Consider the following 55,942-nt stretch of genomic DNA (forward strand, 5'->3'; position numbering starts at 1 on the left):
CACCATATTCGATGTACTCATCGTTCGATTCAATACCGTGATCTTTCAATGCATCCAAATAGCCACCTAAGCGGTCGTGAGCATCTTCAATATCGTGACTCGAGCAGATGTAGCCAATGTGTTTGTGGCCGTTTTTAATCAAATACTCGGTCGCGATGTAGGAGCCGCGGCGGTTGTCGAGAGCAATACAACGGTTTTCGATATCGGGAACAATGCGATTGATCAGCACCATGCCGGGTACTTCATTGGCCAGCTTGACCAGCTCTTCGTCGCTAATGCCTTTGCTATGAACCACGAGTGATTCGCAGCGGCTGTTGATCAGCAGGTTAATCGCATTACGCTCTTTGGTGGCGTCATGGTAGCCGCTGCCAATCAGTAACTGCTTTTCTTGCTCACTTGCCACGGTATCAATGGCTTTGATCATCGAGCCGAAGAACGGGGCAGAAACATCATTAACCAGTACACCAATCGCGTTTGAAGATTTGCTGACCAATGCACGGGCGTTGGCATTTGGGCGATAGCCGAGTTTTTCCATAGCGGCTTTTACCGCCGCAATTGCGGTTTCACTGGTGTGAGGTGCATTGTTGATTACTCGAGAGGTGGTCGCGATTGATACGCCTGCTTCCTTCGCAACATCTTTAATGGTAGCCATTCCGCTCTCTTATTCTGAATATAATGCTGTGTGCTGGTGGTTGGACATTTAACAACGGATAGTTAGGCAATTCAAATATTAAACATCAAATATGACGAGGTTTGATGGTTTATTTTTGATTGGCTGACTAGTTTGAAAATAAAAAGCCAAGCTCTAGATTTGAGCTTGGCTTTTGAGTCACATTGGCGTGTGGACTGCTGTCGTGTGAGCTGTTGTCGCGTGAAGTAAGGTAATCACAGGTAACCCAAAGTAATAGGGGAACCAAGTGGCTTAGAGCAAGCCGCTTGGTCCGAATCTACTTACGATGCGCTTGTTAGCGTAACCTGATAACGATATTGATTGTCGGTGAGTTGAAACTCTTGGTGAACACTTGGACTCCAAGAATCATCACCACCAACACCCATATGTTGGTGATCTACGCGTACATAGATTTTCTCTTCACGAGTCAGGTCATTGGTATGCTTAGCATCCGTTAATTGTTGCTGGCTGTACTGACTCACACTGAATGAAAAATCGCCTTCGATCCCGATATTTCCTACATTCAAGTTTTTGGTTCCGCAACGTAACCCGCTATCGGTTGGGAATATATACGGCGTATGCATCTGATCCAGTGTCTGTTTGTGTAAACCGAATCGAGCAGCAGCCAAACGGTCTGGATAGTTTTCAAAAGGACCTAATCCCAGCCACGATACTGGAGTTTCATTGGCAGTTTCGAGTGGTAAAGGTAGCTCCATCTCAAGACCAATGCGTGGCATCGGTGGTAAGTGATCGGCTAAGTTGACATCAACCGCGATATTCATTTCGCCTAGGTTATTTAAGGTGTATTGCCATTTGGTAATCGCTTGGATTTGGCCATTAAATTGGTAGGCGAATACTGACGCCACTTGTACTGAGTCTGCGAGCGCTTGCACGACACAACTTGTACACTGACGCTCCCATTGACCAATGCCTGCAAGTTCCCAGCGACAAGCCCATACATTTGGGTCGATGTTGTCTATCTCACTGATACCAATGTCGTTATCAAGTGGCGCGCGATAGAAGTTATCGACAGGTGCCTTGATAACTTGCGGTTGCCCATCAACGATCCAGTGGGTCAACAATCCACTCTCTGTATCCCATTGCCATTGATGTGTTTCATCTAGGCTAGACACGACCACTTTATTGTCTTGCTGATGTAACTGGGGAGCCAAAGCATTTGCCGTGATCGGGAGTTGCAAGCCAGCATGGTTACGTAAAGCAAATTGCTCCGTCGCACAAACATGGCCTTCTTCTGCCCACTTGGTTGAATGAGTCAGAGTAATATCGGTGTTGAGATGATATTCGGCTTGTGCTTTTGGTGTGAAAGCGAGGTCAATTACCAGCTCTTGTTTACTATCTTCAGCAACGGATAAGACTTGTTGCCCTGATTGAATCACGATGCCATTTTCGAGCAATTGCCAGCGTAAGATTTCATTGTCAGTCGCTCGGAACAGGTTTTCATTGGTTACCGTTAGGCGGCATTGATCTTCAGTTTGCTCTGCTAACGTCACATTGATCATTCTCTGGCAGTATTTCGCCTCTTCCAAGGTCGGGTGTACGCTGCGATCTGGGAAGATCAAACCGTTGATGCAGAACTGACGGTCGTTGATGACATCGCCAAAGTCTCCACCGTAGGCCCAGAAGTGTTCACCGTTTTCATCCCATTGGCTTAGTCCTTGGTCAACCCAATCCCAGATGAAACCGCCTTGTAGGCGAGGATATTCTCGGAATGCATCCCAGTAATCATTAAAGCTACCCAAACTGTTACCCATTGCGTGTGCGTATTCACAAAGAATAAGCGGGCGTTGCTCGTTAGGCAGAGAAACCCATTTCTTGATAGACCATTTTGGAACGGCATCGTCTTCGATAGTGCTGTTAACGCGTGCGTACATTGGCGCAATGATATCGGTCGCTGTGGTATTTGAACCACCGCCTTCATACTGTACCGGGCGAGAAGGATCGTACTGTTTCGACCAAGCATACATCGCATTGTGGCTGCTGCCGTGCCCTGACTCGTTGCCCAAAGACCAGATGATGATAGAAGGGTGGTTCTTATCACGCATGACCATTTGCGTGTAACGACTCATATAAGCGTGTGCCCATTGTGGGTCTGCAGACAAGCGATTCATAGGCTGCATGCCATGGGTCTCGATGTTCGCTTCATCACACACGTATAAACCGTATTCGTCACACAGCTCGTACCATCGTGGGTGGTTAGGGTAGTGCGCGGTACGCACAGCATTGAAGTTGTACTGCTTCATTAGACAGATATCGCGGATCATGTCTTCTTCTGTCATCACATGCCCCAACTCTGGGTGATGCTCATGACGGTTGACGCCGCGAATCAATAGCGGTTTGCCGTTTAGCTTTAGCTGACCGTCTGTCATTTCGACTTTACGGAATCCAACTTGATAAGCTTCACTTTCTATGTGGTTACCTTGCCAATCAAGCAATGACACGACAATTCGGTAAAGGTTAGGAACTTCTGCGCTCCATTTCTTCGGATCTCGAACATGAAGAGTTTGGAATACCACATCGTCGTAGGTGCCACGCTCGTCAATTCGTCGATTATGAGGGCGATCGATAAGCGGCTCAGTTACTGCGTTTTCACCGTCAAACAGTTGAACCTGAACTTGGTAAGTGTCTGGTGCCGTAATTTTGGTGACAATAGACAGTGAACCATCGCGATAGCATGCGTCTAAATTAGGCGTAACGAACACATCTTCAATGCACTGCTTTGGTTTAGCTAGCAAGGTCACATCACGGAAAATACCGCTTAGCCACCACATATCTTGGTCTTCTAAATAGCTACCATCACACCAACGTATCACCATAACAGACAGTGTATTATCGCCGACCGTTAGATACTGAGTTAAGTCGAACTCGGCAGGTAAGCGACTATCTTGGCTGTAACCAACCCAATTGCCATTACACCAAAGGTGAAAAGCGGAATTAACGCCATCAAAGATAATACGTTGGGTGTTCTTTAGGTCATTTTTAGTCAACGTAATTTGAGTGCGGTAACAACCGGTTGGGTTTTCTGCCGGTACAAACGGTGGGTTCACTTCAAATGGGTATTTTACGTTGGCGTAGATAGGTTTATCGTAGCCTTGCATTTGCCAGTTTGATGGTACGGTAATCTCGTCCCATTGTGAGTCATTGAAACTTGTTTCGATAAATTCACCGTCAACTTGTTCAGGTGCATCAAAGTATTTGAACTTCCATTGTCCATTAAGAGATTTACGTTGTGACTCAATGCCGTCTCGAGCGTGCTTAAGGTTGCGGTAGCTTGATAATGGGCTGTGCGCATTAAGGCAGTGGATATTCACAGACTGTGGGTTTTCCCAATCGCGTCTTTGGATGATGTTTGAAAATGCCTTCATGGTATTCCTACTCTTAAAGTGTTCAATATGGGTAATAATTCTATTAAGTCATCGGTCTTTTAAGCCGTGATGACCGTTATCAAATCGTTGGTTATGCGTATTGTTCTGTTGGCTTATTCAGCTATTCAGCGAGCTGTTTTAATAAATAATCTTTTGCTTCGGGTATGCCCTGTTCGGCCGCTTGATTAGCAATAAATGCAGCTTGTTTGATGTCATTGTTGTTTAGGGCTTGGTCAATGTCTTTTTGGATATTCAGCCATTGCGCCTTTTGATTGGTTTCAATTGTCTGATTTGATGGTTGAGAAACTTGCTTTGAACCTAAGGTTTCGGGTTCATTGTCGGATGAAACACCAAGCTCAGCCAATAGAGTCAAAACCGCACTGTTTGTTGATTTGCTCGCCGTAACATCAATGACACCTACGTAGCTCAACGTCGCAGTCAACGGCAGTTGCTTATTGCCAATAACCTGCTGAGATTCTGAATACAGATCTTCAGGATGAATTCGATTGATGGCGCTATCTAACTTAGTGCTATCGGCGCTGACCACAATAAATTGCGCGTTGTCTCGTTGAGGTTCGAGTGCAATTGATGCTTCAATTCTTTCTAACCCTTGCATCGTTGTCGGGTAGTAAGTGAAGTCGTTAGTACTGTATTGACCAAGCAGTCGCCATTGTTTGTCAAAGACATAAATAGACGGTGCGAATAGCGCATCATTTTTAATGTATGAACGAATGAGCAAGGACAGCGATTCTGTCGTGTCACTGATTTGGTACGCGATGGTCGGAAAGCGTTGGCTATCCGCTTGTGTATTGTCATTTAACAATGAAGAGGAAAGGGTCGGTAAATCACCGTCCATGATGACTTGCTGGTGGAATGGAATAGATAATTGAGTGATAGGTAGCGCGCTGAGTTGAGAACAACATGCACTGCTATTGAAATCAGTATTGAGTTCTTGTTCTGGTATCCCGCTGCATGCGCTTACAGTTAATGCCGCGACAATGACTACCAATGATTTTAATTTCATCTCATTACTACCTTTGTAAAGGGGTGAACCATTGGCTTCCCCATTAAATTTGCTATTCCAGTTTCAAGCGCCAACTCAATGGTTGAATTGACGCTTTGTTTCTGTGTTTACCACCAAGTTTCTACGTTGAAACCAAAGGTAATTTCATCGACGGTCTCTGCATTGATGCTCGTCGCCGTGCCATACACTTCGTTACCACGATCCCATTCGTTGTTGGATTCAGAGTACGTCGCAAAAATACGAATAGATGGACGAGCCCATACCCCTTTTCCAGCTTGGAACATTTGAGCCACGGTCACTTTATACATATCGTTGGTGCCCGAGCCGTTTTGAGCTTCTACCGTTTCGTAACCCACCTCTAATGCTGTCGACATGTAATCTGTCCAAGCATATTGAGGACGAGCTCCGACACTGAACCACTTCTCACCATCGTTGTTATCTAGGTTTTTGTCTTGATAAGCGATGGAGTACATCACTTGAACATCTTCACTGATATTCAAGTCACCGTGGTTAAATAGGCGCCAGCTAGAACCATCGTGTTCCACACCCGTGCTGTATTTTCTGTTTGATCCACCTTCAGCACTCATTAATCCACCTGCCAACGCATCGGTACCATATTGGAAGGCCAAGGTGTTTGAACCGTAGTTCCAAGCTTGACGGTAAAGAGCAGAGAGCATTGCGCCAGAAGTAGTAATGTCTTTATCGTCGTAGCTTGAGTTCTGCGTGGTTACGTAGTTTAGGCCGAGTGTTAGGTCTGCTGTTTCACTTAGCTCAATGCCACTTAAGCGGGCATCGATGTTATGAAGGCTGCGTCCATCGTCACTTGAAGAGTTTGGTGCCATCCAAGCTAAGTGAGCATCAGCAAAGCCGAGATCCCAATCTTCAATACCAAGACCGGTGCTGGATGTATCCCAGTACTTAACATCTATCATGTGGACTTCGTGGCGACGGTAAAAACGTTCACCTGCCCAAATTTTTGCGTTGGGTTGGCCGTCGATAAGCCCATGGCCTGCTGACCAAAGCTGAATCGTACTCACGTCTCCCCAGCTATCTCCACTGCCTAGATAAATCGTGGTGTCAAAATAGGCGTCATTGTCACGCCATACATCGGCTTTCACTCCCGCTTCCCACCAATTTAGTTCATTACCTAAACGGTAGTTACCGTAACCTTGGCCCGCTCGAATAACGTCGTTGCGTTCTCCTTTGCCGTCGTTATGTTGGTCATTATCGGTGTAGATGTTGCCCCATTTTGCATAACCAAAATACGTTACGTTCTCCACTGCAGCGAAGCTGACTAATGGGGCGAGGGACAGAGTGAATCCTAATGCTTTGACTAGCATTTTTTGTTTCATGAAGTGTCTCCATTATTTTTTATTTATGGATATTTTTATGTTTGAGTCCTAACTCGAGCGAAAGTGTAAATAAACTTTGGAAACGTTTTCATGATGAAGTTGGCATTTTTATGCTATTGATGGGTTTGTGATTATTTTGTGTGATTTTGATCTGATTATTGGGCTTGTATAGGTGTTTTTACGCTAGGTTTTGTGATTTTAAAGTGGAATCGTTTTCTTTACTCAGTGCTATGCGGTGGTTTAGAGGGAGTGATTATGCTGTTGGTTGTCTTGGAATTTGAGGTGAAGCGGGTTTGAGGTACTTTGAGTGTCGGGTTGTTCGAGGGCTTTGAGGAAAAGCAGCCCAGTTAATGATAACTGGGCTCGTGAGACAAGGAAGTAAGTATCAAAGCAAATGCAGCAGCAAGGCTACAAGCATCGTGTTCTGTACCGTCAAGCTGGAATGTAAAAGTTAGGACCCAGAGAGACACTTCATAGATGTACTCGAAGATCTAAGAATACGAGTGTGATGTGATCAGTTCAAGAGGAAATGTATTTTAGCCTATGTGTTAATGGGAACTTTGATTTAATGTACTGAATTTAAAAGATTAAATTGCCATTAATTATCGTTTTATATTGCTTTATTTAGAGTGGAAAGTTCAATTCTACCTAGAGGTAGGCAATATGAGATGGAATGGTGGTCAATCTAAATCTTTGAATTAGGAGCTATTTACCAAAGTTATCAGTCTTGAATATTTACTGGAAACGTTTTCATGATTTCGAGTTTGATCACAGAAACTCTGGGCTTAATAATTATGATACGGGGTAATTAAACGCGTTAAGGTTAAAAAAATGACGAATAAATCCCTAATTGATATTACCGGTCAACACTCGCAACTGATTGTAGAACTTGGCGATTTTGCCGAAATTCTTCATTGGGGAGCTCCCGTTCGTGGTGATTTAGCTAGCTTCCGTGTTTCTCTTGAAAGACCGGTTCCATACGGCCGCCTTGATAATGATGTTGCTATGTCTCTGAGCCCAGAGCTCGGGCGCGGTGTTTTCAGCAGTCCGGCATTAGAAGGGCACCGAGACGGATTGGACTGGGCGCCTGTTTTCTCTATTACGGATGTTCAACAAACACCATCTAGCCTAATCATTGAGAGTGAAGATATACGTGCAGGCTTACGTTTAACAACCGAGTTATGCCTCGATAAACATGATGTTGTGAAATCTCGTCACACCTTAACCAACGTTAAAGCCGGCCTTTATCAGGTGAACCGTCTCGCCAATACTTTGCCATTACCAGCAAGAGCTAATGAGTTGATGACGTACTACGGCCGCTGGGTACATGAGTTCCAAACGGTGCGTCAACCCTTACAGCAAGGGGGCTATCAGCAAGAAAATCGTCGCGGAAGAACGTCTCATGAACATTATCCAGCGATGGTTGTCGGTACCGCTAACTTTAATGAAATGGCAGGTGATGTGTGGGGGATTCACTTCGCTTGGAGTGGTAACCACAGACTGCGCGCGGATGTAAAAGCAGACGGTCGTCGCTACGTGCAAGCGGAAGTTATTTATCTACCGGGTGAGATTACATTGGATGAAGGTGAAAGCTTAACGACACCTTGGTTATATGCCAGTTTCAGTTCGGAAGGCTTAAATGGAATGAGCCATCAGTTCCACTCCCATGTGCGTTGTTCCATCTTGCCGGAGTCTTTCGCACAAAAGCCTCGACCTATCCATCTTAATACTTGGGAAGGCATCTATTTTGACCATGATCCTGATTATATTATGTCGATGGCTAGCCAAGCCGCGGATATGGGAGTAGAGCGTTTTATCATTGACGATGGCTGGTTCAAAGGGCGCTGCGGAGACAAGGCTGCGCTAGGGGATTGGTTCTTAGATGAAGAAAAATACCCAAATGGTTTAGATCCGATAGTTGAGCACGTTAATCAGTTGGGTATGGAGTTTGGATTGTGGTTCGAACCTGAGATGATCAATAAGGATTCTGACTTATACCGAGCCCATCCAGACTGGTTGCTTGCGGTTGACGGCTATGACCAACCAACGGGTCGTAATCAATATGTTATCGATCTTCAGAATCAACAAGCATTCGACTTTTTGTTTGAGCGTCTTGACCACTTCTTAAGTCAGTACAACATTGCTTACATTAAGTGGGATATGAACCGAGAAGTTGTACAACCTGCGCATCTAGGCAGGGCTGCGGCTCATCAACAAACCGCTCGTTATTATGAGTTGGTCGATAAAGTCCGAGAGAAGCACCCAATGGTTGATATTGAATCGTGTGCGGCTGGTGGTGGTCGTATCGATTTTGAGGTTCTTAAGCGTACGCAACGTTTTTGGGCGTCTGATAACAATGACGCGCTGGAAAGACAAACGATTCAGCGTGGGATGAGTTACTTCTTCCCCCCTGAGGTAATGGGAAGCCATATTGGTGCGAGCCACTGCCACAGCACTCGTCGTCGTCATAGTATTGAGTTTCGTGGTCTAACAGCACTGTTTGGTCATATGGGGATTGAATTAGATCCTGTGAAAGAAGTGCAAGAAGAGAAGCAGGGCTTTGAACACTACATCAAGCTACATAAGATGCTGCGCCCGTTACTGCATAGCGGGAGAACTTGGCGAGTTCCAACGGACGATAGTGCCCATCAAATCCATGCGGTCGTCTCCGAAGATGTGTCAGAAGCTGTGGTGATGATTGCACAGCTTGCGATGCCAACCAATTCATTGAGTGGTCATTTGCGTATACCTGGGCTAGATCCACAAAGTTTATACAAGGTATCTGTGATTGATAAACCGTCAAATTACGATGATATTGTGAATTATCAACCGCCATGGACAGAGTCTTGCTGTGAATTATCAGGTGCTTGGTGTGCCGAGGTGGGGCTGACGATGCCAATACTTGACGCAGAAACAGCGATGCTGATTAAGTTTGAACGTATCGAGTAAGTTTTAGCATAGGCTTTATATTTGATGAACCGCGTAGGTGAAATTACGCGGTTTTTTATTGCCTTTAATAAGCCGTCATGAACTATCAAATCAATTTGATGTGCCCGTATAGATTGGAGAACTGTAGGTATTCCCAGCGTGATACTGTACTTATGTAATCGTTCTCATGCGTTACTTCACACAATGAACTGTTTTGAGCACTTTAATTAGCGATATTCTCTATCAATTCGAGGGTTTTATTGTTCGATCTCTCACTTTGGACATTTGGCTGAAAACGTTTCCATGGGGTGGTTGTTGATCACAGTATCTGTTCGTTGGAATGGTTACATTAGCATCGGACTTGATACTTGAGTGTTTTAAGAAGCGACCACAGAGTGGCTCTAAAACAGAACTTGAGTGGATAAATTATTATAAATAAAAGGTAAGCGTTTCAACGTCTGTTAGGAGATGAAGTTACGCGCCTGAAGGAAATACTATGTCTGATCAAATTACTCTACAAACCAAATTATCGTATGGACTTGGGGCTTTAGGTAAAGACTTTGCCTGTGCTCCAATCTACATCTTCTTGATGTTTTACTTCACCGATGTTGCTGGGCTGTCAGCGGCATTTGTGGGTACTATCTTTTTGGCCGCGCGCATTGTCGACGCGGTGACCGACCCAATGATGGGCGTTATCGTTGATAACACACGCTCTAAGTTTGGTAAATTCCGTCCTTGGATAGTGATTGGAACCCTGTTAAATGCTGTAGTGCTTGTTGGTCTTTTTAGTACGCATATGTTTGAAGGCACTACGTTATACATTTATGCAGCGGCTGCTTATATTCTGTGGGGCCTTACGTACACTATTATGGACATTCCATATTGGTCTTTGATTCCTGCACTATCGAGCTCTCGTCAAGAACGTGAAAAGCTGGTTGTTTGGCCACGATTATTTGCTAGCTTGGCGTGGTTTATTACGGGTACTTACGGGCTACATATTGTCGGTAAACTGGGTGACGGCGACCAAGGACAAGGTTTCTTCAACGTTGCTATGTTGATTGCTGTGCTGTTCGTGATGAGTGCATTCTTGATTGCTCGCAACGTAAAAGAAAAATCGGCACCAGCAAATGCGAAACCAGCTGAGCGTTTCAGCTTTAAAGATGTAATGGTTATCATTGGTAAGAATGACCAACTAAAAGCACTTATTGGTACCGTATTGTCGTTCCAAATAGCAAACTTGTTGGTGGGTGGTTTTGCGATTTACTACTTCTCTTACGCTTTAGGCAACGCTGACTTGTTCCCCGTTTATATGATGGTGGCAGGTATCGCTGAAGTTGCAGGCGTATTCTTGTTCCCTCGTATTGCATCAGTGTTACCACGCAAACACCTATGGGTTATCGCTTGTGGCTTCCCAGTGCTGTCTTGTACCACTCTACTTATCATGGGCTTTATCGCTCCAGGTAACGCGATTCTAATCGGTATCGCAGGTGCTGCTATCAAGTTTGGTGTGGGTATCGCTAACGCACTGCAAACTGTAATGCTTGCCGATGTTGTTGATTACGGTGAACACAAAACGGGTCGTCGCAGTGAGAGTGTTATCTTCTCTGTTCAAACGATGCTTGTTAAGTTTGCAGGCGCGGCTGGTGGTTTTATTGTTGGTATGGGCTTGTCTGTGGTGGGTTATGTACCAAACGTGGAACAGTCTGACAGCACTATCATGGGACTGCAGTTTATGATGGTAGGTTTACCAGCGATTCTAATGACGGTAAGTGCTCTTGTTTATAAGCGCTACTACCACCTGCATGAAGGATTTGATCAAGACCAAGCCGGTAAAGAGACTCAGACAAATGTTGTTACAGCAGAAGCATAACCGCTAAACGACGTCTAATCTAGAATAAAGCTCAGTTTAGTCACTAAGCCCAAACGCCTCCTTGTGAGGCGTTTTTTTATGGATGTGAGTTAATCAAAGCTGTGCCTGTAGGGCTTTTGTTTCGACTAAAACGCAAAAAGCCGCATCGAGTGATGCGGCTTCTTTAAATTTGGCCCCCTTGTCGAGACTTGAACGCGGGCGGCTAGGTTTGTGACATTAACTTGGAACAAGTTAGTCGCAATTATATACGAAAAAAGCCCAATCTTTCGATTGAGCTTTTTTCTGAATTTGGCTCCCCTTGCAAGACTTGAACTTGCGACATACGGATTAACAGTCCGCCGTTCTACCAACTGAACTAAAGGGGAATTGCTTGTTAGCGACGCGAATTCTAATAATTGTCCGGATTTCTGTCAATAAAAAATATCAGAAAAAAGTAAGATAAAAAACTTTACTTTCTTGAACACCTTATAGGATTTAGCTTTGCTTTAGTTATCCACCAAAATTGTGGATAAGTGTGTGTGTGAAACTTTAACAACAATAATCGGGATAAATCGAAAAATGTAAAAACCTTATCTAACGTAATGTATTTAAAAGATTTATAGCAAAATGTCGCAATTGTATAACTTTTGTAGATTATAAAATGAACAGTAAAACAAGCGGTATTTTTAGGTTTTTTGGGGAAAAGTAGTGGATTAAAATTCGAGTAATTTAGCTGGGGAAACTTTGCAGGGCACGGATAATACCAAGTTCTAAAAATAAAAGCTATAACTGATCTCTGATCTTAAGATGCATTTCTCTAGATAATTGTTGCAACGACACTCCTCCTAGAGTGACAATGACCTGATTAAAAAAACAGTATGGAAATGGCGACCTATGAGTAAACTCTTTGACTTGGTATCGGACTACAGCCCGTCCGGTGATCAGCCGACAGCGATAACCAAATTACTAGACGGATTAGATTCTGGTTTGGCACATCAAACTCTACTAGGGGTAACTGGCTCAGGTAAAACCTTTACCCTTGCCAACGTCATTTCCCAATCTCAAAGACCTGCGATTCTGTTAGCGCCTAACAAGACATTGGCGGCTCAACTTTACGGTGAGATGAAATCTTTCTTTCCAAACAATGCCGTTGAGTATTTCGTTTCTTACTACGATTACTACCAACCTGAAGCCTACGTTCCAACCACGGACACGTTCATCGAGAAAGATGCGTCTGTGAACGCTCATATCGAACAAATGAGGCTTTCGGCAACCAAAGCCTTATTAGAACGAAAAGACGCCATCATTGTGGCTTCTGTGTCGGCTATCTACGGTCTGGGTGATCCTAAGTCTTATTTGAAGATGATGCTTCATTTGAGTCGTGGCGAGGTGATGGATCAGCGAGACATCCTGCGTCGATTGGCTGAGCTGCAATATTCAAGAAACGATGTCGCCTTTGAACGTGGTCAGTTCCGTGTTCGTGGTGAGGTGATTGATATCTTTCCGGCTGAATCTGACCAAGATGCGGTTCGAATTGAGATGTTCGATGACGAAGTGGACTGCATTAGTATTTTTGATCCTCTGACTGGTGCGGTGAAACAAAGAGACTTGCCGCGCTTTACGGTTTATCCAAAAACTCACTATGTAACGCCAAGAGAAAAAATCCTTGAGGCGATTGAGAACATCAAGGACGAACTGCGCGATCGTGCTCAATACTTAAAAGACAACAATAAGCTTTTGGAAGAGCAGCGTATCTCTCAAAGAACTCAGTTTGATATTGAGATGATGACTGAGCTTGGCTTCTGTTCCGGTATCGAAAACTATTCACGATACTTGAGCGGCCGTGCGGAAGGGGAAGCGCCGCCAACGTTATTTGACTACCTGCCTGATGATGGTTTGCTGATCATCGATGAGTCACACGTGACTGTGCCGCAAATTGGTGCGATGTATAAAGGTGACCGTTCTCGTAAAGAAACCTTGGTCGAGTTTGGTTTTAGACTGCCTTCTGCATTGGATAACCGTCCAATGAAGTTTGAAGAATTTGAGTCTATAGCCCCACAAACGATTTTTGTGTCGGCAACACCAGGTAATTACGAGATTGAAAAATCAGATGGCGAGATTGCTGATCAAGTGGTACGTCCTACTGGTCTGTTAGACCCAATCATCGAAGTAAGACCTGTCGCGACGCAGGTGGATGACTTGTTGTCTGAAATCAGAATCCGTTCAGCGAAAGAAGAGCGTGTTTTGGTTACCACGTTGACCAAGAGAATGGCAGAAGACTTAACCGAATACCTAAGTGAGCACGGCGTTAAAGTGCGTTACTTGCACTCGGATATCGATACCGTTGAGCGTGTAGAGATCATCCGAGACCTACGTTTGGGCAAGTTCGATGTGTTAGTGGGCATTAACTTACTTCGTGAAGGTTTGGATATGCCTGAAGTGTCGCTGGTGGCGATTCTTGATGCAGATAAAGAGGGCTTCTTGCGTTCTGAGCGTTCTCTGATTCAAACCATTGGTCGTGCTGCTCGTAACTTGGAAGGTAGAGCGATCCTTTATGGTGATTCGATTACTAAGTCGATGAGAAAAGCGATTGATGAAACCGATCGTCGTCGCGAGAAACAGCAAGCCTACAACGAAGAGCAAGGCATCACTCCGCAAGCGTTGAAACGCAATATCAAAGACATTATGGAACTGGGTGATCTAACCAAGTCGAAGCAGCAGCGCCAATCGAAACAAGTTCCACTATCTAAGGTGGCAGAGCCTTCTGAAAGTTATGCAGTACTTACGCCGCAACAGCTTGATAAAGAGATCAGCAAGCTAGAATCTGCGATGTATCAGCATGCTCAGAATCTGGAATTTGAATTGGCCGCACAGAAGCGTGATGAAATTGATCAGTTAAGAAAGCAGTTTATTACCAACAGCTAATCTCACTTTTCGCTCGAGAATTGATCCCCCTCAACACAAGAATTGAGAGTGTTTCAGACAAAAAAACAGCCAGTAGTAAATGTTCTACTGGCTTACGTTTGTGAACAATCGGTCCACTAACAACGTCAGTTGGCTAGGTGACCCGAAGGTCATTTATACCGTTGCATCGTTCGTGCCAGATAGATAAAACATTGATTGTTTGAAGCAAGTAAAAAAACACACTACAAATACTGTGGCTAATTTGCATAATGCAAAGCGGAATGCGACTATAATAAGAAATGCAAATTATAAATGGCTAGGATATGCAATCAAAAACGCTAGATAACAAATCGAAGTATTTGTTGATGGTAGAGGATACCGCTTCGGTAGCAGCTTTATATCGCTCGTATCTTACACCGCTCGAAATTGATATCAACATTGTCGGCACTGGCCGCGATGCAATCGAGAGTTTGAATCATCGAATCCCAGACCTTATTTTATTAGATCTACGTCTGCCTGATATGACGGGTATGGACGTACTATTTGCTGTAAAACAAAAATACCCTGAAGTTCCAGTTATCTTCATGACGGCTCACGGCTCTATCGATACCGCTGTAGAAGCGATGCGTCATGGCTCTCAAGATTTCCTTATCAAACCGTGTGAAGCCGACCGACTCCGTATTACGGTGAATAATGCGATCCGCAAAGCCACCAAACTTAAAAATAGCTCGGAACACCCGGGAAACCAGAACTACCAAGGTTTTATCGGCAGCAGCCAAACCATGCAGCAGGTTTACCGAACTATCGATTCTGCTGCATCGAGTAAGGCGAGCATTTTCATTACTGGTGAAAGTGGTACCGGTAAAGAGGTATGTGCAGAAGCCATTCATGCGGCGAGTAAGCGTGGCGATAAGCCGTTCATCGCGATTAACTGTGCCGCTATCCCTAAAGACCTGATTGAAAGTGAGCTGTTTGGCCACGTTAAAGGTGCCTTTACCGGTGCTGCGACCGATCGCCAAGGTGCTGCTGAGCTTGCTGATGGTGGAACACTGTTCCTTGATGAACTGTGCGAAATGGACTTAGAGCTGCAAACCAAGCTGCTGCGCTTTATCCAAACCGGTACTTTCCAAAAAGTCGGCTCTTCGAAGATGAAGAGTGTCGACGTTCGTTTTGTGTGTGCGACCAACCGTGACCCTTGGAAAGAAGTACAAGAAGGTCGTTTTAGAGAAGATTTATACTATCGTTTATACGTGATTCCATTGCACTTGCCGCCATTGCGTGAGCGTGGTGAAGATGTCATCGAGATCGCGTATTCTCTGCTAGGCTATATGTCGGTCGAGGAGGGGAAGGCGTTTGTACGTTTTGCTCAGGAAGTACTTGATCGCTTTAATCAATATGAGTGGCCGGGTAACGTTCGTCAGCTACAAAACGTGTTGCGGAACGTGGTGGTTTTGAATAACGGCAAAGAGATTACTCTCAACATGCTTCCACCACCGTTGAACCAACCGATTGAAAACAGTCTGCGATTGAAAGAGAAGCAGAATGAAGACATCACGGTAAAAGATATTTTCCCATTGTGGATCACTGAGAAAACGGCTATCGAGCAGGCCATTAAAGCGTGTGATGGCAACATCCCTCGTGCGGCAGGTTTCTTAGATGTCAGTCCATCGACGATATACCGTAAGTTGCAAACGTGGAATGCGAAGCAGTAATCAACAAACAATAAGAAAATAATAATGACGAAAGTATTAAATCAGCAAAAAGTTGATGAGCTTGCCGGCGAAATAGGCCAAGAGAATGTCCCGGTTTTACTGGAAATCTTTTTAGGTGAGTTGAAAGGCTACTACGAACACCTAGAGATAAATAAAGAGTCGGATACCTCTAAGTACTTGGCTGATATCAGTCATGCGCTTAAGAGCAGCGCAGCAAGCTTTGGTGCGGATTCTTTGTGTAGTTTTGCGATTAGCTTAGACGCAAAAGTGAAGCAAGCGTTGCCTGTAACCGAGATTGATTTTCAAGATATGCAAGACCTCCTGTTATCGACGTACACTGAATATCAGCAGTTGATGACGGACCTTTAAAACAGCGAGTTATTACTGAGATTAAAAAAGGAGCAGCATGCTCCTTTTTTGTTGTTTGTCGCTTGAACCTATGGCTACGCCAACTGGGCTTCAATGGCTTGTTGAAGCTTCACACGGTCGTGTCGCCAATCTCGGTTTGCCGATGCAAGATCTGTGGTCACACAATTCCATTGCACTTCTAGTTCCGGGTGAGGTTCATTGCCTAACACGATGTCTATTTTCCTTGCCTTACAGGTACGTTCACACCACTCCAATTGCTCTTGAAGCGTCATTTTCCCTGCGGGACCGTGCTCTGGTGAAAGGTTTTCAACGAAGATAACTTTTGCCTTGGTGTTCTCAGAGATTGCTTTGCCAATCTCTGGAAGGAGAAGAGGGGGCATCACACTGGTTAAAAAGCTTCCAGGGCCAAGGACAATGCAGTCTGCTTGCTCAACGGCAGCAACGGCTTCTTTGGTTGCTGGCACTTCTGGAGACAAGTCCATCATGCGCAGCTTTTCCGTCATGTCATCAACGTTGGTTTCGCCGGTAACCCAGCGGCCGTCCATTGATAGAGCCGTGAGGTCTGAAGGATGCTCAGTCATCGGCACGATATTGACATCGACCTTGAGCATATTTCGAATCAGGTTAATTGCTTCCAATGGGCGAACGGAAAGGTTGTCTAACGCCGTCAGCATTAGGTTACCCAAGTTATGACCGTCTAGCTCACCTTGACCACGAAAGCGGTATTCGAACATCATCGAACTGATTGAAGGCTCTGTGATTAATTGGTTGATACAGTTGCGTGTATCTCCCCATGCGATGCCACCTTGGCAATCTCTAATACGTCCGGTGGAACCGCCGTTATCTGTCGTTGCAACAATGCCAGTTGCGTTGTTACCAAAGTCTTTTAATGCAGCTAACATGCGACCTAAGCCATGGCCACCGCCGATTGCTACGACTTTCTTTGAAGAGTAAATATTCATTTATTGTTCTTGTTAGGTTATTACCAACTATAATTTAGGTTAAATGCTTCTCGCTATATACTCAACAAGAGTTATTTTGAGCGTTTGATACGTTTTTTTTGCCGATGTGACCCGTTTTTTACCATCAGAGCTAGATTCACGTACAAATATTAAGTATTTTATTACTCAGCTACTGCGCGTGTGAATATAACGCTCAGTTGCCATAACTCCGAGCTCTCGCATGCTAAGTCGCACAGTGGTATTTGCTGTACCGATACGCATCAAGAGCCAGTGACATGTTGTCACAAGGGCTTAATTGGAAATGATTATGCCTCCCGTGTTTGGAAAGGTGTTCCGTGGCGCAACAATTCGAAGATAGATTCCATCGCAAGTTTTATTACTTGCGCTTGTCGGTTACAGACGTCTGTAACTTTAAATGTACTTACTGCTTACCAGATGGTTACAAACCGTCAGGGCAAAAAAACTCGTCTTTTTTAAGTGTTCCCGAGATCAAACGCGTTGTTAAAGCGTTTGCAGATTGTGGTACCTCAAAGATCCGCATTACAGGCGGAGAGCCGAGTCTGCGTAAAGACTTTCCTGAAATCATACATACCGTTGCTTCTACTCCAGGCATCGAAAAAGTAGCCACCACAACGAATGGCTACCGCATGGAGAAACAAGTAGGGCAATGGCGTGATGCTGGTTTAACCCATATAAACGTGAGCGTGGATAGTTTAGATTCGCGCATGTTCCATCAGATCACTGGTGAGAATAAGTTTACTGAGGTTATGCGAGGCATTGATAAAGCGTTTGAGGTTGGCTTTGAACAAGTCAAAGTCAACGTCGTATTAATGAAAGACCTCAATAGTCAGGAATTACCAGCCTTCCTTAATTGGATCAAAGACAAACCTATTCAATTACGTTTTATCGAGCTGATGAAAACCGGCGAGATGGACGAGTTGTTCGATAAACATCATGTGTCTGGCGTTGCGATTCGCAACCAGCTTATTGCTAATGGTTGGCTGTTAAAAGTCAAAGCCGTTAACGATGGCCCGGCGCAAGTGTTTGTCCACCCAGACTACAAGGGTGAAATCGGTTTGATCATGCCTTACGAGAAAGACTTTTGTGAGAGTTGTAACCGACTGCGCGTTTCTGCGACCGGTAAACTTCACTTATGTCTGTTTGGCGACCATGGTGTTGAACTGAGAGATCTGATTCAAGAAGATCAACAAGAGCAAGAACTCATTGATCGAATTCAGGCTCAGCTTCAAACCAAGTCCGTTAGCCACTTCTTACACGATGGCAACAGCGGCATGACTCCAAACTTGGCGTCAATCGGCGGTTAACCCGCTACACACTCTAAAGCATTTTATCGCTCAGCTTCTTCAGGCTGGGCGAATCAGTCTAATGAAAAATTTATATAGGTGAACAAATGGGTCACGCAGAAAGCAAATTCCAAGCAGCAAACATCGCAGTACTAACGGTTTCAGATACTCGTACAGAAGAAAACGACACTTCAGGCGGTTACCTAGCAGAGCATGCTAAAGAAGCGGGTCACAACGTTGTTGATAAGCAAATCGTTATTGACGACATGTACAAGATCCGTGCGATCGTATCTAAGTGGATCGCTGATGAAAGCGTACAAGCGATCATGATCACTGGCGGTACGGGCTTCACTTCTCGCGACAGCACGCCTGAAGCGCTTAAGCCACTGTTCGACAAAGAAGTAGAAGGCTTTGGTGAGCTATTCCGTCAAGTATCTTACGAAGAGATCGGTACTTCGACAATTCAATCTCGTGCGATTGCGGGTTTTGCTAACCACACGGTTATCTTTGCGATGCCAGGTTCTACAGGCGCTTGCCGCACCGGTTGGACTAAGATCATCAAGCAACAGATGGATGCTAGCCACCGTCCTTGTAACTTCATGCCACACCTTTCTGTATAAGGCGGTTTGAGTATGAGCCAATTTACACACATTAACGCGTCTGGCGAAGCAAACATGGTCGATGTATCGGCTAAAGCTGAGACAGTACGCGAAGCGAGAGCGGAAGCATTCGTTCAAATGTCTGCTGAAACGCTAGAGCTGATTGTTTCTGGTAGCCACCATAAAGGTGATGTTTTCGCAACGGCACGTATCGCAGGTATTCAAGCGGCTAAGAAGACGTGGGATCTGATTCCACTGTGTCACCCTCTGCTATTAACTAAAGTAGAAGTGCAGCTTGAAGCTATCGAGTCTGAAAACAAGGTTCGCATCGAATCTGTTTGTAAACTTGCTGGTAAGACAGGCGTAGAAATGGAAGCGCTAACGGCTGCTTCTGTGGCTGCGTTAACGATTTACGATATGTGTAAAGCTGTTCAGAAAGACATTGTTATCGAAAACGTGCGCCTGCTAGAGAAGACAGGTGGTAAATCTGGTCACTTTAAGGTGGAGTCATGATTACAGTACTTTTCTTTGCTCAAACTCGTGAACTTGTTGGTGTGGACAGCGTTGAAGTTGATGCACAATTTAAGACGATTGAAGCGATTCGTAGTCATCTTGTGACACAAGAAGGCAAATGGGATATCGCATTGGAAGAGGGGAAGCTTCTGGCTGCACTTAACCAATCAATCGTACCTCTGACAGCTGAAGTGAAAGACGGCGACGAAGTGGCTTTCTTCCCACCAGTGACTGGAGGCTAAGCATGGATCCAAGAGTATTAGTGACAGCTGAGGACTTCTCGGTAGGCGACGAATACGACTACTTGGCTCAAGGTACAGCTGCCGGAGCGATTGTGACGTTCGTTGGTAAAGTTCGCGACATGAACCTTGGCGACAATGTGATTGGTTTGTCTCTGGAGCACTATCCGGGTATGACAGAAAAATCACTGAGCGAGATCTGTGACCAAGCTGAGGCTCGCTGGCCTATTCAGAAGATGCGTGTTATCCACCGTGTAGGTGACTTAGATATCGGCGACCAGATTGTTTACGTTGGTGTATCCAGTGCACACCGTGGTGCTGCATTTGAAGCCTGTGAATTCGTTATGGACTTCCTGAAAACCAAGGCTCCCTTTTGGAAAAAGGAACGCACGACCGAAACGACGCGTTGGGTTGATTCTCGTGATTCAGACACGAAAGCAGCGGAACGCTGGGAGAAGTAATTTCTCTTAAAGTGATGTTGCTTCAGCATTTACTCATTTGTATATGAGACAGTCAAAAACCGACCACTTAGGTCGGTTTTTTTGTACCTGCTATAAATCTATTTATAGATAATCATTGATTTGACAAATGATAATTCATTGTGGTTGCATATAAATTCAGCGCGTAATTTTGTCTTAATTGGTGCATTGGATAACCCGGTTTGGTGCAGAGCATTATGCTGTCTTGTATAAAGTGATTATCCTCACAAATAGTGTAGACGGTTTAGGTGATATGTGATGTGCAATTAGATTTCATGTGGCATTAATGTTAATTTGTGCTCAGTGTTCTAGCATAAGATGCTAAAAAAAAGTATCAACACAGATACATCAACACTAAAGGCTGTTTTTTAATTAATCCCTCTACGCAAGTCACTACTGATTTGGGGTTTTTTAGATATTTACACTGATACCTTAAGTATTTCGGAGAATTATCCGATTTTTTGCGACTTGTTTGTGGCAAATTACTTCAATGGTTGATAGTGTGTGCCTCAATCTTTGTAAGGTTTTAGATTTTTATGCTTAAATTTTGAGCTAAATAAATCTAAATCACTGCCGTTCAGTGAACCAAGCAAAGAAGTCATGGATGCAATACATAAAACTTGGAGTTTATTAAATGTACAAGAATAAAATCACTCAGGCCCTTCTTCTAGGTGCTGGTTTGGCAGTGGCTGCCTCTTCTACTCTTTCTATCGCTGCTGAAGTTCCAGCAGGCACAGAACTGGCAAAAGTTCAGGAACTTGTTCGCGGTAACGGTACTGAAGTTGCAACTATCGACCCACACAAATCTCAAGGTGTACCAGAATCTCACGTAATTCGTGATCTTCTAGAAGGTCTAGTGAACCAAGACGGCGACGGCAACACTATCCCTGGTGTTGCGGAAAGCTGGGAAACGACAGACAACAAAACATTCACTTTCCACCTACGCAAAGACGCAAAATGGTCTAACGGCGATCCTGTAACAGCTCAAGATTTTGTATACAGCTGGCAACGTGCAGTTGATCCTGCAACGGCTTCTCCATACGCTTGGTACATGGAATACACCAAGATGGCGAATGCGAAAGATATCGTAGCGGGTAAGAAAGACAAGAGTGAACTAGGCGTTAAAGCAGTGGATGCAAACACTCTAGTTGTTGAATTAGAAACAGCGGTACCATACTTCGTAATGATGATGGGCCACACAACAATGAAGCCAGTACACCAGGCAACTGTTGAAAAATACGGTGACCAGTGGACTAAGCCAGAGCACTTTGTTGGCAACGGTGCATTCTCTGTTGATAAATGGGTTGTTAACGAGCGTCTAGTACTCAAGCGTAACGAACAGTACTGGGACAACGATAAAACAGTTCTTAACAAAGTAACGTTCCTACCAATCGAAAACCAAGTAGCGGAAATGAACCGTTTCCTATCTGGTGAAATCGATTTCACAAACGAACTTCCAACTGAGCACTTCAAGCGTCTTCAAAAAGAGTACGCAGAAGATGTATCTGTAGCGGGTAACCTATGTACTTACTACTACATCTTCAATACGAAGAAAGCACCATTTGATGATGTTCGTGTTCGTCAAGCAATCTCTTACGCGATCGACCGTGATATCGTAACAGGTGCTATCCTAGCGCAAGGTCAAAAACCTGCGTATTTCCTAACGCCTGAAATCACAGCTGGCTTCGATCCTGAGCTACCTGCTTACGGCAAGATGTCTCAGAAAGAGCGTAACGCAGAAGCGGAACGTCTTCTTGAAGAAGCGGGTTACGGTAAAGACAACCCACTTAAATTCAACCTGCTTTACAACACTTCAGAGAACCACAAGAAGATTGCTGTAGCGCTAGGTTCTATGTGGAAGAAAACACTGGGTCTTTCTGTAACACTTGAGAACCAAGAGTGGAAAACGTACCTATCTTCTAAAGATTCTGGTGACTTCGAAGTAGCACGTGCTGGTTGGTGTGGTGACTACAATGAAGCGTCTTCGTTCCTAACGCTAATGAAGAGTAACAACACTACCGGTGGTGTTCACTACGACAGCGCGGCTTACGACCAGATCATCGATAAAGCACTTAACTCAACTTCAGAAGAAGAGCGTAAAGCACTTTACCTAGAAGCTGAGGCGCTAATGGCAAACGACATGCCAATCGCTCCTATCTACCAATACGTTAAATCTCGTCTACTTAACCCGCATGTTGGTGGTTTCCCAATCAACAACGCGGAAGACAAGATCTTCTCGAAAGACCTATACATCAAAGCTCAATAATAAGCTTCGATTCTAAAAAGTTAATATAACTATAACGATACAGGCACTACATGCGCAGGGCGCGCATGTAGCGTCTTTCTAATTTTAATTGTCACAGACTGAAAGAGTGAGTTTATGCTTAAATTCATTATGAAACGGATATTTGAAGCGATTCCAACCATGTTGGTGTTGATCACTATATCTTTCTTTCTCATGCGTTTCGCACCGGGTAACCCGTTTTCAAGCGAACGTCCATTACCGCCAGAAGTTATGGCTAACATCGAAGCTAAATACGGCTTAGATAAACCAGTATTTGAACAATACACCACGTATTTGACAAATATCTTACAAGGTGACTTCGGCCCCTCGTTTAAGTACCAAGATTACACAGTAAATGAGCTGATCGCGGTTGCACTTCCAGTATCTGCGAAGGTAGGTTTCGTTGCCTTTATCTTCACACTATTGATGGGGGTCACCGTCGGGACGATTGCCGCCTTGAAGCACAATACCTGGGTCGACTACACCATAATGTCGACCGCCATGCTCGGGGTGGTGATGCCATCCTTCGTGTTGGCACCGGCGCTTATTTACCTTTTCTCCCTGCACTGGAACATATTCCCAGCAGGTGGTTGGCATGGCGGTACATTTATGTACATCGTGCTGCCTGTTATCGCGATGTCTCTTCTTTACGTAGCAACCTTTGCTCGTATTACTCGCGGTAGCATGATTGAAACGCTAAACAGTAACTTTATCCGAACTGCGCGTGCAAAAGGTCTAAGCTACCGTTATATCATTCTAAAACATGCACTTAAGCCAGCAATGCTACCTGTTGTTTCTTACATGGGACCTGCGTTCGTAGGTATCATCACAGGTTCAGTTGTTGTTGAAACCATCTTCGGCCTACCAGGTATCGGTAAGCTGTTTGTTAACGCCGCGTTTAACCGTGACTACTCGCTAGTAATGGGTGTAACCATCTTGATTGGTTTCCTATTCATCTTGTTCAACGCAATCGTTGATATTTTGCTAGCGCTTATTGACCCGAAAATTCGCTACTAACAGGGACGCATGGTTATGTTGAAGAAAAAAGAAAATTTAGAAGCGATCGAAAAGTTCTCTGAGAGCTTAGAGATTGAAGGTCGTAGTTTGTGGCAGGACGCGCGCATTCGTTTCATGCGAAACAAAGCTGCGATGGTGAGTCTGTTCATTCTTACGCTTATGGTACTGGCAGTTATCTTCTTACCAATGCTGGCTCAGTACACTTATGATGATACTGACTGGTACGCAATGCACGTTGGTCCGAATGCGGATCACTGGTTTGGTACCGATAGCTTAGGTCGTGATTTGTACGTTCGTACTCTTGTCGGTGGCCGCATCTCATTGATGGTTGGTGTGATGGGTGCCTTCGTAGCGGTACTGATTGGTACGCTTTACGGTGCAGCTTCAGGCTTCATCGGCGGTCGTACTGACCGAGTGATGATGCGTATCCTAGAGATCTTGTACGCAGTGCCATTCATGTTCCTAGTAATCGTACTGGTAACGTTCTTTGGTCGTAACATCGTCCTAATCTTCGTTGCTATTGGTGCGATTGCTTGGCTAGATATGGCGCGTATTGTACGTGGTCAAACGTTGAGCCTACGTAGTAAAGAGTTCATTGAAGCTGCACACGTATGTGGTGTAAGCAAATGGAAGATCATTACACGTCACATCGTACCGAACGTACTGGGTATCGTAGCGGTTTACTCTACGTTGCTTATTCCAAGCATGATCCTTACAGAATCATTCTTATCTTTCCTTGGTCTTGGTGTTCAAGAGCCTATGACAAGCTGGGGCGCATTGCTTCAAGAAGGTTCGCAAACAATGGAAGTTGCAATCTGGCAATTGACATTCCCTGCGGCATTCATGGTAGTTACGCTGTTCTGCTTTAACTACGTAGGTGATGGTCTGCGCGACGCGCTTGATCCAAAAGACAGATAACGAAATAGCAATTAAAAGCTATAAAAGATTAAGGAAGCAATAATGAGCTTATTAGATGTCAAAGATCTGCGCGTCGAATTTACCACACAAGATGGTATCGTAACCGCAGTAAACGACTTGAACTTCTCACTTAACCAAGGCGAAACGCTGGGTATTGTTGGTGAGTCGGGTTCAGGTAAATCACAAACGGTATTTGCACTGATGGGGCTGCTGGCTAAGAACGGCATCATCTCAGGCAGTGCAAAGTTTGAAGGCAATGAAATTCTCAACCTGCCTGAAAAAGCACTGAACAAGGTTCGTGCTGAACAGATCGCGATGATCTTCCAAGATCCAATGACCTCACTGAACCCTTACATGAAAGTAAGTGATCAGCTGATGGAAGTACTTATGCTGCATAAAGGCATGGGTAAAGCAGAAGCATTTGAAGAATCAGTACGCATGCTTGAAGCGGTGAAAATCCCTGAAGCACGCAAGCGTATCACTATGTACCCGCACGAGTTTTCGGGCGGTATGCGTCAGCGTGTGATGATCGCAATGGCACTGCTGTGTCGTCCTAAATTGCTTATCGCTGATGAACCAACAACGGCACTGGATGTAACCATTCAAGCGCAAATCATGGAATTGCTGAACGAACTAAAAGATGAGTTCAATACAGCAATCATTATGATCACCCATGACTTGGGTGTTGTTGCTGGTTCTTGTGACAAAGTACTTGTGATGTACGCGGGTCGTACAATGGAGTACGGCACGGTTGATGAAATCTTCTACGAGCCAAGCCACCCATACGCGGAAGGCCTGCTTAAAGCGATTCCTCGTTTGGATACCGAAGGTGAAATTCTACCGACGATTCCAGGTAACCCACCTAACTTACTTCGCCTACCAACAGGTTGTCCTTACCAAGACCGTTGTCACCGTGTAATGGACCGTTGTAAGCAAGAAGCACCGATTTTGCAGCCATTTGCTAAAGACCGTCAGCGTGCTTGTTTTTCAGACTGGGAGACTTGGACAAAATGAGTAAAGAATTACTATTAGATATTAAAGACCTGAAAGTTCACTTTAGCATTGCAGCTAAGTCTGCTTGGCCTTGGGCAAAACCATCAAACCTTAAAGCGGTTGATGGGGTTGATGTTCACCTTTACGAAGGCGAAACACTAGGCGTAGTGGGTGAGTCTGGTTGTGGTAAATCAACTTTTGCCCGTGCGATTATCGGCTTGGTTGAAGCGACTGAAGGTCAAGTGATGTGGTTAGGTCAAGACCTAACTAAGATGCAGGAAGTGAAGCGTCGTGAGACTCGTAAAGAGATTCAGATGATCTTCCAAGACCCGCTAGCGTCGCTTAACCCACGTATGTCAGTAGGCGATATCATTGCTGAGCCTCTAGAGACTTTCTTCCCTGAACTTTCTAAACAAGAAGTGAAGGACAGAGTTAAAGAGATGATGGCAAAGGTTGGTCTACTACCAAACGTAATCAACCGTTACCCACATGAATTCTCTGGTGGTCAGTGTCAGCGTATTGGTATTGCACGTGCACTTATCTTGAAACCTAAGATGATCATTTGTGACGAACCTGTTTCGGCACTTGACGTATCTATCCAAGCTCAAGTTGTTAACCTTTTGAAAGAACTGCAAAAAGAGCTAGGTCTTTCGCTGGTATTTATCGCGCACGATTTGTCAGTGGTTAAGCACATCTCAGACCGTGTATTGGTAATGTACCTAGGTAATGCGGTTGAGCTGGGTGAGTCAGATGCACTATTCTCTGATCCAAAGCACCCGTACACCAAGGCGTTGATGTCTGCGGTTCCTATTCCAGATCCTCGCTTAGAGCGTAGTAAAACTATCCAGATGCTGGAAGGTGACCTACCATCGCCAATCAACCCACCATCAGGATGTGTTTTCCGTACTCGTTGTCCACAAGCGACAGAAGCGTGTGCGCAAACTAAGCCAACGATTCAAGGCGATGATGTGCACGCAGTATCTTGCTTGCACGTACAAGTCTAGGGCCAATTTAAAACGGTTCAGCCTGTGACAGGCTTAAGCGCGACTAGTTTTTAGAGTCGCGCTTTTTTTGTACTGCAGACCTAGTTCCTATATTTTGCTCAACAGCTTCATCAAATAATTCGAACAACTAAGCCAACTTCTTCTAGTTTTGAAAAAGTTGGCTTTTTTTATACTAGAGAAAAGTTAGCATCACAGAGGTTTGGATATGGGCAAATTAGTTGAAGGTGTTTGGCATGATGTGTGGTACGACACGAAAGAAAGCGGTGGTAAGTTTGTTCGTGAAGATGCGGGCTTTCGTCATTGGGTAGAGAACAAACCGGGCGCGCAGTTTGAGCCGGAAAGCGGCCGTTATCACTTATACGTATCGTTGGCTTGCCCTTGGGCGCACCGAACCCTTATCTTCCGCGAGCTGAAAGACCTAACCGATCACATTGACGTGACGGTTGTTTGCCCAGACATGATGAGTGAAGGTTGGCAAATGGGGTTACCTGAACCTCTATTTGGCCATACCCGCATGCACCAAATCTACACCCAAGGCAAACCGGACTATTCAGGTCGAGTCACGGTTCCTGTTTTATGGGATAAGAAAACCAACACCATTGTGAGTAACGAGTCGTCTGAAATCATTCGCATGTTTAACTCAGAGTTTAACGAGCTAACGGGTAACACCGATGATTACTACCCGTGGGAGTTGTCCAAGAAGATTGATGAGTGGAATGATTATATCTACCCAAACATCAACAACGGCGTATACCGAACCGGCTTTGCGACAACACAAGAAGCCTACGAAGAAGCGTATGACACCTTGTTTGAAGCCTTAGACAAAGTAGATGCGCACCTTAGCGAACATCGCTATTTGGCGGGTAACGAGATTACAGAAGCGGATTGGCGCTTGTTTACCACTCTGGTTCGATTTGATGCGGTTTATGTGGGTCACTTCAAGTGTAACAAGCAACGAATTGCGGATTACAAACATATCCAAGGTTATCTAAAAGAGCTCTATCAAATAGAGGGTATTAAAGAGACTACGGATTTCTACCACATCAAGCGCCACTACTATTACAGCCATACGGGCATCAACCCGACTCAAGTGGTGCCTAAAGGGCCTGATCTGGATTTAGATTCGCCTCACGGACGTGGTTAGAATCATTAATTAATCCGCTTTTCTTCAGGCGTAAAAAAACCCTAGATAAACATCTAGGGTTTTTGCTTTCTGAAAAAGAAAATTAGTTAACTACTTTTTCTTCAGCTTGCGCAGCTTGGTCTGCTTGGATAGCCGTTAGAGCTACTGTGTAAACGATATCGTCTACTAGAGCGCCACGAGACAAGTCATTTACTGGCTTGCGCATACCTTGAAGCATTGGACCGATAGATACTAGATCTGCTGAACGCTGTACAGCTTTGTAAGTCGTGTTACCCGTGTTTAAGTCTGGGAATACGAATACTGTCGCTTTACCTGCAACTGGAGAGTTAGGCGCTTTAGAAGCGGCTACGTTTTCCATGATTGCTGCATCGTACTGTAGAGGACCGTCGATCACTAGATCAGGACGCTTCTCTTGAGCAAGTTTCGTTGCTTCACGTACTTTATCTACGTCTGCACCCTTACCAGATTCACCAGTAGAGTAAGAGATCATAGCAACGCGTGGGTCGATACCGAATGCCGCAGCAGAATCTGCAGATTGGATAGCGATTTCAGCAAGCTGTTCAGCTGTTGGATCTGGGTTGATCGCACAGTCACCGTATACAAGAACTTGATCAGGCAGAAGCATGAAGAAGATCGAAGATACGATAGAAGCATCAGGAGCAGTCTTGATGATCTGGAACGGAGGAACGATAGTGTTCGCCGTTGTGTGAACAGCACCAGAAACTAGGCCGTCAACTTCGCCAGCTTCAAGCATCATAGTACCTAGGAATACTGAATCTTCTAGCTTCTCACGAGCAACAACTTCAGTCATACCTTTAGCGCCACGAAGTTCTACTAGACGAGCTACGTAGTTTTCGCGAACTGATGCAGAATCGATGATCTCAACGCCAGCGCCAAGCTCAACACCTTGCTGCGCTGCAACGCGACGGATTTCTTCAGGGTTACCTAGAAGTACACACGTTGCGATACCGCGCTCAGCACAGATAGCCGCAGCTTTAACTGTACGTGGCTCATCACCTTCAGGAAGAACGATGCGCTTAGCCGCTTTACGAGCAAATTCAGTTAGCTGGTAACGGAATGCTGGTGGGCTTAGACGACGGATGCCTTGAGTACCTTCAGATAGAGAATCAATCCAAGGGCCATCAATGTGGCTTGCAACGTGATCGTTAACGAACTCGATACGCTCTTTATCGTCTGCAGGAACTTCTAGGTTGAAGCTCTGTAGGTTTAGAGATGTCTGCCAAGTGTTACCTTGAGCCTTGAAGATCGGTAGACCTGAAGCGAATGCTGGTGCACAAAGGTTAGCAATGCTTTCTGGAATGTCGTAACCGCCAGTAAGCAGGATTGCGCCAATCTCAACACCGTTTTTCGCAGCAAGAGCCGCAGCAACGATAACGTCAGGACGGTCTGCAGAAGTTACTAGCAGTGAGCCTGGTTTGAAGTGCTCAATCATGTGCGGTAGAGAACGTGCACAGAAAGTGATGCTCTTAATACGACGAGTTGAGATTTCACCTTCGTTAACGATTTCAGCGTTAAGGTGCTTAGCCATATCAACCGCACGAGTTGCGATTAGATCGATGCTCCATGGCACGCAGCCAAGAACACGGATAGGGCTAGAGTTGAAGATTTGCATTACTTCAAGGTTCGCTTGCTGAGCGCTGTCTGCATCATCAAAGATTTCAGATAGGTCAGGGCGAGTACGGCCAGCCTCATCAACAGGAGCGTTAAGCTTGTTGATGATTACGCCTTTGATGTTTTTGTTCTTAGTACCGCCGAAGTTAGAACATGCTACTTCTATACGCTCTTTAAGCTGCGTAGGGTTGTCAGTACCAGGAGTCGCAACGAATACGATCTCCGCGCCAAGTGTTTTTGCGATTTCCGCGTTCACTTGGTTAGCAAATGGGTGCTTACGAGTAGGTACTAGACCTTCGATTAGCGTAACTTCTGCGTCTTTGTTGATCTTGTTGTATTGCTCAACAACAGACTCAAGAAGCTCGTCCATTTTTTCGCTACCGATCAAAGCTTCAGCTTTAGTCATTGCGATTGGCTCACCAATCTTAATGTCGCTGTTTGCGCTGATGATAGTAGACGTTAGATCTGGTTGGTTACCACCGCTGCGAGGCTGAGCGATTGGCTTGTAGAAAGAAACACTTACGCCCTTACGCTCCATAGCGCGAAGAACACCCATGCTAACACTAGTAAGACCAACACCAGCGCTTGTAGGGATAAGCATAATAGTACGTGACATTGACGAACACCTTTGACTATTGGAAATAAAAAAAGCTCAACTGCTATTCCCACCGATATTTAAATTGGGGTAGGAATAGAAGTTGAGCCCCATTTTCTTGATATGAAAAACTGACTAGCTTCGAATGAAGCTAGTCAGGAAAATCAATTAAAGACCTGCTAGTTTCGCAGTGTCTTCAGCAATTACTAGCTCTTCGTTAGTAGAGATAACCATTGCAGGGATACGGCTGTTAGCTGTAGTGATAGTACCTTCGCCGCCGAAACGAGCTTTAAGGTTAGCTTCACCGTCAACTTCGATACCGAAGATGCCTAGGCGGTTAAGAACCATTTCACGGATTGGGCCTGAGTTCTCGCCGATGCCGCCAGTGAAAGTGATTGCGTCTAGACGACCTTCTAGAGTTGCAGTGTAACCAGCTACGTACTTAGCTAGACGGTGACAGAACACGTCCATTGCACGAGTTGCTTCTTCTTTCTCACCGTAGTTGTCTTCAACGAAACGACAGTCAGAAGTCACTTCAGTTAGACCAGCAAGACCAGACTCTTTAGTTAGCATGTTGTTGATTTCTTCAACAGAGTAACCAAGTGCGTCGTGTAGGTGGAAGATGATTGCAGGGTCTAGGTCACCACAACGAGTACCCATTACAAGACCTTCAAGAGGAGTAAGACCCATAGAAGTGTCTACAGATTTACCGTTCTTGATTGCACATACAGAAGCGCCGTTACCTAGGTGACAGTTGATGATGTTAACTTCTTCAACTGGCTTGTTTAGTAGGCCTGCAACTTCACGAGTGATGAATAGGTGAGAAGTACCGTGCATGCCGTAACGACGGATGCCGTGCTCTTTGTACAGGTTGTACGGTAGAGCGTATAGGTAAGACTCAGAAGGCATTGTTTGGTGGAACGCAGTGTCAAAAACAGCAACGTTTTGTAGACCAGGGAAGTTCTGTTGAGCCGCTTCGATACCGATAAGGTGAGCAGGGTTGTGAAGAGGTGCGAAAGTCGCAGCGTCTTGAATACCCTTAAGAACTTCATCAGTGATAAGTGCAGAAGAAGTGAACTGCTCGCCACCGTGTACGATACGGTGACCGATAGCGCCAAGGTTAGCTTTAAGCTCAGGCTTAGAAGCAAGAATAGTTTCTACCATGAAAGATAGTGCTTCTACGTGAGCTGCGCCCGCGCCTAGTTGTGCTTCATGCTTGCCATCAAGTTTCCACTTCATACGAGCTTCTGGAAGACCTAGACACTCAGCAAGACCAGTTAGGTGCTCTGCACCTGTTTCTGCATCAACAACAGCGAATTTAAGAGAAGAACTACCACAGTTTAAAACTAAAACTAGCTTAGACATTAATGACTACCTGTTTATTTTTCTGATCGAAATCAGTTAAGGATGAAAATTAATCTCAAGAATAGTCGAAGCACATAGGCTTGCGTACTAACCTTGGTCAAAAAAACGTTAATTTCCGTATAAAGTGAAAGCGCTCTTTATCAAAAAGAGGCTTGTGCATTCCTTGCAGAAGTCTTCTCAAAGTTGCTTAAATTGTAAATAAGGGCAACAATGAGATTGAGGTCTGCAAATAATAGCGATATTGTGCAAATATAACAAAAAAATTTGAAAGAATATTATTTTTCGTCAAATTTTTGTGTTTTTAGTTGATGATTTCAACTTTTTTTTAATGGGAGACTCATATGAGCAATAGAGTTGGTTTAGCTAGTAGTTTAAAAGATGGCCAAAAGTACATGGATCTCTGGCCCGTCCGAAAAGAGTTAAACGCGATCTTCCCAGAACAACGCATTATTAAAGCGACCCGCTTTGGCGTGAAAGTGATGCCTGCGATTGCCGCTATCAGTGTTCTTACACAAATGGTCTTTAATAATTACCAAGCGATGCCACAGGCTGTGGTTATGGCTTTGTTTGCGATCAGCTTGCCGCTTCAAGGTATGTGGTGGTTGGGCAATCGCTCAAATACACAACTTCCGCCGGCGCTAGTATCCTGGTACCGCGAACTGCATGAAAAGATCACTGAAACGGGTTTTGCGTTAGAGCCTATGAAGCCGCGCCCTCGCTATAAAGAATTGGCAATCATTTTAAATCGTGCCTTTCGTCAGTTAGATAAATCCTCAATGGAGCGTTGGTTCTAAAGAATCCCAGCTCTCCCTCTTGTCTGAGAACAACTATTCATCTTCTATAGCTTGTTCTCAGATTTGCTCCTCTTTTTGTTACCTCGCTTACTTTCCGTTTAGCTTACCTGTCCTTATTCACTTGGTTTCTTACCTTCCTCCGAAGTCAATATAACCTTTCTCACATAACTCGAGCCTTGTTGTATTTTTGTTAAATATCACTTCAAGTTATCAATGGTTACTGGTAATAATGCCAATAGTGATTTTGATGTTGTTCTCTTTGAGCGAGTAATGACGGGTAGAGCTTGATTCAGGGAGCGATAATGAGTTCTGTAAGAAAGGTATTGGCAGCGGTTTTAAGTTGCTTGATGTTGCTATGGACTGGCAATGCAATGGCAAACGTTGCCAAAGTGTCGGTTTCACAAGTTGTTGACCATCCCGATTTGAATGCGACACGTTTAGGGCTTCTTGAAGGATTGAGAGCCAATGGTTATGAACCCGGTAAGAACTTAGAATTCTCCTATGAAATGGCGAATGGTAACCCGGCTCAGGCAGCCAAGATTGCCAGAGAGCTCGTCAGTGAAAATCCACATGTACTTGTTGGTATCGCGACACCGACTTCACAAGCCTTAGTGTCGGCGACTCGCTCGATTCCTATCGTGTTTACCGCGGTTACGGATCCTATCGGCGCTAGGCTCGTTAAACAATTAGAAAAGCCGGGGCGTAATGTCACGGGGCTTTCTGACTTATCTCCGATCACTCAGCATGTGTCATTAATCAAAGAACTGCTCCCTGAAGCTAATTCAATCGGTGTAGTTTACAACCCAGCAGAAGCAAATGCCGTTGCGTTAGTTGGGTTATTGAGAAAGGCAACTCGAGATTTCGGTTATACACTTCACACCGAAAAAGCGCTGACTGTTGACGATGTCGAAGCAAAAGCAGAATCCATTGCTAAGAAGTCCGATGTTATCTATGCCTTGACCGATAATACGGTTGCAAGCGGCATGGAGGGTCTTATCAAAGCGGCTAACCATGCAGATACGCCAGTCGTCGCAGGCGCCACATCTTATGTCGGAAAGGGAGCGATTGCTGGTTTAGGTCTAGATTATTATGATGTTGGGGTTCAGACCGCGGATTATGTCGCAGCCATTCTGGAAGGACAGAAGCCCGGGAAGTTGAGTGTCAAAACTGCGCAGAGCTCTCAGCTGGTGGTCAACCTAGATGCTGCTCGTGAGCTTGGCGTGACAGTGCCTCAATCTGTGATTGAGCGTGCGGTCATTAGCCGGTGAATTGAGTTTGGTGTTAGGTGAGCTAATAGGCCATAAGTCATATTATTAACAGCATTGAAATGGGCTCAGATAACAAACTCACCTGCTCTATATGTTGGCGCTTCTCTATTTTATTCATTTGTAAGCGGTTATTTGACCGTTAGGTGTGTCGTTAATATCAATTTACATTATTTTACGTCGAGCGAATTGCCGATTAATGTAATAATATTAATGGGGAAAATGAAAATAGCTGAACGCTAAGAGCACATTATATGAAAGTAAATAGGCACTTTAGCCTAACCTTTGTTTTCGGGTTTCCCGCTGTGATCGCCGCGATGTTACTTGGCCTAATAGGAAAGAATCATTTTGACGCGGTAGAAAAAGATATCAGTAGTGAGTTTCATCGTATTGAAGATGTGTTCAAAAGAACCACAAAAGTGGCGACAGCCCTAGACTACAGCTTCTCCAACTATTATAAATCAGGAAACCCTCTCTTTCTTGATCACAACAAACATGTTGTGGATGGGCTTTGCCAAATCTGGCCTATTGATGTGTTACTCCTCGCAGATGGTAAAACTTCAGACATTCCTTCTGTCGATATCGACTATATGCTAATCGGTCAAGAGTCTCTTTGTTCTGAAAGCAGTGATAGTTATAAGAGCGCGTCAGAAAAAATAGCGTTAGCTCCTATTCTTTCATTTTTATCCCAGCTTGATGAATACCATGACGGCGTGCACTTTATTGATACGAGCGGCTATGTGATCTCTTCACCAGAAGATTTTGCCAAAGGGCTGAGCAAAGAGCTGCTCTCGACTATAAAGAGTCGTCCTTACTGGCAGAAAACAGCCAACAACCCTGACCAACTCACCCTTTCAGGCCCTGGTTATCGTTTTGATTCCCTTGACCGTATAATTAGTATGACGATCCCTGTATTCCATAAAGGCGTTCACCAAGGGATGCTGTCGGTGGATATTAATGTTGGCAGGCTGCTTGCTAATTCGAACCAACATCTAGCAGGTCGGATCGATATTATTGACACCACTTTAGCTACCCCGATAGATTCTGCAGCTTTCTACCATGAGATCAAACTAGATGGTGTCGCGTCTCACCATGCGATGTATTACGAGTTAGACATCGAGAAAGAGGTTGAGCACTTTTTCGTTTATGAGAAAGACAGTCTTATTGTTGCCATCATTGTCTATCTGTTCTCTGTAACTATCTTTTTCTACGTCAATTCCAATATTGAACGTGGTTACTTCAAAGATCTCGCGGCCAAAGACCCAATGACAGGTTTATTGAATCGTCGCGGCTTAGAAGCATTCTGGCGCAGCGTAGAGCACGATCAATTGTTTGCCTTAACTGTATTTGATATCGATGATTTTAAGTCAATTAACGACACCTACGGCCACGACAAGGGTGATGATGTGATTCGTTATATGTCACGTCAGATAGGTAACAGTGTACGAAGCAGTGACGTAGCAGCACGATTTGGCGGTGAAGAGTTTGTCGTTTATATGAGAGGCGAAGATCGTGAAACTTTGATGAGAACTTTAGAGCGGGTGAAGAATGCGATTTGTTCCACTTCAGCCGACATTATTCCAAATGGATTTACGGTATCTGGCGGTGTCTGCATTGTTGAAACTGAGCAAAGTAAGCTTAACTTCGATGAGATATTTAAGTACGCCGATGAAAAGCTGTACGTGGCTAAGACGACGGGTAAAGATCGTCTCGAATTTTAGCCACGTTGTTAAATCATTAAGTGCTTCGTCTTAAACAGGTTGACGGCGTTCTTCTTGATAACGTTGAAGACGTTCTACAATCGGCGGCGCCTTCTTGAAAGTGCGAATTTCTTTAAATAGTTCGTTCGCTTCAGGGTAGCCTTTACTTAAATAAACAAACCACTGCTTCACTCTATTGGGGTAGTACATACCTTTGTCCCCTTTAATTTGAAACTCTGAATAGCGCAGCAAAAGTTCAATGACTTTATCCCACGGCATTTTCTGGTGGTTGTGCTTAACGACGTTACCAAGGTTTGGAATATTGAAAGCACCACGGCAGACCATCAATGAATCGACGCCTGTTGCTTCTATGCAATCTTGACCATCTTGATAGTTCCAGATTTCCCCGTTAGCAATCAATGGCAGAGATGTTTTCTCTCTTATTTTATTGATGTAATCCCATTTAATTTCGCTGGCTTTATAACCGCCAACTTTGGTTCTTGCGTGCACGGTGAGTTCGTCAGCTTTAGCTTGTTCGATGGCATCGACAATCTCAAAGCACTCTTCCGGATGCTCCCAACCTAATCGGATCTTTGCGGATACAGGAATGTGTGCAGGTACAGCTTCTCGACAAGATTTCACCACTTGATAGATGAGTTCTGGTTCTTTTAGCAATGAAGCGCCACCATTACTTTTGTTTACCGCCTTTGCTGGGCAACCAAAATTAAGATCGATGCCTTTAGCGCCTAAGCTAGCAGCTTGAAAAGCATTCTCGGCCATCCAATTTGGGTGTTGACCTAGAAGTTGAAGATGGATTGGCACACCAGCCATGGTCTGAGAACCTTGGTGCAGCTCTGGGCAAATACGGTGGAACACATGCGGAGGAAGAAGTTGATCCACGACGCGCACAAACTCTGTCACACAGAGATCGTAATCATTTATCTCTGTGAGAATTTCACGCATTAGGTGGTCTAGAACGCCCTCCATAGGGCCAAGTATTACGCGCATGTTGCTTTACCTAAACTGAGTGAACCGAAAAAATCGAGGCGTGATTGTACGGTTTGCTTACAGGATTGTCACTATGAGTGTGGTGTGTCTACCTTAATGATGGTTTCGTCTCTTAATAGCGACATCTTGGAGAGTATGGCGTTATAATATCGAAAATGCCCAAATATCCAGAGCTTTCATGACATACCAATTATTAAGCCTACCAGAATCTATTTCAGACATTACGCCGCAGTTTATTGAAGGTGCAATCCTTGCGTCTAACTTAGCGACCAAGCCACTCGATCCTGAAGAATGGATTGCTATCGTAGCACCTGAAGCGGGCAAAGAGCTTGTAACATTAGTGACGGAACAGATTAACCGCCAGCACAATCTGATTCAGCGTAGTGAATACTTACTGACTGATGTGTTTGCAGAAGGCGACTTCAATGAGCAGTTCGCAGATTTTGCGGAAGGTTTTATGATGGTTTGGCCGACAGTGGAAGAGCAGTGGCAAAGCATTACGGTTGCGGACGGCACTCTGCGCATGCTGCAAGCTCTGCTGACTACATTAATGCTCGCGATTGATGAAGAGCAAACTCAACAACAAATGGTTGCGGCTGGGCTTCAAAACCCACCATCGCTTGCTGATTTAGTGGGCCAGGTCGATCTGATGATCTCAGAAGTGGCAATGGCAGCGGATGAAGCTATGTTGGGCAATAAGTCCCAGAGCGTGAACCCGTTTAAAGATATTGGTCGAAACGACCTTTGTCCTTGTGAAAGCGGCAAGAAGTTTAAACAATGCTGTGGTAAAAACAGCTAATTACGGCTTGTTGAGTAACAGACTTTCTTTAAGTGATAAAAAGTTTAAGTAATAAAAAGTCGACCTTTGGGTCGACTTTTTTGTTTCTGAAGATGATGAGCTAATTGTTAGTCATTTTTTGATTTAACGAATTGAGAAAGCGCTACAAAACCGAAAGCAACTAAGTTACCCGCGAAGATAATCACAAGCCATTGTGGCATCGAAAGTTCTAAGAACTGCCACACAACCTTGCTACAGTCGCCGTAAGCTTCAAACATCCACGGAGCCCATTGGTTTAAAGGTGCCCAACTTGGGAAGGTCACGAACAGGTCACAAGTAGCAAAAGGAGACGGATTAAACTGGTAGTCAACGTGCTCTAAAGCCAGCGTCAAACCTTTGTATGCGCCAAATCCCCAGCCAGCAAGGCCTAACCAACGTGATATTGGGTTATTCGGGGAAATAGCACCAATCATGGCTGCAACACCGATAGCAAGCATCGCAACGCGCTCATAGATGCACATTACGCAAGGGCCAAGCATCATCACGTGTTGAAAGAAGAGAGCACATGCCTCAAAAAAGACAATAAAAGCCAGCAGTAAAAGCCAAGATAAACGTCCCTTAGAGAAGTCTTTAAGCATTGCAAAAAAGTTCACGAATTTAATCCCGTCTATAAAATGAAAAAGCCCTGATTACTCAGAGCTTTTTATCTTGGATAAGTTTCCTAATCAACTAATATTTTTGATTAGTTAGATACACTTATTGTGCTTTACAACACAAAGCTGGATTAGTGACCACCAGAGACAACTGGAGCAACAGCTTCACCAGTGCGCTGAATGATCCAACCTGCATCATAGAACCATGCTGTCATTGGCTCTACGAAGAACACAATGCCTGCTAGGCCAACAAGTGCCAATACGATGGTGTATGGCAACGCCATGATAACCATGCGGCCGTAAGACAATCGAATTAACGGAGCAAGTGCTGATGTTAATAAGAATAGGAATGCAGCCTGGCCGTTTGGCGTTGCAACAGAAGGTAGGTTAGTACCTGTGTTGATAGCAACAGCAAGTAGGTCGAACTGGTCACGAGTGATGATGCCTTCAACCAGTGCAGTTTTCACTTCATTAATGTAAACCGTACCGACGAACACGTTATCTGAAACCATCGATAGAATACCGTTGGCCACATAGAAGAGTGCAAGCTGTGCGCCTTTATCTTCAACGTGAAGTACTGCATCGATCACTGGCTTAAATAGCCCTTGATCAATGATTACCGCAACGACAGCGAAAAAGACAGCAAGAAGTGCAGTAAATGGCAGTGCTTCTTCAAAGGCTTTACCCATCGAGTGCTCTTCAATTACACCAGTAAATGCCGTTGCCAAGATGATCACTGAAAGGCCAATCAAACCCACTTCAGCGACGTGAAGCGCAAGGCCAACAATCAGCCAAACTGCGATTGCACTTTGAACCCATAGTTTTGCTACGTCTTGCTTGGTGCGGTTTGCACGTTCTTTGTTGTCAAACTCAACCAAGATTTGGCGAACATTCATTGGCAGCTCAGCACCGTAACCAAACACTTTGAATTTCTCGACAAGTGCACAAGTTAAAATACCGCAGAAGAAAACAGGTAGTGTTACTGGCAGCATACGGATGATAAATTCACCGAACTCCCAACCTGCTTGCTTAGCAATTACCAAGTTTTGTGGTTCACCTACCATGGTCATTACACCACCTAGTGCTGTACCCACACCAGCGTGCATTAGCAGTGAACGTAGGAAAGCACGGTAGTTTTCTAGGTCATCACGAGTTAGCTCTGAGATCTCTTCATCATGAGTATGATCGTGCGAAGACGTTGTGCCCTTGCCTGATGCAACCTTGTGGTAGATAGAGTAGAAGCCGACCGCAACGCTAATAACTACGGCGATTACTGTTAGTGCATCTAGGAATGCTGATAAGAAAGCGGCAGCAACACAGAAGGCAACAGAGAGTAAAATTTTAGATTGGATGCCAAGCAAGATCTTCGTGAAAATGAACAAAAGCAGTTCTTTCATGAAGTAAATGCCAGCAACCATGAATACGAGCAAGAGTAATACAGGAAGGTTTGCTTGCAGCTCGTGATAAACCATTTCTGGTTTGGTCATGCCAATGGCGACTGCTTGAATAGCTAATAGACCACCCGGTTGAAGTGGGTAGCATTTGAGAGCCATAGCTAGAGTGAAAATAAACTCAACCACCAATAGCCAGCCCGCAACAAATGGGTCAACTAGGAAGAAAACAAACGGGTTGATGATTAAAAAGGAAATGATGGCAAGTTTATACCAATCAGGAGCTTTACCAAGGAAGTTCTTGATAAAAGCGTTTCCGAGAGACATCGGCATGTTAATACTCTTTTATGTTGATTATGAATAGACAAGCAATACAACATTTTGAGAATCGAGCTATAGAAATTGTTAAAAACTATAACTAACAGTGACTTAGAAAAACTACATTCCATGTAATGTTCTGTGGTCTTGCCAAGTCACTCCCTTAGAAACTCAAGCACTGCTTATTTTTGAGCGCAACTCTACTCTTAGATAACATTTAGTCAACAGGAAAAGCCCTGTAGCACTAAAAATACCTCTTTTTTGTTGAGAAACGCGATCAAAGTAGCGCAAGCATACCACTTAAAATGTGATAAAAACCGACTAGAATCAATATTTCAGCGAAATGATTGAAAATTACAGAATAACGACGACTTATATATGATTATTACAACTTAATATTGCAAATTAATAGCTTTAAAAGTATGACCAATCTCATTGATTTTAAAGAAAATTTGTTGTGTTAACGGTTTGTTGAAATGGTGGTTTAGAGTCGCTTGCTTTACAAACCTGAGGTGCAAACGTGTGCTGAACTTTAGAGTTATAACTCTAATGGTATTTAGGGTGAGTAAAATTTTTGAGGGTGTTTCCGCTAGGTGTGAACTAGTGGTATGATGAGTAAATTAGAACAGAATAATTAAATTGGATTGAAGTGTAGATGGTCATTAAGGCGAAGAGCCCGGCAGGATTTGCAGAGAAGTATATCATTGAAAGTATTTGGAATGGCCGTTTCCCTCCAGGTTCTATCTTGCCCGCAGAGCGTGAGCTTTCTGAGCTGATTGGTGTTACACGTACTACGCTTCGTGAAGTACTACAACGTCTTGCTCGTGATGGTTGGTTGACAATCCAACACGGCAAACCCACTAAAGTTAATCAGTTTATGGAAACCTCAGGTCTTCATATCCTTGATACGCTAATGACGTTGGACGTTGATAACGCAAGCAAAATGGTAGAAGACCTGCTTGCTGCTCGTACTAATATCAGCCCGATCTTTATGCGTTATGCATTCAAAGCAAACAAAGAAGCTTCAGAGCGTACTATCAGTAACGTGATTGAATCTTGTGAAGCGCTACTTGCGGCACCAACTTGGGATGAGTTCCTAGAATCGTCGCCATACGCTGACAAGATCAAACAAGCGGTAAAAGAAGATTCAGAAAAAGATGAAGCGAAACGTCAGACGATCTTAATCGCGAAGACTTTCAACTTCTATGATTACATGCTTTTCCAACGTTTGGCATTCCACTCTGGCAACCAGATTTATGGCCTGATCTTTAACGGTGTGCGTAAATTGTATGACCGTATCGGTAGCTACTACTTCTCTAACCCAGAAGCACGACGTTTAGCGATGGACTTTTATAAAGAGTTGTTCATTATCTGTGAGAGTGGCGAGCGAGAAACGTTGCCAATAGTGATTCGTAACTACGGTATCGCAAGTGCACAAGTTTGGAATGAAATGAAAACGACATTGCCAACGAACTTCACTGAAGACGACAGCTAAGCTATAGGTTTACTATTTTTGCTCTTGTTTAGTCAGTGACGCAAAGAAAACGAAAAAGCGGCGAGATAATTCAATTATCTCGCCGCTTTTTATTTATCTGTCGTTACTAGAAAATTATCCGTGGGTCAGTTACTTACCTATGACGAGTAATTTATCAAGGAGTAGCAACTTAACCCGCAAACTCTTCTGAATCTGGGCGGTTGGTAAATTGCACGCCGTTTAGAAAATCGCAAAGTAGTTGGTCTTCACACACTTTGTAGTTTTTGTTTTCTGGCTTGCGGAAGTAAGCGCCGATTTCGTACTTGCTCAAGCTAATGCCAACCACTTCTAGTACGTCCAAAACATCTTCTGCTTTCATGTTTAATGCGATACGAAGCTTCATGAAGATCATGTTGTTCGTCAGTGCAACTTCAGGTTTAGGTTGCTCACCTTCTTTTTTGCCACGCTTAAGGTTGATGAAACCATTTAGGAATACCGCTAACTCTTTATCTTTCATCTTAGAGCATGACTTGTCGTTGTCGTCTTTTAGCCAGTTAATCACTTGGTCATGAGCAACGGTCACATCAGCTTGTTCGATAGCTTTGATGATTTGTGCATTTTTAAGGTTTAGTGCGTGTTGAATACGACGCAAGATTTCGTTGTTAGTCACTGGGGATTCCTAAAAAGGGTTTTAGAGTAAAGAGGCGTTGGTTTAGCCTATTTTTGTCGACGAACCAATTTCTACTCTACATAGCATAGTTGACGGCGACTCTAACAGAGAACGCTAATTTTCGGTAGATATAAAAAATCCCCAATGCTGATTCACTCTTTCAAGTCAAAAAATGCATTAGGGATTTTGTGATGGGTGCTTGTTATCTGACTGGAGTCAGAATTACATTACACGCATACCAGGTTGAGCACCTTCGTGTGGCTCAAGGATCCATAGGTCGCTGCCGCCAGGGCCTGCTGCTAGGATCATGCCTTCAGACATACCAAACTTCATCTTACGAGGTTTTAGGTTGGCTACCATTACAGTTAGTTTGCCTTCTAGCTCTTCAGGTTTGTATGCTGATTTGATACCAGAGAATACTTGGCGAGTCTCACCACCGATGTCCAGTTGGAACTTCAGTAGTTTGTTCGCTTTTGGTACTTCTTCACAAGAGATGATACGAGCAATACGCATGTCTACTGCAGCAAAGGCATCGAACTCAATCTCGTCTGCGATTGGCTCTTTGTCTAGCTCAGTTTGGCTTGCTTGCTCTTTTTCAGCTTCTGCTTTTTCTTTCGCTGCTGCTTCAGCGGCTGCATCTTCTTTAGAAGACTCAACCATTGCTTCCACTTTCTTAGGATCAATACGGTTGAATAGCGCTTTGAACTTAGTGATCTCGTGATCAGTTAGCGGAGTAGCAATCGCTTCCCACGTTAGCTCTTCGTTTAGGAAAGCTTCAGTGCGAGCTGCAAGCTCTGGCATCACTGGTTTCAGGTAAGCCATCAGTACGCGGAATAGGTTAATACCTACAGAAGAAACTTGTTGAAGCTCAGCTTCTTTGCCTTCTTCTTTTGCAAGAACCCAAGGTGCTTTTTCGTCGATGTACTGGTTAGCTTTATCCGCTAGTGCCGTGATTTCACGGATAGCACGGCTGAATTCACGAGTTTCGTATAGCTCACCGATACGCTCAGCAGCAGCAACGAATTCGTTGTATAGCTCAGGTTCTGCAAATTCAGCAGCTAGCTTGCCTTCAAAACGCTTAGTAATGAAGCCAGCGTTACGAGAAGCTAGGTTAACAATCTTGTTTACTACGTCAGCGTTTACACGTTGAGTGAAGTCTTCAAGGTTAAGATCTAAGTCATCGATGCGGCTGTTTAGTTTCGCAGCGTAGTAGTAACGTAGACACTCAGGGTCTAGGTGGTTTAGGTACGTGCTTGCTTTGATGAATGTGCCTTTCGACTTAGACATCTTCGCACCGTTCACTGTTACATAGCCGTGTACGAATACGTTGTTTGGCTTACGGAAGCCTGCGCCGTCTAGCATTGCTGGCCAGAATAGGCTGTGGAAGTAAACGATGTCTTTACCGATGAAGTGGTAAAGCTCTGTTGTGCTGTCTTTCTTCCAGTATTCATCGAAGTTTAGATCGTCACGCTTGTCACATAGGTTCTTGAAAGAAGCCATGTAGCCAACAGGTGCGTCTAGCCATACGTAGAAGAACTTGTCTTTTTCGCCTGGGATTTCAAAGCCAAAGTAAGGTGCATCACGTGAGATATCCCACTGTTGCAGACCAGACTCAAACCATTCCTGCATTTTGTTTGCAGTTTCATTCTGTAGAGAGCCAGAACGAGTCCACTCTTTAAGCATGCTTTCGAACTGTGGTAGGTCGAAGAAGAAGTGCTCAGAGTCTTTCATTACTGGAGTTGCGCCAGAAACCGCTGATTTAGGGTTAATTAGCTCAGTTGGGCTGTATGTCTCACCACAGTTATCACAGTTATCACCGTACTGGTCTTCTGACTTACACTTAGGGCAAGTACCTTTTACGAAGCGGTCTGGTAGGAACATCTCTTTCTCAGGGTCGAAAAGCTGAGAAATAGTACGGCTAGAAATGAAGCCGTTCTTTTTAAGTTCTAGGTAGATGTGAGAAGCCAGTTCACGGTTCTCTTCGCTGTGTGTGCTGTGGTAGTTATCAAAGCTGATATCAAAGCCAGCGAAGTCTTTTTGGTGCTCTTCACTAACAGCAGCGATCATCTCTTCTGGCGTGATACCCATCTGTTGAGCTTTAAGCATAATTGGCGTGCCGTGAGCATCGTCAGCACAGATGAAGTTTACAGTGTTGCCACGTAGACGCTGGTATCGAACCCAGATATCAGCTTGGATATGCTCAAGCATATGGCCAAGGTGAATAGAGCCGTTAGCGTACGGAAGCGCACAAGTTACCAAAAGTTGTCTTGGATCAGTTGCCATACTTAATAATTCGCTTTTTTGATAGGTATAAATTTGAGAGGTAATACTACTTTATAACGTGTGATACGCCAAGGTATCAGACAAAGGATTCCCCTAGTTTTTTAGGGGTTCAGTCTTCATCTCGTGGGTGATAGCATAAATAAAAAAAGGAGCCCCAATGCGTAACTTTACTTCTAAGCAAGATTTCTGTTCATGGTTGAATGAGTTCGAGTCACCAATCCTCATCCCAGAGTGGGCGCTACACCAAAATATTGTATCGGTTGATCCGCGTGGATCATTTGTTATCACCTTACCTTTTGCTGCAAATCAGCTTGCGGTTGAATTGGAACAGTGGATCCACTCTCAGATTGAACAACAGCTTGTTAGCGCTTTTCAGTTTGAAGTAAAAGTGAAGCCGTCTGCGCTGGAAACCACAGTCGCGACGCCATTGAAGGGTGTTAAAAATATTATCGCTGTGACGTCGGCAAAGGGTGGGGTGGGTAAATCAACGACTTCAGTAAACCTTGCGCTCGCGTTATCTAAGTCTGGTTCAAAAGTGGGTTTATTGGATGCGGATATCTACGGCCCATCAGTGCCTATGATGCTCGGCCAACTAGACGCGAAACCAGAAGTACAGAACAACAAATGGATGATGCCCATCGAGGCACATGGCATTTTCACTCACTCTATTGGCTATCTTGTGTCGAAAGATGATGCGGCAATCTGGCGTGGCCCTATGGCAGCGAAAGCTTTGGGGCAGCTAGTTAATGAAACTGTATGGCCAGAGTTGGATTACCTTGTTATCGACATGCCACCGGGCACCGGTGATATTCAGCTGACGTTGTCGCAACAGATCCCTGTGACGGGCGCAGTAGTGGTGACCACTCCTCAAGATTTGGCACTAGCAGATGCGCGTAAAGGCGTAGCTATGTTCGATAAGGTAAGCGTGCCAGTGGCAGGTTTAGTTGAAAACATGAGCTATCATATTTGTAGTCACTGTGGTGAGAAAGAGCATATCTTTGGTGCTGGTGGTGCAGAAGCCATGTCAGAAGAGTTTTACCTTGATATTTTGGCACAGATCCCTCTTCATATTGATGTGCGAGAAGACATCGACGCAGGTTGCCCTACGGTGATTCGTCGTCCAGACAGTGAACATACACGTCACTACTTAGAGCTTGCTGAGAATGTGGCTGCGAAGATGTTTTGGACGGGCAAGGCGAGACCAGAGGCGATTAACTTTTCTTTGGTTGAATAAAGCTGGCCACTCTTAATGTCGTGTAAATCATGTTGGATTAGATAAACAACGGTCGGATTTAGGCTGATAGCCAATGGGGTTGTGCAAATAGTTGTAGGCAAGTTATTTGAAAGCAAACGATTGTATTCATTAAATCCATTGATATCATCAATTTGACTGCAATTAGCTAAAATGGCGACTAGAATCTATGTTGTTTAGCCCCTATAATCAGGCGGTTTATCTCTTCCCACCACCAAACCATATCGGGTGCAAAATTAATGTCTGATAATAATCAATGTGTCATCGTAGGTATCGCTGGCGCTTCAGCTTCAGGAAAAAGTCTGATTGCTAGTACAATTTATAATGAATTGCGCGAAAAAGTAGGCGACCATCAAATTGGTGTTATCACGGAAGATTGCTATTACAGCGACCAAAGCCACTTGAGTATGGAAGAGCGTGTTAAAACTAACTACGATCACCCAAATGCACTAGATCATGATCTTTTATGTGAACATCTACAGCAGCTAATGAGTGGCAACGCCGTAGAAGTTCCTGAATACAGCTACACAGAGCACACACGTACTTCTGAAACGACTACACTTACTCCAAAGAAAGTGATCATTTTAGAGGGTATTCTGCTTCTAACAGACCCGCGTCTTCGTAAACTAATGCACGCAAGTGTGTTTATGGATACACCATTAGACATCTGTCTACTACGCCGTGTTAAGCGTGATGTAGAAGAGCGTGGTCGTACAATGGACACTGTACTTAAGCAATATCAAGAAACAGTACGTCCAATGTTCATGCAGTTTATCGAGCCTTCAAAACAACATGCAGACATCATCGTTCCTCGTGGTGGTAAAAACCGTATTGCGATTGATGTGCTAAAAGCGCACATTGCGAAGTTGTTGAAGTCTTAATCGAATAAAATTTTGCCTAAGTGACTCACTTAGCTTTATTTTTTACCGAATCAGTGGCACTTTTATAGTGCCACTTTCTTTTGGAATCTAAGCAAGGAATATGCGGATGAAGAAACTACTCATTTTCATAGCTGTACCAGTGTTTGTTGTAATTGCAGCAATTCTGGCACTAGTGCTGTTAGTGAATCCCAACCAATTTAAGCCATTAATTGTCGAACAAGCCCAAAAACACACAGGCCTAGAGCTCGTGATTGAGGGTGATATCAGCTGGCAATTCTTCCCATCCATTGGCTTTGAACTTGGTCAAACTGAATTACGTAATCCTGAAGGGTTCACCCAACCAAACCTATTCAAGGTTGATACCGTTGGCGTTGATGTTTCGGTTACTCCGCTATTTAGTAACCAACTAGAGATCGGCAACATTACTCTAGATGGTGCAGAATTTTATTTAGAAACGCTTAAAGATGGTCGCAAGAACATTGATGCACTAACGCAAGCGTCAGCGCCTCAAGAATCTGAGCCTGCAGCAGGCACAAGTTCTGAATCAGCGCCTGCCCCTCAAGAGCAAACTACCTCTGACGCATCGGGTTGGACGATCAACCTTGCAGGCGTAACTGTATCAAATGCATTGTTTGAAATGGACGACAAGCAGGCGGGTTCATTCACTAAGCTATACGATGTGTCTTTGAATCTTTCTGAGTTTGCCGTTGATACATGGACAACCGCGACGTTTGCGGCTTCTGGTGAAAACAATCAACAGAAGTTCTCTGCGGAAGGTAGCGCAGAATTCAAATTAGCGGAAGGCTTCGCTAGTTACGCACTTCGTAATATCGACTTAAACGCTAAGTTCAATGATCCAGCGACGTCGATTGAGTCAGCAAAAATTGGCTTGAATACGTTTGAGTTCGATAAGGTAAACCAACTGACTTACGCCGTAATCGGTAATGCGGCTGGCCTTGACCTTGATCTTAAAGGTGGCGGTGAACTTACGGTTGATAGCGCGATTTCAAAAGTAACGCTGAACAAATTAACGTTAGACTCAACATTCAAAGGCGACACGCTTCCTCAGTCTCCAATGAAAGTCGACATGCTGTCTGACTTAAGCTTCGATCTGAACAAGAGCCACCTGAGCTTTGTGTTAGAGAAGCTACAAGCTAACGCTATTGCATTAGACGGTAAAGCAGACGTAACCCTATCTGAAATACCAAAGGTTCGTTTCTCTCTTCATAGCCCGAATATTGATTTAGATGAATTCCTAAGCTTAGGCAAATCAACAGAAACTACGAGCACCGCGCCTTCAGATTCTGCTGGTGGCTCAACGTCAAACTCAGGTAGTTCAACTCCAGCTAAAGAAGTGGAACCTGATCTGTCGGCTCTGAAAACGTTAGACGTGAAAGGTGACATTACGATTGATAAGTTCAAGGCGAACAACGCGAAGATGCAGAATGTTAAAACGGCATTTTCGGTTAACCGTGGTATCGCAGAGCTAACCTCATTCACCTCGAACCTTTACCAAGGTTCTATTTCAGCTACGGCTAAGCTAGACGCTCGTAAAACACCGGCGACTTACACGGCTAAGAAGAAAATCAAAGGCGTGAAAGTACAACCGTTACTGGTTGATGTTGCAGATAACGATATGCTGGAAGGTACCGGTAATATTGATGTCAACGTGAAAGGTAAGAGCTTAACTCCAACAGGAATCAAGAAGAACCTTGTCGGTACTATCGCGATTAACTTTGAAGATGGTGCAGTTAACGGCATCAACGTAGCTCAACTGATTCGAGAAAACTACGCTAAGATCAAAGGCGAAAAAGTTGAAAGCACAAATGAAGCTCAAAAAACGGACTTCAGTGCAATGAAAGCGACGCTGAAAGTGGATAAAGGTTGGGTTTCAACGAACGATTTGTCGGCACAATCACCACTACTGCGCGTTACTGGTCAAGGTAAAGCAAACTTCATCAATGAAACGGTCGATTTCCTTGTACGTACATCAATTGTGGGTTCACTTGAAGGTCAGGGTGGTAAGAGTATCGACGACCTGAAAGATGTGACTATCCCAATTAAGGTAACTGGTCAGTGGGCAGCCCCGAAATTTGCACTTGTTTTTGATGATGTGTTGAAGCAGAAAGCGCAGAAAGAAATTGACCGTGGTGTGAACAAGCTAACGGATAAGATCAAAGACGAGAAAACTAAAGAAGCCGTTGATGGTTTATTGAAAGGTTTCTTTAACTAAACGTTTTTAACTCGTATATAAAAGAAGCGCCATTCCTACTGTAGGAATGGCGCTTTTGTTTGGATGCTTATAATACTTTAGAGAGATTCCCCATGACACTCGTCCTTTGCTCTAAGGAATGACGATAGCTACTCGTCCTTTTTTAGGGCGTGATAGTCTAGTGGTCGTCATCCTCGAGAGGGAAGAATGACCGAGTCGGGGATCTCTGGTTGAATGCTATTACCAATCCACGCCTTGAAGCGCTTTTACACCAGACTCGAAAGCGTGTTTAACGTTACGAACTTCAGACACGGTATCGGCCATGTCCGTTAAAGTGCGGTGTGCTCCACGGCCAGTAATGATCACGGACTGCATTTTCGGACGGTTATTCAGAGCTTCTACCACTTCATCCAGTTCAATGTAACCGTAACTCACCATGTAAGTTAGCTCATCAAACAGAATTACATCAATCGACTCATCGGCTAGCATACGCTGACACTCTTTCCACACGCGCTGTGCGGCTTCGATATCTTGAGCCTTGTTTTGAGTTTCCCAAGTAAAGCCAGTACCCATCACTTGGAACTCTACATCGAGCTTTTGAAGAACGTTCTTTTCGCCGTTATCCCATGTTCCTTTTACAAACTGAGCGACGGCACACTTCTTACCATGACCGACTGCACGTGTAATCGTACCAAAACCGGATGTTGATTTACCTTTACCGTTACCCGTGATGACCAACAATAGGCCTTTTACTTCTTGTGCTGCAGCGACACGAGCATCGACTTGTTCTTTTACTTTCTGTTGTCTTGCTTTGTGGCGTTGTTCTTTGTTGTCTTCAGTCGACATAACAAATCCTTTTAAGTTGTGATTGCGCCTATCATAGCCTAACTTAACGATAGCAAAAACCATCGGAAGAACAGGTGATTAGGGATGAAAAAGATACTCGTAGTTTGTATGGGAAATATTTGCCGTTCGCCAACAGGTGAAGCGGTGCTAAGGAAGAAAGCGCAACAGCTGGATATTGACGTTGTGGTCGACTCTGCTGGGACGATTGGTTTTCATCAAGGCAACCCGCCAGACTCGCGATCCAAATCTGCAGGAGAGAAGCGAGGCTACAGCTTTAAGGGGATTACTTCTCGTAAAGTGGTAGATAATGATTTCGAAGAATTTGACCTGATACTCGCGGCAGATAGGGCGAATTTAGACGACTTAATGAGCCAATGCCCAGTTCACCTCCAATACAAGCTCGCATTATTTTTGAGCTTTGGAGAGTCACAATATCAAGAGATCCCCGATCCGTATTATGGTGAGGGAAATGGTTTTGAATTGGTGTTGGATTTAATCGAAGAGTCTAGCGAAGCGATACTGCGTTCGATGTAGTGTAGGAGCAATGTTCGTCGTTTGGTGATCGGCGTAAGGGCTGACCGTGATAGGTATAAAAAAGGCCGACATTGAATGTCGACCTCTCTAAATCTAACTTAAAACCACAGCTAAGGTTACTTAGACATTACTTTGTAGATTGGGTCTTCTGCAACGTTCGCTTCAACTAAGCTACCTGCCTTGTGCAGCATAGCAACACAGTCTTGGCTTAGGTGGCGAAGGTGAAGTGTTTTACCTAGCGCCGCGTAACGGTCAGCAATCGTGTCGATCGCTTCAATTGCAGAGTGGTCAGTCACGCGTGAGTTTGCGAAATCAACGATTACATCTTGTGGATCGTTGTAAGCGTCAAACAACTCTAGGAAGTTAGCTGTCGAACCAAAGAAGATTGGACCGTTAACTTTGTACTCTTTTGAGCCTTCAGCGTTTACTGATGTATCTGCGTAGATGTGTTTAGCATGTTGCCAAGCAAACATTAGCGCTGAAGCTACAACACCAACACCTACCGCTACAGCAAGGTCAGTCAGTACGGTTACTACGGTAACAAGAACGATAACGAAGAAGTCTTGCTTAGGAACGCGACGCGCAAGCTTGAAGGTTGCCCATTCAAATGTGCCGATAACAACCATGAACATTACGCCCACAAGTGCTGCTAGAGGAATCATTTCAATCAGTGCAGAACCGAACAGGATGAACATCAGTAGTGCAACTGCGGCTACGATACCTGAAAGACGACCACGACCACCTGAGTTTACGTTGATCATCGATTGACCGATCATCGCACAACCACCCATCGCACCGAATACAGAACACGTTACGTTAGCCATACCTTGACCAACACATTCACGGTTAGATTGACCACGAGTGTTTGTCATTTCGTCTAGTACTGTCAGTGTCAGCAGAGATTCAATCAGGCCGATAGCCGCAAGGATAATTGCGTAAGGCAGGATGATCTGTAGTGTCTCTAAAGAAAACGGAACAGCAGGAATTGAGAATGTTGGTAGAGAGCCCGCTAGTGTAGCAGCTTCGTCACCAGACATTGTACGTAGGAAGTCGACAACAGTGCGAGTTTCAAGGTCAAGACCCACAACCAAAGCTGTTACTGTAACAATAGCAACCAATGAAGATGGTACTGCTGTTGTTAGCTTAGGTAGGAAGTGGATGATAGCCATTGTAAGGGCTACTAGACCTAGCATTAGTGTCATTTGACCGCTTGGTAACCAAGTCAACGCACCTGTTACGTCTGGTGCTTTAAATTGACCAAGCTGAGCTAGGAAGATAACAATAGCCAAACCGTTCACGAAACCAATCATTACAGGGTGTGGAACGATACGGATAAATTTACCTAGTTTAAATACACCTGCTGCAATTTGCAGAAGGCCAGCCAGCATAACGGCTGCGAATAGGTATTGAACACCATGGGTTGCCACTAGGCTCACCATTACAACGGCCATTGCGCCAGTTGCACCAGAAATCATACCTGGACGGCCGCCAAAGACAGAAGTGATTAAACCTACGATGAATGCTGCGTAAAGACCAACCATTGGGTCAACGCCAGCAACAAAGGCGAATGCTACAGCTTCAGGTACCAGAGCTAGGGCTACTGTTAGACCTGAAAGCACGTCATTCTTTACAGAGTGCTTTGAAAATTGAGGGAATTCGAACATGTTTGCTCAGCTATGCTTAAGATGGATTTACCGACACGGGTGTATTGCGTAGCCAAACAGTGATGGAAAAGAGCGGCAATAGCGAAGTGTCGAAAAGATAAGTGCGCGAATGCTACCCAAAAATGTGATTAAGTTCAAGGTTGAACCTAACTTTGAGTAATATATCTGTTAATTTTTATTCGATTAGTAGATATGAAAAAGGCTGCTTTAATAAGCAGCCTTTGATTCTATTTACTTGCGATTATCTATCAGTAATCACTAGTAGTTTGGCTTAGTCATCGCCGCGCCAGCTTTGTTCGACGCTGCCTGACTGCCTGCACCTTTCGATACAAAACGTTCAGTGCGGAACGGAGCTGCAATCACTTCAATCTCTTTGATCTCTTGAGGACCAGGAGCTTTAGTCATTGGTGAGCCGGCTTGCTTCTTAGCAACTGCTGCCTTTGGTGCCGCTTTAGGAGCTTCTGTTTTTACAACAGGTGCTTCTTCAACTTTTGCACTTTCAGCTTTAGGCGCTTCAGCTTCAACAACTGGTGTTGCTTCTGCTTGCACAGCTTCTGCTACAACAGGCGCTTCAACTTTCGTCGCTTCTGCAATCACTGGAGCTTCAACTTTCGCAGTTTCAACGACCACTGGTGCTTCTTCAACGACAGCAGGAGCTTCAACTACAGTAGGAGTCTCAGCTACTTGAGCTTCAACAGCAGCTTCTTCGCGACGGATAATCACTTTACCCATTGCAAGCTCTGGACATGCGAAGCCGCCAGCCATTGCTACATTGCTTTGTGGTGCCGTCTCTAGAGCAACATTCTGCTCTTGAACAGATGTTTGCGCTTCAGCTGCTACTTGAACTTCAGCCACTTCAGGTTTTGCCTGCTTGTGGTGAGGTTTTGGAATGAAGCGAGGCATCACTTTACCCATAGCCATCTCTGGAGAAGCTACACCACCTTTACGTAGGCGGAATGGGTTAGGGCGACGATCACGACCGCGACGACGACGTTGACCACTTGCACGTAGGTGACGTGGAGAACGACGGTTACGACGTTGTTTCGGCTCTTCCTGTTCAGTTTGCTCTGCATTCGCTTGAGTTGCTTCTACTTGTTCCGCAACTTTTTGCTCTTGAGCTACTGATTGTTCTTTAGCAACAACCTGTTCTTTTGAAGCGTTATCTTCAGCTTGAGCTTGTTGGTCTTTAACACGAACTTGCTTGTTCAGTTTACGACGCTGACGACGCTCTTTAATCTTAGCTGCTTTTGCTTCAGGTTTAGCCTTAGGCGCTTCCGGTTTACCAGCTTGTGCTTCTGCTGCTAGCTGTAGACCTTCTTCTGCTAATTTAGATGGTGCTTGCTCTTCGCGTTGCTTCTGCTCATCACGTGGCTTGTTGCGACGGTCTTGCTTAGGCTTACGAGGCTGACGAGTTTGCTGTGGAGCTGCTTCTTTTTGCTCTTCAGGCTTCTCATCACGAGCTGGCTTACGACGGCGTTTGTTGTCACGGTTTTCGTTACGATTGTCGCCACGTTCACCACGGTCGTTACGCTCACCACGTTGGTTACGACGACGGTTATCGTTACGATCACGGCGTTGACGGTTGCCGTTGTTGCGATTGTTTTTAGGTTTCTCTTCTTCTTTCTTCTCTTCTTCTTTTTTCTCTTCTTGAGTTGAAGAGCCAAATAAGAAGCTACCGATAGCTTTGAAGAAACGACCAATTAGGCCTGGTTCTTGAGTCGCTGCTGGTTCAGCTTTCTTCTCTTCAACAGCTTTAGGTGCTGGAGCAGGAGTTGGTGCTGATTGAGCAGGAGCTGCAAAGCCTTTCAGAGCAGGTTCTTCGATCTTCTTAGGACGAATAGTCTGTTCAGCTGGCTCTTTGCTTTCCGCTTCTTTTAGAGCTTCTAGCTTGTTAGGCAGCAAGTAAGACAGTAGATCGAACTCTTCACCTTCACGAACACGGATAACCTCAAAATGCGGCGTTTCCATGTCTGAGTTAGGAACAACAGTGATCTTAACTTCTTGATTCTTCTCGATGTGGTTTACTGAACGACGTTTTTCGTTCAGAAGGTAAGAAGCGATTGGAACAGGTACAACAGCAAGTACTTGTGCTGTGTTGTCTTTTAGAGCTTCTTCTTCAATCAAACGTAGAACAGAAAGTGCTAGAGATTCGTTATCACGAACAACACCAGTACCTGTACAACGAGGACAAATGTGGTGGCTTGCTTCTGCTAGTGATGGGCTCAAACGTTGACGAGACATCTCTAGAAGACCAAAGCGAGAAATACGACCAATCTGAACACGTGCGCGATCTAAACGAACGGCATCACGTAGACGGCTTTCTACTTCGCGTTGGTGGCGAACCGGAGTCATATCGATAAAGTCGATTACAACAAGACCACCTAGGTCACGTAGACGTAATTGACGTGCAATTTCATCGGCAGCTTCTAGGTTAGTGTTAAGTGCTGTTTCTTCAATATCGCCGCCCTTTGTTGCACGAGCAGAGTTGATATCGATAGAAGTCAGTGCTTCTGTTGGGTCGATTACGATAGAACCACCAGATGGAAGACGAACTTCACGTTGGAAAGCAGATTCGATCTGGCTTTCAATCTGGTAATGGCTGAATAGTGGCACTTCACCATCGTATTTCTTAACGCGATTCATGAAATCTGGGCGTATTAATTGAATGTGCGCTTGTGCACGTTCAAAAATAGTATTGCTGTCGATTAGAATCTCGCCAATATCACGACGTAGGTAGTCACGAATTGCGCGAACAATAACGTTACTCTCTTGGTGAATTAGGAAAGGAGCTGCGTTTGAATCAGAAGCTTGCTTGATAGCGCCCCAATGGTTCAATAGAACATTCAGGTCCCACTCTAGCTCTTCTGCACTTTTGCCAACACCCGCTGTACGCACGATTAAGCCCATACCTTGAGGAAGCTCAAGAGTACTTAATGCTGCTTTCAGTTGAGTGCGTTCATCACCTTCGATACGACGAGAAATACCGCCAGCACGAGGGTTATTAGGCATAAGAACTAAGTAACTACCAGCTAAAGAGATGAAAGTTGTCAGTGCAGCACCTTTGCTACCACGTTCTTCTTTCTCTACTTGTACGATTACTTCTTGGCCTTCTTTTAGCACTTCTTTAATGCTAGGACGGCCTTGGTATGTATAACCTTCAGGGAAGTATTCGCGGGCAATTTCTTTAAGAGGGAGGAAACCGTGACGTTCTGCGCCGTAATCAACGAATGCCGCTTCTAGGCTTGGTTCAATACGGGTAATACGTCCTTTGTAGATATTCGCTTTCTTTGACTCGTGACCTGGACTTTCGATATCTAGATCGAACAGTCGCTGGCCATCAACCAAAGCGACACGCAACTCTTCTTTTTGAGTTGCGTTAATTAACATTCTTTTCATTTAGAAATTCTCATTGTCTTTTCTTATTTTCATCATTGTTCTTATCGCTTTATTTCGTTTCTCATGGTGCCAGATCCCATGGCTTTATCGGTGCAGCCTCCCGGCTGGAGAGGGATGCTCTGGGGCACGTCAGTCATCATAGGGAGTTAGCCTATGATCCGCGATGTGGCGGTGAATACTCAACATGAGTGTACGTGAGTAGAGCGATAAGGAACTCAGTTGACCGTGTCTTACGCCGATTGCAGCACTGTCTAATCTGAGTTATCTACTCATTTACTTGCTTATGAATGGTTAGCTGTTTAAATAATAGTCAAACCACTGATAGCAGCTGTGAACTATAGCAGTGGTCGGTAAACACAGCAATCTGCTTTGTCGGAATGCTGTAAAAAAAACAGTTTTTGTTTGGGTTTTGATAGCTCTAACTCACTGTCTATAAATAATTTATCAATTGATATTTTAATTTGCAGGAATCTTGGTGCTTTTTTGTTCGAAGAATCAAAGAAATATAGAACTTCAATGACCATTTTTGGATAGATCGGTAAAGATTAGGGATAAATAAGTTCGGAATAGGGCTAAGAAAATCTCAATTATCAAAAGTGACAGTGATACAATAGCGCAATGAGCGAAATTAGAACCCAAGTCCAATTCGTCGACATTGACGAAGATATGGCTGGTCAGCGTATTGATAACTTCTTACGCAACCAATTAAAAAACATCCCGAAAAGCATGATTTACCGAATCGTGCGTAAAGGCGAAGTCCGCGTAAATAAAAAACGCATCAAGGCAGAGTACAAACTAAAAGCTGGTGATTTAGTTCGTATCCCGCCAGTCACGATTGAAGAGAAAACCGAAGAGAACGTGCCGAGCACGAAACTCAACAAGGTTTCAGAATTAGAACAGTGCATCATTTATGAAGATGATCACATGCTAATTCTTAACAAACCGTCTGGCACTGCTGTTCATGGTGGTAGCGGATTAAAGTTTGGCGCGATTGAAGCATTACGTGCGCTTCGCCCTGATGCTCGTTTTCTTGAATTAGTGCACCGTATCGATAGAGATACGTCTGGCATTTTGCTTGTTGCTAAGAAGCGCTCGGCGCTAAGACACCTTCAAGCACAGTTCCGTGAAAAAACGGTTCAAAAATACTACTTCGCTTTAGTGATGGGCGAATGGAAGAACAGCTGCAAAGTCGTCAACGCACCTTTGTTAAAAAACGAAGTGAATAGCATTGTTCGAGTGAACCCGAATGGTAAAGCTTCTGAAACCCGCTTTAAGGTTTTAGAGAAATTCCAAGAGGCGACGTTGATTCAAGCTAGCCCAATTACAGGGCGTACACACCAAATTCGTGTGCACGCTCAGTATACTGGTCACCCAATTGCTTGGGATGATCGCTACGGTGATCGTCGTTTTGACGCTTACACGGGTAAGGTTGGCCTTGATCGTCTGTTCCTACATGCAGCAAACATCAAGTTCACACACCCAGGTAGTGAAGAGAAGATGGATATCTCGGCGCCAATGGAAAGAAGGCTAGAGAAAGCCCTAACTGGTTTACGTAAGCTCTAAGAAGATACGAGATACGAGATA

41 protein-coding genes, 1 tRNA gene and 1 riboswitch (1 of these 43 running past the window's edge) are annotated in these 55,942 nt (G+C 44.5%); of the genes, 26 read left to right on the forward strand and 16 right to left on the reverse strand.

Annotated features, from left to right (window positions below):
* The 4 genes from AB4329_RS05340 to AB4329_RS05355 all read right to left on the reverse strand — a co-directional run.
* A protein-coding gene (locus AB4329_RS05340; protein ID WP_372137779.1) for a substrate-binding domain-containing protein crosses the window boundary here: on the reverse strand, positions 1–652 show its 5' portion. Its footprint begins 353 nt before the window's first position; 652 of the gene's 1,005 nt are visible here — the first part of the coding sequence; it begins with the start codon at positions 650–652; its stop codon lies beyond the left edge, outside the window.
* Positions 653–951: 299 nt separating this feature from the next.
* Positions 952–4,053 (reverse strand): beta-galactosidase, encoded by a 3,102-nt coding sequence (locus AB4329_RS05345; protein WP_372137780.1) that lies wholly within the window; start codon positions 4,051–4,053, stop codon positions 952–954.
* 121 nt (positions 4,054–4,174) lie between these two features.
* On the reverse strand, positions 4,175–5,077 hold the full coding sequence (locus AB4329_RS05350; RefSeq protein WP_136973538.1) for a MalM family protein: 903 nt from the start codon (positions 5,075–5,077) through the stop codon (positions 4,175–4,177).
* Positions 5,078–5,184: 107 nt separating this feature from the next.
* A complete protein-coding gene (locus tag AB4329_RS05355; protein WP_136973539.1) occupies positions 5,185–6,429 on the reverse strand; it encodes a carbohydrate porin in 1,245 nt (414 codons plus the stop codon).
* A gap of 831 nt (positions 6,430–7,260) precedes the next feature.
* On the opposite strand from AB4329_RS05355, the gene AB4329_RS05360 reads away from it, so the two are divergent.
* Positions 7,261–9,378, forward strand: coding sequence for an alpha-galactosidase (locus AB4329_RS05360; RefSeq protein WP_102321133.1), 2,118 nt, complete (start codon positions 7,261–7,263; stop codon positions 9,376–9,378).
* Positions 9,379–9,853: 475 nt separating this feature from the next.
* Positions 9,854–11,227: a melibiose:sodium transporter MelB gene (gene melB / locus AB4329_RS05365; RefSeq protein WP_102394332.1), complete on the forward strand. Its 1,374-nt coding sequence runs from the start codon at positions 9,854–9,856 to the stop codon at positions 11,225–11,227.
* Between the two features lie 289 nt (positions 11,228–11,516).
* Here the strand turns inward: melB and AB4329_RS05370 are convergent.
* Positions 11,517–11,592: transfer RNA gene (locus AB4329_RS05370), tRNA-Asn, on the reverse strand.
* Positions 11,593–12,100: 508 nt separating this feature from the next.
* Here AB4329_RS05370 and uvrB point away from each other — a divergent pair.
* The 3 genes from uvrB to luxU all read left to right on the forward strand — a co-directional run bounded on the left by uvrB (position 12,101) and on the right by luxU (position 16,191).
* Positions 12,101–14,131 (forward strand): excinuclease ABC subunit UvrB, encoded by a 2,031-nt coding sequence (uvrB, locus tag AB4329_RS05375; RefSeq protein WP_171732075.1) that lies wholly within the window; start codon positions 12,101–12,103, stop codon positions 14,129–14,131.
* A gap of 302 nt (positions 14,132–14,433) precedes the next feature.
* Positions 14,434–15,822 (forward strand): quorum-sensing sigma-54 dependent transcriptional regulator LuxO, encoded by a 1,389-nt coding sequence (gene luxO, locus AB4329_RS05380; protein WP_004734031.1) that lies wholly within the window; start codon positions 14,434–14,436, stop codon positions 15,820–15,822.
* A gap of 24 nt (positions 15,823–15,846) precedes the next feature.
* A complete protein-coding gene (luxU, locus tag AB4329_RS05385; protein WP_017062179.1) occupies positions 15,847–16,191 on the forward strand; it encodes a quorum-sensing phosphorelay protein LuxU in 345 nt (114 codons plus the stop codon).
* A 74-nt stretch (positions 16,192–16,265) separates the two neighbouring features.
* Here the strand turns inward: luxU and AB4329_RS05390 are convergent, their stop codons facing one another.
* Positions 16,266–17,153 (reverse strand): YvcK family protein, encoded by an 888-nt coding sequence (locus AB4329_RS05390; protein WP_017062178.1) that lies wholly within the window; start codon positions 17,151–17,153, stop codon positions 16,266–16,268.
* A 194-nt stretch (positions 17,154–17,347) separates the two neighbouring features.
* A riboswitch (molybdenum cofactor riboswitch) is annotated at positions 17,348–17,500 on the forward strand.
* Between AB4329_RS05390 and moaA the strand changes: the two genes are divergently transcribed.
* The 11 genes from moaA to AB4329_RS05445 all read left to right on the forward strand — a co-directional run bounded on the left by moaA (position 17,489) and on the right by AB4329_RS05445 (position 27,647).
* Positions 17,489–18,478: a GTP 3',8-cyclase MoaA gene (gene moaA / locus AB4329_RS05395; protein ID WP_009848642.1), complete on the forward strand. Its 990-nt coding sequence runs from the start codon at positions 17,489–17,491 to the stop codon at positions 18,476–18,478. (Overlaps the previous riboswitch by 12 nt.)
* A gap of 86 nt (positions 18,479–18,564) precedes the next feature.
* The gene (moaB, locus tag AB4329_RS05400) at positions 18,565–19,077 is read left to right on the forward strand and encodes a molybdenum cofactor biosynthesis protein B (protein ID WP_004734027.1); all 513 of its coding nucleotides are present in this window, start codon (positions 18,565–18,567) and stop codon (positions 19,075–19,077) included.
* Between the two features lie 12 nt (positions 19,078–19,089).
* Positions 19,090–19,569 (forward strand): cyclic pyranopterin monophosphate synthase MoaC, encoded by a 480-nt coding sequence (moaC, locus tag AB4329_RS05405; protein WP_004734026.1) that lies wholly within the window; start codon positions 19,090–19,092, stop codon positions 19,567–19,569.
* Entirely contained in the window at positions 19,566–19,811 is a 246-nt protein-coding gene (gene moaD, locus AB4329_RS05410; protein WP_017063465.1) for a molybdopterin synthase sulfur carrier subunit, read from the forward strand. The genes moaC and moaD overlap by 4 nt, the downstream gene beginning before the upstream one ends.
* A 2-nt stretch (positions 19,812–19,813) precedes the next feature.
* Complete coding sequence (gene moaE, locus AB4329_RS05415) at positions 19,814–20,269, forward strand: molybdopterin synthase catalytic subunit MoaE (protein ID WP_017062176.1); 456 nt, start codon at positions 19,814–19,816, stop codon at positions 20,267–20,269.
* 652 nt (positions 20,270–20,921) lie between these two features.
* Positions 20,922–22,553, forward strand: coding sequence for an ABC transporter substrate-binding protein (locus tag AB4329_RS05420; protein WP_017062175.1), 1,632 nt, complete (start codon positions 20,922–20,924; stop codon positions 22,551–22,553).
* 114 nt (positions 22,554–22,667) lie between these two features.
* The gene (oppB, locus tag AB4329_RS05425) at positions 22,668–23,588 is read left to right on the forward strand and encodes an oligopeptide ABC transporter permease OppB (protein WP_017062174.1); all 921 of its coding nucleotides are present in this window, start codon (positions 22,668–22,670) and stop codon (positions 23,586–23,588) included.
* Positions 23,589–23,603: 15 nt separating this feature from the next.
* Entirely contained in the window at positions 23,604–24,506 is a 903-nt protein-coding gene (gene oppC, locus AB4329_RS05430; protein WP_017062173.1) for an oligopeptide ABC transporter permease OppC, read from the forward strand.
* Positions 24,507–24,548: 42 nt separating this feature from the next.
* A complete protein-coding gene (locus AB4329_RS05435) occupies positions 24,549–25,520 on the forward strand; it encodes an ABC transporter ATP-binding protein (RefSeq protein WP_012603544.1) in 972 nt (323 codons plus the stop codon).
* Positions 25,517–26,503 (forward strand): murein tripeptide/oligopeptide ABC transporter ATP binding protein OppF, encoded by a 987-nt coding sequence (gene oppF / locus AB4329_RS05440; protein ID WP_017062172.1) that lies wholly within the window; start codon positions 25,517–25,519, stop codon positions 26,501–26,503. The genes AB4329_RS05435 and oppF overlap by 4 nt, the downstream gene beginning before the upstream one ends.
* A 205-nt stretch (positions 26,504–26,708) precedes the next feature.
* On the forward strand, positions 26,709–27,647 hold the full coding sequence (locus tag AB4329_RS05445) for a glutathione S-transferase family protein (protein ID WP_372137782.1): 939 nt from the start codon (positions 26,709–26,711) through the stop codon (positions 27,645–27,647).
* Between the two features lie 82 nt (positions 27,648–27,729).
* Here AB4329_RS05445 and pta read toward each other — a convergent pair whose 3' ends face one another.
* On the reverse strand, positions 27,730–29,895 hold the full coding sequence (pta, locus tag AB4329_RS05450; RefSeq protein WP_017062170.1) for a phosphate acetyltransferase: 2,166 nt from the start codon (positions 29,893–29,895) through the stop codon (positions 27,730–27,732).
* A gap of 147 nt (positions 29,896–30,042) precedes the next feature.
* Positions 30,043–31,239, reverse strand: coding sequence for an acetate kinase (locus tag AB4329_RS05455; RefSeq protein ID WP_017062169.1), 1,197 nt, complete (start codon positions 31,237–31,239; stop codon positions 30,043–30,045).
* A 341-nt stretch (positions 31,240–31,580) separates the two neighbouring features.
* Between AB4329_RS05455 and yfbV the strand changes: the two genes are divergently transcribed.
* The 3 genes from yfbV to AB4329_RS05470 all read left to right on the forward strand — a co-directional run bounded on the left by yfbV (position 31,581) and on the right by AB4329_RS05470 (position 35,019).
* Positions 31,581–32,033: a terminus macrodomain insulation protein YfbV gene (yfbV, locus tag AB4329_RS05460; RefSeq protein WP_017062168.1), complete on the forward strand. Its 453-nt coding sequence runs from the start codon at positions 31,581–31,583 to the stop codon at positions 32,031–32,033.
* Between the two features lie 302 nt (positions 32,034–32,335).
* Positions 32,336–33,301, forward strand: a complete 966-nt coding sequence (locus tag AB4329_RS05465) for an ABC transporter substrate-binding protein (RefSeq protein WP_017062167.1) — start codon at positions 32,336–32,338, stop codon at positions 33,299–33,301.
* Between the two features lie 251 nt (positions 33,302–33,552).
* Entirely contained in the window at positions 33,553–35,019 is a 1,467-nt protein-coding gene (locus tag AB4329_RS05470) for a GGDEF domain-containing protein (RefSeq protein ID WP_372137783.1), read from the forward strand.
* Positions 35,020–35,049: 30 nt separating this feature from the next.
* On the opposite strand, the gene dusC is transcribed toward AB4329_RS05470, so the two are convergent.
* Positions 35,050–36,006 carry a tRNA dihydrouridine(16) synthase DusC gene (gene dusC / locus AB4329_RS05475; RefSeq protein WP_048662073.1) on the reverse strand — a complete coding sequence of 319 codons (957 nt, stop codon included), beginning with the start codon at positions 36,004–36,006 and terminating at the stop codon, positions 35,050–35,052.
* 178 nt (positions 36,007–36,184) lie between these two features.
* On the opposite strand from dusC, the gene AB4329_RS05480 reads away from it, so the two are divergent.
* Complete coding sequence (locus AB4329_RS05480; RefSeq protein WP_048659727.1) at positions 36,185–36,805, forward strand: YecA family protein; 621 nt, start codon at positions 36,185–36,187, stop codon at positions 36,803–36,805.
* A gap of 107 nt (positions 36,806–36,912) precedes the next feature.
* On the opposite strand, the gene dsbB is transcribed toward AB4329_RS05480, so the two are convergent.
* Both dsbB and nhaB read right to left on the reverse strand, forming a co-directional pair.
* The gene (dsbB, locus tag AB4329_RS05485; RefSeq protein WP_372137790.1) at positions 36,913–37,422 is read right to left on the reverse strand and encodes a disulfide bond formation protein DsbB; all 510 of its coding nucleotides are present in this window, start codon (positions 37,420–37,422) and stop codon (positions 36,913–36,915) included.
* Between the two features lie 146 nt (positions 37,423–37,568).
* Positions 37,569–39,161, reverse strand: coding sequence for a Na(+)/H(+) antiporter NhaB (gene nhaB / locus AB4329_RS05490; RefSeq protein ID WP_048610560.1), 1,593 nt, complete (start codon positions 39,159–39,161; stop codon positions 37,569–37,571).
* Positions 39,162–39,801: 640 nt separating this feature from the next.
* Between nhaB and fadR the strand changes: the two genes are divergently transcribed.
* The gene (gene fadR / locus AB4329_RS05495; protein ID WP_248336903.1) at positions 39,802–40,641 is read left to right on the forward strand and encodes a fatty acid metabolism transcriptional regulator FadR; all 840 of its coding nucleotides are present in this window, start codon (positions 39,802–39,804) and stop codon (positions 40,639–40,641) included.
* 169 nt (positions 40,642–40,810) lie between these two features.
* On the opposite strand, the gene AB4329_RS05500 is transcribed toward fadR, so the two are convergent.
* Positions 40,811–41,290, reverse strand: a complete 480-nt coding sequence (locus tag AB4329_RS05500; protein ID WP_010437231.1) for a DUF1456 family protein — start codon at positions 41,288–41,290, stop codon at positions 40,811–40,813.
* 222 nt (positions 41,291–41,512) lie between these two features.
* Entirely contained in the window at positions 41,513–43,573 is a 2,061-nt protein-coding gene (gene metG / locus AB4329_RS05505) for a methionine--tRNA ligase (RefSeq protein WP_017062160.1), read from the reverse strand.
* 157 nt (positions 43,574–43,730) lie between these two features.
* Between metG and apbC the strand changes: the two genes are divergently transcribed.
* The 3 genes from apbC to AB4329_RS05520 all read left to right on the forward strand — a co-directional run bounded on the left by apbC (position 43,731) and on the right by AB4329_RS05520 (position 47,939).
* Positions 43,731–44,807 carry an iron-sulfur cluster carrier protein ApbC gene (apbC, locus tag AB4329_RS05510; protein WP_048613198.1) on the forward strand — a complete coding sequence of 359 codons (1,077 nt, stop codon included), beginning with the start codon at positions 43,731–43,733 and terminating at the stop codon, positions 44,805–44,807.
* 257 nt (positions 44,808–45,064) lie between these two features.
* Positions 45,065–45,706 (forward strand): uridine kinase, encoded by a 642-nt coding sequence (udk, locus tag AB4329_RS05515; RefSeq protein ID WP_004734002.1) that lies wholly within the window; start codon positions 45,065–45,067, stop codon positions 45,704–45,706.
* Between the two features lie 106 nt (positions 45,707–45,812).
* A complete protein-coding gene (locus AB4329_RS05520; protein WP_372137786.1) occupies positions 45,813–47,939 on the forward strand; it encodes an AsmA family protein in 2,127 nt (708 codons plus the stop codon).
* A gap of 219 nt (positions 47,940–48,158) precedes the next feature.
* Here the strand turns inward: AB4329_RS05520 and cobO are convergent, their stop codons facing one another.
* Positions 48,159–48,764, reverse strand: coding sequence for a cob(I)yrinic acid a,c-diamide adenosyltransferase (cobO, locus tag AB4329_RS05525; RefSeq protein ID WP_048610567.1), 606 nt, complete (start codon positions 48,762–48,764; stop codon positions 48,159–48,161).
* An 84-nt stretch (positions 48,765–48,848) separates the two neighbouring features.
* On the opposite strand from cobO, the gene AB4329_RS05530 reads away from it, so the two are divergent.
* Entirely contained in the window at positions 48,849–49,298 is a 450-nt protein-coding gene (locus AB4329_RS05530; protein ID WP_017067202.1) for a low molecular weight protein-tyrosine-phosphatase, read from the forward strand.
* A 116-nt stretch (positions 49,299–49,414) separates the two neighbouring features.
* On the opposite strand, the gene AB4329_RS05535 is transcribed toward AB4329_RS05530, so the two are convergent.
* Positions 49,415–50,962, reverse strand: a complete 1,548-nt coding sequence (locus AB4329_RS05535; protein WP_019823563.1) for a SulP family inorganic anion transporter — start codon at positions 50,960–50,962, stop codon at positions 49,415–49,417.
* Positions 50,963–51,220: 258 nt separating this feature from the next.
* Positions 51,221–54,358 carry a ribonuclease E gene (rne, locus tag AB4329_RS05540; RefSeq protein WP_372137787.1) on the reverse strand — a complete coding sequence of 1,046 codons (3,138 nt, stop codon included), beginning with the start codon at positions 54,356–54,358 and terminating at the stop codon, positions 51,221–51,223.
* Between the two features lie 618 nt (positions 54,359–54,976).
* On the opposite strand from rne, the gene rluC reads away from it, so the two are divergent.
* Positions 54,977–55,921, forward strand: coding sequence for a 23S rRNA pseudouridine(955/2504/2580) synthase RluC (gene rluC / locus AB4329_RS05545; RefSeq protein ID WP_017054981.1), 945 nt, complete (start codon positions 54,977–54,979; stop codon positions 55,919–55,921).
* Positions 55,922–55,942: the final 21 nt, after the last annotated feature.

Source organism: Vibrio sp. 10N.261.54.A5 (assembly GCF_041471145.1).
Taxonomy (GTDB): domain Bacteria; phylum Pseudomonadota; class Gammaproteobacteria; order Enterobacterales; family Vibrionaceae; genus Vibrio; species Vibrio crassostreae_C.

What these genes read in the sequence shown, in the direction of transcription:
- AB4329_RS05345 (WP_372137780.1), bottom strand. Translation starts at nt 4,053, where the DNA reads ATGAAGGCATTTTCAAACATCATCCAAAGACGCGATTGGGAAAACCCA.
- AB4329_RS05350 (WP_136973538.1), bottom strand. Translation starts at nt 5,077, where the DNA reads ATGAAATTAAAATCATTGGTAGTCATTGTCGCGGCATTAACTGTAAGC.
- AB4329_RS05355 (WP_136973539.1), bottom strand. Translation starts at nt 6,429, where the DNA reads ATGAAACAAAAAATGCTAGTCAAAGCATTAGGATTCACTCTGTCCCTC.
- AB4329_RS05360 (WP_102321133.1), top strand. Translation starts at nt 7,261, where the DNA reads ATGACGAATAAATCCCTAATTGATATTACCGGTCAACACTCGCAACTG.
- melB (WP_102394332.1), top strand. Translation starts at nt 9,854, where the DNA reads ATGTCTGATCAAATTACTCTACAAACCAAATTATCGTATGGACTTGGG.
- uvrB (WP_171732075.1), top strand. Translation starts at nt 12,101, where the DNA reads ATGAGTAAACTCTTTGACTTGGTATCGGACTACAGCCCGTCCGGTGAT.
- luxO (WP_004734031.1), top strand. Translation starts at nt 14,434, where the DNA reads ATGCAATCAAAAACGCTAGATAACAAATCGAAGTATTTGTTGATGGTA.
- luxU (WP_017062179.1), top strand. Translation starts at nt 15,847, where the DNA reads ATGACGAAAGTATTAAATCAGCAAAAAGTTGATGAGCTTGCCGGCGAA.
- AB4329_RS05390 (WP_017062178.1), bottom strand. Translation starts at nt 17,153, where the DNA reads ATGAATATTTACTCTTCAAAGAAAGTCGTAGCAATCGGCGGTGGCCAT.
- moaB (WP_004734027.1), top strand. Translation starts at nt 18,565, where the DNA reads ATGGGTCACGCAGAAAGCAAATTCCAAGCAGCAAACATCGCAGTACTA.
- moaC (WP_004734026.1), top strand. Translation starts at nt 19,090, where the DNA reads ATGAGCCAATTTACACACATTAACGCGTCTGGCGAAGCAAACATGGTC.
- moaD (WP_017063465.1), top strand. Translation starts at nt 19,566, where the DNA reads ATGATTACAGTACTTTTCTTTGCTCAAACTCGTGAACTTGTTGGTGTG.
- moaE (WP_017062176.1), top strand. Translation starts at nt 19,814, where the DNA reads ATGGATCCAAGAGTATTAGTGACAGCTGAGGACTTCTCGGTAGGCGAC.
- AB4329_RS05420 (WP_017062175.1), top strand. Translation starts at nt 20,922, where the DNA reads ATGTACAAGAATAAAATCACTCAGGCCCTTCTTCTAGGTGCTGGTTTG.
- oppB (WP_017062174.1), top strand. Translation starts at nt 22,668, where the DNA reads ATGCTTAAATTCATTATGAAACGGATATTTGAAGCGATTCCAACCATG.
- oppC (WP_017062173.1), top strand. Translation starts at nt 23,604, where the DNA reads ATGTTGAAGAAAAAAGAAAATTTAGAAGCGATCGAAAAGTTCTCTGAG.
- AB4329_RS05435 (WP_012603544.1), top strand. Translation starts at nt 24,549, where the DNA reads ATGAGCTTATTAGATGTCAAAGATCTGCGCGTCGAATTTACCACACAA.
- oppF (WP_017062172.1), top strand. Translation starts at nt 25,517, where the DNA reads ATGAGTAAAGAATTACTATTAGATATTAAAGACCTGAAAGTTCACTTT.
- AB4329_RS05445 (WP_372137782.1), top strand. Translation starts at nt 26,709, where the DNA reads ATGGGCAAATTAGTTGAAGGTGTTTGGCATGATGTGTGGTACGACACG.
- pta (WP_017062170.1), bottom strand. Translation starts at nt 29,895, where the DNA reads ATGTCACGTACTATTATGCTTATCCCTACAAGCGCTGGTGTTGGTCTT.
- AB4329_RS05455 (WP_017062169.1), bottom strand. Translation starts at nt 31,239, where the DNA reads ATGTCTAAGCTAGTTTTAGTTTTAAACTGTGGTAGTTCTTCTCTTAAA.
- yfbV (WP_017062168.1), top strand. Translation starts at nt 31,581, where the DNA reads ATGAGCAATAGAGTTGGTTTAGCTAGTAGTTTAAAAGATGGCCAAAAG.
- AB4329_RS05465 (WP_017062167.1), top strand. Translation starts at nt 32,336, where the DNA reads ATGAGTTCTGTAAGAAAGGTATTGGCAGCGGTTTTAAGTTGCTTGATG.
- AB4329_RS05470 (WP_372137783.1), top strand. Translation starts at nt 33,553, where the DNA reads ATGAAAGTAAATAGGCACTTTAGCCTAACCTTTGTTTTCGGGTTTCCC.
- dusC (WP_048662073.1), bottom strand. Translation starts at nt 36,006, where the DNA reads ATGCGCGTAATACTTGGCCCTATGGAGGGCGTTCTAGACCACCTAATG.
- AB4329_RS05480 (WP_048659727.1), top strand. Translation starts at nt 36,185, where the DNA reads ATGACATACCAATTATTAAGCCTACCAGAATCTATTTCAGACATTACG.
- dsbB (WP_372137790.1), bottom strand. Translation starts at nt 37,422, where the DNA reads ATGCTTAAAGACTTCTCTAAGGGACGTTTATCTTGGCTTTTACTGCTG.
- nhaB (WP_048610560.1), bottom strand. Translation starts at nt 39,161, where the DNA reads ATGCCGATGTCTCTCGGAAACGCTTTTATCAAGAACTTCCTTGGTAAA.
- fadR (WP_248336903.1), top strand. Translation starts at nt 39,802, where the DNA reads ATGGTCATTAAGGCGAAGAGCCCGGCAGGATTTGCAGAGAAGTATATC.
- metG (WP_017062160.1), bottom strand. Translation starts at nt 43,573, where the DNA reads ATGGCAACTGATCCAAGACAACTTTTGGTAACTTGTGCGCTTCCGTAC.
- apbC (WP_048613198.1), top strand. Translation starts at nt 43,731, where the DNA reads ATGCGTAACTTTACTTCTAAGCAAGATTTCTGTTCATGGTTGAATGAG.
- udk (WP_004734002.1), top strand. Translation starts at nt 45,065, where the DNA reads ATGTCTGATAATAATCAATGTGTCATCGTAGGTATCGCTGGCGCTTCA.
- AB4329_RS05520 (WP_372137786.1), top strand. Translation starts at nt 45,813, where the DNA reads ATGAAGAAACTACTCATTTTCATAGCTGTACCAGTGTTTGTTGTAATT.
- cobO (WP_048610567.1), bottom strand. Translation starts at nt 48,764, where the DNA reads ATGTCGACTGAAGACAACAAAGAACAACGCCACAAAGCAAGACAACAG.
- AB4329_RS05530 (WP_017067202.1), top strand. Translation starts at nt 48,849, where the DNA reads ATGAAAAAGATACTCGTAGTTTGTATGGGAAATATTTGCCGTTCGCCA.
- AB4329_RS05535 (WP_019823563.1), bottom strand. Translation starts at nt 50,962, where the DNA reads ATGTTCGAATTCCCTCAATTTTCAAAGCACTCTGTAAAGAATGACGTG.
- rne (WP_372137787.1), bottom strand. Translation starts at nt 54,358, where the DNA reads ATGAAAAGAATGTTAATTAACGCAACTCAAAAAGAAGAGTTGCGTGTC.
- rluC (WP_017054981.1), top strand. Translation starts at nt 54,977, where the DNA reads ATGAGCGAAATTAGAACCCAAGTCCAATTCGTCGACATTGACGAAGAT.